The sequence below is a fragment of the Ensifer adhaerens genome (assembly GCF_000697965.2).
Lineage (GTDB): Bacteria > Pseudomonadota > Alphaproteobacteria > Rhizobiales > Rhizobiaceae > Ensifer > Ensifer adhaerens.
The window spans coordinates 1-57,671 of the sequence record NZ_CP015882.1 but is presented as its reverse complement, the minus strand read 5'-3'; the positions used below and the strand labels follow the sequence as shown (position 1 = coordinate 57,671).

The following is a 57,671-nucleotide window of genomic DNA, read 5'->3' as shown; positions in this document are numbered from 1 at the left end:
CAGCAGCAGGACATAGTATTCGCTGCCGCCGATCCCTTCGATATCGGCATAGTTTCGCGAGAGCAGGAACGTGAGCAGGATCGACAGGTAGAACAGCGATTTGAAGAAGATGGAGAAGGGGTCGGCGACGAACATGCCCGCATAAGCCGGCTCTGCCCCTCCTGACAGCGTGAATGTCGCCAGGGCGGCAAGCAGCACGACCGCGACCGACGCCCACACAAGAAGAGCGTCCTTTCCCTTCGGCAGGAGTTGTCCGCCAATCAACAGGATTGAGGACCCGACAATCACGATGATTTCGGGCAGGCTTACAAGGATCGACGCAAGGAGCGCTGCGGCGGTCATGGCCCGTTCCCCCTGTCGTGGACCTGCTGCAAAAGATGCGTGACCGAGCTGTCGATGATGGCGAGAAAGGGCTTGGGGTAGAAGCCGACCCAAAGCACGAAGACGGCGAGCGGCAGGATCGCCACCAGTTCGCGGCCGTTGACGTCACGAACCTTGAACCGCGCGCCGACGGTCGCCGGACCGAGCGCGACCTTCCGGTACATGCCAAGCAGATAGGCCGCGCTCAGCAATGCGCCCAATACGGCGACTGCGCCAAGCGTGAGGTTGGCCGCAAACCCGCCCGACAGAACCAGCAACTCGCCCACGAACGCGTTCGTTCCCGGCAACGCCATCGACGACAGCACGAACAGCGCCAGGAATCCGGTGTAAACGGGAGCCACCTTCATCAAGCCGCCATAGTCGGCGATGCTGCGGGAATGGGTGCGCTCGTAGATCAGGCCGACGAACAGAAAGAGCGCGCCGGTCGTCACGCCGTGATTGAACATCTGCAGGATGCTGCCTTGAAGGCCGAGCGGGTTGAGGGCAAAAATCCCAAGCGTCACGAAGCCCATATGGCTGATGCTGGAATACGCCACCAGCTTCTTCAAATCGTCCTGCGCCAGGGCAAGCAGCCCGCCATAAACGATCGCGAGTGCCGAGAGTGCCATCATCAAAGTCGAATAATAGACTGAAGCCTCTGGCAGCATCGGCAGCGAGAACCTCAGGAACCCATAGGCCCCCATCTTCAGGAGTACACCGGCAAGGATGATGCTGCCAGCCGTCGGAGCCTGCACATGGGCGTCCGGCAGCCAGGTATGGAGCGGGACCATCGGCACCTTGACCGCGAATGCGACGAGGAAGGCAAAAAACAGCCAGGATTGAATGTCGAACGGCAGATCGAGTGCCATCAAGGCGAGGATGTCGAACGTCCTGCCCCCCTCGAAGTAAAGAACGATGACGCCGATCAGGAACAGGAGGCTGCCCGCCAGGGTGTAGAGGAAGAACTTGAACGCCGCATAGACCCGGCCATCGCCGCCCCAGACCCCGATGATCAGGTACATCGGGATCAGCATCGCCTCCCAGCAGACATAGAACAGAAAAAGGTCGAGCGCCGTGAATACACCCAACATCAGGGTCTGCATGGCGAGCAGGCAGACCATGAACTGCTTAACTTTGCGGTCGATGGCGATCCATGAGGCGAGCACCGAGACAGAGCCCAAAAGCGCGGTCAGGAACACGAAGAGCGCGCTGATCCCGTCGACGCCGAGCGCAAAGGTTATGCTAAGCGCCGGCACCCACGGGTGCTTCTCGACAAACTGCATCTCTGAGCTCCCGGTATTAAAACCGGACAGCATCGCAATGGCGAGCGCCACGTCGAGCAAGGTGAAGCCGAGTGCTGCCCACCGCACCGCCTCGTCGCTGCGCAGAAGCATCACGACCGCCGCCCCGGCGGCCGGTACGAAGACGATCAGGCTGAGCAGCGGGAACGCCATCACACCCCCTACTGCCACACGACGGCAAAAACAGTGATCGCCGCGATCACGCCGGCGATCATCGCCAGCGCGTAGTGGGTGACCATGCCGGTCTGCAACCGCCGCAACGCGCCGCCGCCAGCAAGGATGGCGCGGGCAAGCCCGTTCACCGCCGCATCGACGCCGTTAAGATCCACCCGCAGTCCGGCGCGCGCCGTCCCGTGCAGGAGCGGCAGGACCACAGAGTCTGACACATTGCTCACTGCCTTTTCGTATCGCGCCAGCGGTTTCTCGGCGAGCCACAGGAAGGCTCGTGCCCCCTTGCGGTAGAACCAGTCCGTATCGATGCTGATGGTATTTTCCGGATCGAGCGCTTTCAGGAAGAGCACGAAGCCCAGTGCGGTAAACATCAGCAGACCGAGGCTCTCGGTGACATGCGCGCCCGTATAGGGCTCGAAGGCGACCGGATAGGGAAGGAGCGCATAGAGCGGTCCCGGGAACACGCCAATCGCGATGCAAAGCAGTGCCGCCATGCCCATCGCAACCAGCATGTTGCTGGGCGGCTCGCGCGCCTCCAGCTTTCGATCAGGCCCGAAAAACATGTAGTAGGGCAGCTTGAGGCCCGTGTGCAGGAACGTGCCCGCCGATGCCATCGTGAGTACCAGAACCACCAGTGCCCTGTGATCCTGATCGGCGGCGGCGATCACCATCGACTTGGTGACGAAACCCGAGAAGAACGGAAAGGCTGAGATCGCGAAGGCGCCAACCATATAGAGCGCGACCGTCAGCGGCATGGCTTTGTAGAGCCCGCCGAGCTCGGTCAGTTTCCGCCGTCCGGTGACCTCAACCACCGCCCCTGCCCCCATGAAGAGAAGCGCCTTGTAAAGGATGTGTGCGAAGGCGTGGCTGGTGGCTCCGTTTAAAGCCATTTCAGTGCCGATCCCGATGCCCGCCACCATGTAACCCACCTGGCTGACGATGTGATAGGCAAGCAGCCGCCGACAGTCGTTTTCCAACACCGCATAGATGACGCCATAGAGTGCCATCACAGCACCGAGCCAGACGAGAAGCTCGGTCCCCGGGAATGCGCGCGCCAGCACGTAGACGGCCGTCTTGGTGGTGAAGGCGCTCATGAACACCGCCCCTGTGACGGTCGCTTCGGGATAGGCGTCCGTTAGCCAGGCGTTTAGCGGCGGCACCGCAGCATTCAGCAAAAAGCCGGCGAGGATCAGATAGCCGCCAATATCCGTTGCTCCCGCGGCACCGCCTCCGGCGATCGGACCGAAGAGCAACGAACCGGCGGCGAAACCGTGGAGCACGATGCCACCAAGCAGAGCGACGCCGCCCGTGACGTGCACCATCAGATAGCGGAAGGCCGCACGGATCGCGCGTTCGCCCCCTTGCGCAAAGACCAGATAGGCCGAGGCAAACGCCATGCCCTCCCAGAAGAGGTAGAGCGTCAGATAGTCACCGGCAAACACCACGCCCAGCGCGCTGCCGACATAGACGAAGGCCGCCACATGCTGACCTGCACGCGGCAGATGCAGCGCGTAAACCATGCCGATCAGCGCCATGATGGTGAAGACGGTGGCAAAGACGATGCTGAGCTTGTCGACCTTTGCAAACAGGATTTCCTGCCCGAAGACGCGCGCCGCGCCATAACTGCCTGGCTCCATCGTCAACACCGCGACGATGGCAAGAGCAGGAACGAGCACCAGAAAGACCTTGCGGACCGATCCCTTCAGGAACGGGATCGGCACGGCGCCGAGAATGAGCAGGATGCCGGGATGGACGAAGTCAATCATAGTAGTCCTCGCGCCGCATGAGGCCGACTTGGTGGCCGAGGAACTTGGAAACGAAAATGATGAGCACGCAGGACCCGAAACCATAAGCCGTCGACCAGCCGGGCAAGCGGTCCCACAGATATTCGGCGTGTTCGCGCGGAACCAGGAAATCGGCGACGACGATCAGAACGAGCACGAGATAAAACAACCGGCGGCGAGGCCGCGCATAGCGCTCGTCGCCAAAGAAATCGACGATGTGCCTGATCATCTGACCACTCCTTCCGCCAAGGCGATGAAATAGCCGGGGAAGATGCCCATCAGCACCGACAGGGCAGCGGTCGCCACGAGCGGGATCGTTACCAGCGGAATTTCACGGACAGGCTCTGCTCCTCCCGGAGCCTCTGTTCCGAAAAAGGCGATATAGCTCACCGGCAGGAAGTAGGCGGCGTTGAGGACCGAGCTTGCCAAGAGGACGACGAGGAAAGCCATCTCGCCTGCTTCGACCGAACCGAGCGCAAGATACCACTTGCTGACGAAGCCCGCAGTTGGCGGCACGCCGATCATGCTCAGCGAAGCGACGAAGAAGGCTCCCATCGTCCAGGGCAGCCGGCGGCCGATGCCGGCCATGTCGCTGATGTTGCGTTTTCCCGAGGCGCAGTAGATCGATCCGGCGCAGAAGAAGAGCGTGATCTTGGAGAAGGCGTGCACGGCGATATGAATGATGCCGCCGATCATCGCGACCGGAGACAAAAGCACAGCACCCAGCACCACGTAAGAGAGCTGGCTCACCGTCGAATAGGCAAGCCGCGCCTTCAGGTCGTCGCGGGTCAGAGCATAGATCGACGCCATAAGGATGGTGAAGGAGACGAGATAGGCCGTTGCGATGCCGAGCCCCAGCCTTGCGACCAGATCCACGCCGAAGACATCGAACACCAACCGCAACACGCAAAACACGCCCATCTTAACCACGGCCACTGCATGCAAGAGCGCGCTCACCGGCGTCGGTGCAACCATTGCGGCGGGCAGCCAGGCGTGCATCGGCATCACGGCGGCCTTGGCGAAGCCGAAAAGGTAGCAGAAATAGACAACCGTCAGCAGCGGCGCCGAAGCGTCCACTTTCGCCAGCAGGCCCACCGGGACAAAGTCGAGCGATCCGGCAATCTGGTAGGTCAGCGCCAGCGCGGCAAGAAGCACGCTTTTCGATGCGCCCATCAGGTAGACGAGATACTTTCGGCTGCCTGCCCAGGCCTCTTCGTCCTCGTGGTGGTAGACGAGCGGATAGGTCACGAGGCTCAAAACCTCGTAGAAGATCACCAGAGTGAACAGATTGGCCGCAAACGCCCCCCCGACGGCGGCGGCGAGACTGGTGGCAAAGCAGGCGAAGAAGCGGGTCTGCGCGTGCTCGTTCAGGTGCCGCATGTAGCCGATGGAATAGACCGCTGCGACGATCCACAGGAGCGACGACACGGTGGCAAACACCATGCCGAGCGCATCGACCCGGAAGGCGAAGGCGATGCCCGGCAGGATCTCGAACAGGCGGAGGTTAAGAGTACCACCCGAAAGCACCGTGGGTGCCATCGAGATGACGATCGCGAACATGACGACCGCGGCAAGCGGCGAGACGGCGTCCCGGATTTTGTCGTGCTTGTTCAATAGCAGAACTGCAAGTGCCGCCAGTCCTGCGACGGCGACGGCAAGTAGCGGCCGGATTGAAAGCACCGGTTCCAAGCCGCTATCCTTTCATCGTCGTCATGTCGTCGATCTTGAGGGTGGGCTTGTTCCTCACGAGGGCGACCAGAATGCCGAGGGCGACGGCAACTTCCGCCGCGGTGATGGCGATGACGAAGATCGCGAAGATCTGCCCGCGAAAGTCACCGTAGTACCGTCCAAAGGCGATGAAATTGATGTTGACCGAGTTGAGCATAAGCTCCAGCGACATCAACACGACCAGGATATTGCGCCTCAGCAGCACACCCGCGGCTCCGATCACGAAGAGGATCACGGCGAGCGAAATGTACCACCAGAGCGGAACCATCACCCGGTCTCCTTCCGGGCGAGCACGATGGCACCAACGAGTGCCGCCAGAAGGATGATCGAAGCGACTTCGAACGGCAGGAGATAATCGGCGAAAAGCACCGTGCTCAGCTGCCTCACCTGGTCACCGCCGCGCGACGCGACGGGCTCAACCGCCGAAAAGCGGCCACTCCAGAGCACAAGCGCAAGCATCTCGACCCCAAGCAGGACGAGGAGGGTCAGTGCGGGCAGATTTCGCCCGGGCACAAAACGCTGCAGTACCGCTTCGCGCACGTCGATCATCATGATCACGAACAGGAAGAGGACCATGATGGCGCCGACATAGACGAAGATCTGCACCACTGCCAGCAGTGGTGCTTCAAGCAGGACAAAGATTGCCGAGATTTGCAGGAAACATGCCATCAGCGCCAATGCGCTATGAACAGGGTTCCGTGCCAGGACGACTGTAAGGGCGGTAACGACGGCCCCCGCAGCAAACAGAAGGAAGAACCCCTGGCCCATGACGCAGCCTCTCCCGCGCGAACTATTCCGCGGCGCTTGATGGCCGGATTTCAGGGAGCGCCGCCGTTTCAGTTGCGTTTATAAATTGTGCCCCAAGGAACGGTTTTTCACAAGAATATTGTCTGCAACTTAGTTGAATGAGGCCTGATAGGTCGTCAATGCGATCCTCTTGGCGAGCGGCATGCGGGTGCTTGCCCAAACAACACCAATTGCTAATATGCAATATCGAGTAGCAGCCAATTGAAGCGAATACCCCAGTCCGCCGGTTGCGGGGAATATTCAAGCGATATCAAACGTTCGATTCTGTGACGGCCTTGGGGAGAGGCGAGCACGATGCGAATGTGGTTTTCATGGTTATCCCTGCTTGCACTCACTCTGATCGCGTCCACTGATGCGTTTGCAGCCGAAAGCGGTCGACGCCTGGCGCTCGTCATTGGAAACTCGACATACGAAGCCGCCGGTTCGCTTCCAAACGCCTCTCGCGACGCGCGCGCGTTCGGAGCGTTCCTCTCCGCCCAAGGATTTGATGCTGACATCGTTATCGACGTGAACCGCAGCCAGTTGGCCGAAGCGGTCTCGCGCTTTTCGCGCAGAATAGCGGCAAACGACGTAGCGCTTTTTTACTATGCCGGTCACGGCATGCAGCTTCGCGGCGAAAATTATCTCGTCGCCACCAACGCCAAGCTTGCGAACGAATTCGACGTTCATGCCGAGACCCTCGCACTTGCCGATGTGGTGCGTGCGATCGAGACGAAGGCAAAGATCGCGCTCGTCTTTCTGGACGCCTGCCGCAACAATCCGCTTGCCAACCGGCTCAACGAAGAAATCGAAGGTGCAACCCGAAGCCTTGCGACGCGGGGACTGGCCCCGATTGAGACGGAAAGTGCCGGCACCATGGTCGCCTTTGCAGCGGCACCCGGGCAAGTCGCATCTGACGGACGCGGCGAGAATTCGCCATTCACTCAGGCGCTCGTCAGCCACCTGGCGAGCCCAGGCCTTGAGATTGGGACAGCGTTCAAGCGGGTCATCCGCGACGTGAGAGAGGCAACTGCCGGCAAGCAATCGCCGCAGATCCTGTCTTCGCTCTCGCTCGAATTCTATTTCGGGCCTGCCTTGCAACAATCGGAGCAGGCACCAGTTGCCGCCCCGGTGACAGATCCGAAAACTGTGGCGGCCGAGGCAGATTTTCAGAAGGCGCTGCGGATCAACACTGCGCGTATATGGACGTTCTTTCTCGCAAAACATCGCGATGGCGAAAGCGCCGATGTCGCTCGGCAGATGCTGGCGGTGATGCAGCCTGAGGCGGCTTCTTCCCCGTCGTCGTCAACGCCGCAGGAACGCGAGAACGAACTTGTCCCTGACAAGGCCAAGCGAACCGAGATCCAGCTGGCCCTTGCCGCGAAGGGCTACGACACGGGAAGCGCCGACGGAGTGTTCGGTGCGCAGACCCGAAGGGCCATAACCGGCTACCAGAAATCCGCTGGACTTACGGAAACGGGCTATTTTGGTGAATCGACCGCCAAGGCGCTTGGCATCAATGTGGTCAGTGCTGCCGACGGTCTTTATTCTTCGCCCAAAGCGCGGCGGTATCTACCGAAGGATTTTGTCGGCCTCGAAACCGATCAGCGCGTCTGGAAGGCCATTGACTGCGACCCATGGCAGGAGAAGGTCTACGGCTCGTTCAGGGGCCACATATACCTGGTGATACAGGCGCAATGGGAAACGTGGAACTCGGCGAATATGGCTGCCAAGCGCTGTGGTGGTCACCTCGCCACAATCGGCTCGAAGGAGGAGAACGATTTTGTGACTTCGCTCATCAGCAAGGAAGATCGCTTTTTCTTCACCAACTTTAACGACGGATATTCTCACAAGTTTGGTCCCTGGATCGGTTTGATCCAAGATGAAGGCGGTCGCGAACCCAGGGGCGGCTGGCGTTGGGTCACCGGTGAGGCACTGACATTCACAAAGTGGCTGGAAGGTTCACCGAACGAAGACAATCCAGGCGATGACGTCGGCATGTACTTCGTGGGTATTGAAGGAAAGCACGACATGAAGTCGGTTCGGCTGGAGACGTGGGCGGATATGCCGGCGACGGATTCCACCCACAGTTTCGTCATCGAATTCGATTGATTGCAACGCCTCGCATCGTCGCTCTGTGCGCTACGGCGCCGCGTGTCGCTTCAAGAGAGCGTTCACCTGTTTGGGCAACAGAGAAATTCCTTGGAAAAACGATATGTAGCCTCTTGGCCGCACTTGCTCTTAGCCGGGGCGCTCCAGACGATACATCATGCGATTTTACACGCCTGCGATCTCCGTCAAGCGGTCGCATCCTCCTTCACCTGCAAAGAGGCGGCTTGCGGTCAGACCATGGTCGCGCCCGTTCAAGTTGGCTAGCGAGTTGGAACAATGTTGCCTCATCGCCGAAGCGGCCGACGAAATGCGTGCCGATCGGCAAACCGCCGTCCGTCCAGAAAAGCGGGACCGACATTGCAGGCTGTCCGGTCACGTTGAACACCGGCGTCCAAGGCATGAAGGCGAACGTGTCTGCGGCAAGTCGTTCGGCAATCCCAAGCTTTCGAAGCAACCAACCGGCCTTGGCGCGGCCGATCGCACGGATGATCGTCTTCTCATGACGGGAAGGCTGGAGCGCCCCGATCGGCGGGGGCAAGCGTGAAAGCACTGGCGTCATGAGTGCGTCATGGGTCTCGAAGAAGGAACTGACGCCGCGCGCTGCCAGCTTGAGGTAGCGCAGGGCCTTTGCAAGATCGCTTGCGGAGAAAGCCTGTCCAAGCAGGCCCATGCCAATCGTGGAAGCGTCGAAGTCCTCGACCCTGATCGGGACACCGGCCGCTTTGGCCGCGTCCTCCATCTCCACGCGCAGTTCCGCGGCAAGCACGGTGAGAAATGATAGTGAGAATGCCTCCGCATCGACTTGGGGTGCTACCTCGACGATCTCGTGACCAAGTTCGGAGAGCAGCTTCGTCGCGTCAGCAAATGCGGCAAGGACCTCCGGTTCGACTTTACCACCGAGCATCGGCGCTGAGGAAACCGCGATACGTAGTTTTCGGGGCGGCCCTCTGACGGCATCGAGGAATGAGCCCGAGGAGGGCGACAGATAGTGCGGCGCACCCACGTCGGGTCCCTGCACATAGTCGAGCAAAGCGGCCGAGTCGCGCACCGACCGGGTCAGTACATGCTCGACGGCAAAACCCGCCCAAGGCTCTCCGATATAGGGGCCAGACGGGGTGCGGCCGCGCGTTGGTTTCATCCCAAACACCCCACAGGCCGATGCCGGGATCCGGATCGAGCCGCCACCGTCACCCCCAGAGGCGAGCGGCACGATGCGAGCTGCGACTGCCGCTCCTGAACCGCCGCTGGAGCCGCCCGGCGTGCGCTCGAGGTCCCATGGGTTCCGAGCCGGGCCGAAGGTTTCGGATTCTGTATAAGGCGTCAGCCCGAACTCAGGGGTGTTGGTCTTGCCGAGGATGATCAACCCTGCCTTCTTCCAGCGCTTCACGATTTCGGAATCGCCGCCGGCGGCAAGCTTCGCCCAATGGCGGTTGCCATGAGATGTGGGCACACCCTCTACCGCGGACAGAAGGTCTTTCATCAGAAATGGAACGCCTGCGAAAGGCGCACTGACATCCACAGTGGATGCTGCGCTCCGGGCCTGTTCGAGCAAGGTGAGAACAACGGCGTTGAGAGCCGGATTTCGAGTTTCGATCCTTGCGATTGCTGTCTCTACCAGCTCAAGAGCTGACACGCCCCCGGCCTTCACCAGTTCCGCCAATCCGAAACCATCCAGATCGTCGTACTCAACCAGCATGGACTTCCCCTCGAGTTCCGCTTGAGATTCTATTCTGAAAAGCCCGGTTCGAGAAAGCCCGGGTTTCTCTCGCCAACCAAGCAGTCTATCGAGCATGCCGAAGCGCCTGGCCGGAGGAAAGATCGGAACCGTCTATCCAGCGACAATAGGGGTGTTGCCAGCGTTTCTATCGCGTATCGGCCGTAAGTTTCCCGATGTGGTGCTTCATGTGACGCGCGGCTCGACCAGCGACATCATTCGCGGACTGGAGAACGGCCAGATAAATCTCGGCTTCATCCGTCCGGTCGAAAACATCGGGTCCTTGCGCTTCTTTTCGATCGCGCACGAGCGCTATCTGCTGGCGGTCGAAAAGACGAGCGCACTTGCGGTTCGAAGCGAGATCGACATCGAGGACCTTCGCTCCGAGAAGATCATCGCCTTTTCCCGTCAGAACCTCTCCTATTCGGAGCGCTATTTCTCCCAGATGTTCGAGACCCATGGCCTTCCTCAGTGCGGAGCAGCACAAAATGTAGTTGCATGCGGGGAATTCCCGCCTCGACAAGTTGCGTGTTTTAACGCATGCTCATGGAAAATTTCAACTGGCATTGGGGACACAGATGCGGTTGATTGTTTTATCAGCGTTATTCGGAGCCACGTTTTCGGTTTCATACGCAACCGATTTTTCGGAAGACTTTGCCGCTGGCAGTCTCGGTAAGAGTTGGTGTGGTTGCCAGATTGACCAAAACCGGCCGGTGACCTTCGGTTCTGACCCCCAAGAGGTTGGCGACAAGCACGCACAGATTACGGTTGATCCGTCGATAGCGGACAATGAATGCGAAAAAAGCGAGCAAATTAAGTGTAATGCTGCAACCAGTGGCGCCAAGACCGCAATAAGCGGGTCAACCTTTCAACACGACGAAGATTTCCCGGATGACCTCGGGCCGTCCTTCATCCAGGGGTTATCGGATTACACCATCCTCAAATCCGGCACCCCGGCCATTCAACGCCAGGAATTGCGTCTCGTAAAAAATCTGGAACATGACAGTGCTGACGCACATGAGTATGTGATTACTTTCCGCATTTCGAAGCCCGATACCACCATCAGGACGCGCTGGATTACGGCTCAGTGGAAACAGGAGCCGCTCCCATCATATGGAGTCGGCTGGAGCCCCAGTCCGTTTCTCGCCCAGCGTTATGACGGCGGCGTGCTCTATGTCACTGTTCAGGATGAAAACTGCAGGTGTCTGATCGCATCCGCCAAGGCTCCCAATCAAACTTTCAAATGGGAGAAAGGAGCACTGTCCAAATGCAAGGTGACCTACCCTAAGAAGAATGAGGGTCATGCGTGTACCAGTGCGCTCGTCGCCCGTTATGGAAAGAACCCGTGGCTGGACGCGCCTTCATCCGGGTGGACGGAGATGCGCTATCTCATCAAAGCAGGAAGAGAGAAGCGCGACTTCATTGAAGTCTATCAGGACGGTCGGTTCATCGTGCGGGTATCCGGGAAGATTGGCTACGTGCCGAAGCCGGGCACGAAGATCAAGACGAAATTCAAGATCGGACACTACCGGGACTACATGCCCAGCACGGACGTACTTGAGGTCGATTCGGTGAGGGTGTCGCCCAGATGAGAGGACTTACTTCGCGCCGCGCATGTTCGCTTGCGCTGTCAGCAGCCTTACTCCTATGCGCTATCCTTGTAAGCGGCACTCGATCTGCAGCAGCCACTGAGAACGACAAAATACATCGTCCAATGTCAGCTTCCTCCTTTGCGCGCGGAGCGGAAATCAAACAGGTCTCATTCGAGTGCGACGTCACGCCATCTAAACGATGTGATCTAAACACGTTTGTGCAGTACGCACGCGTGTGCGCTTTGCTAGTGGTGCAGAAAGGCAGCCTCCTCCTGGAATACTTCAATCGCGACGATGGCTTCTGCCCCGAAAGGGGGGCGATCAATGAGCCGACCCGACGCTACGGCATCGCTTCGGTAACAAAGGCGATTACCTCAACCTTGATCGGACATGCGATCGCCACTCGCTACGGGGCAAGAACGCGCGACGATTTCAGGCGGATCTTGAAGATGCCTGTAGGTAGGTTTGTGGAGCGAATGCACGTTCCTCCCCCAAGCGCGTACGCAAACGTGCCATTGCAAGACGTTTTACGCATGCGCTCCGGAGTCCGTTGGAATGAGTTGGGCTGGCACGGGCTGTTCTCCGATGCGAACCAGTTCAGTCTAGATGTGCGAAACCTCAAGATGAACGTTCGGGACTTCGCGAGGCGCTATCGAGCGCGAAATGAGGACGGCGACGAGAGCTTCAACTACTCGGCTCTGGATGCGGCGGTCGTCGCCCTCGTTGCGGAGCGCATGGTGGCCCCATCCTCCCTCACTGATTTCCTCGCGAAAGGCATCTGGTCCGCCATAGGCGCACAAGGCGACGCGTCGTGGGGCGTTGACGGGGACGGAACTGCGATCGGACCATGCTGCTTCAAAGCCGAAGCCGGCGATCTCGCACGATTTGGCGTGTTCGTTCTGAACAAAGGAAGAGTGGGCCGTAGTCAAATTGTTCCGGAGGCATGGTTCGATATAGCAACCAGAACAAACACAGTCGACGACGACGCGATCGACCTCGAGAACCGCTATCAGAACATCGGGTGCCCTTTGGAGTACCGATACTTCTGGTGGCGACGACGCGGACACTCGGACTTCACTGCGATCGGTCGGGACGGCCAGTTCGTCCACGTCTACCCGGACAGCGGGACCGTTGTCGTCCAAATTAGCGATTGGAGGGCTTGGAGCAATGGATCAGCAAGAGAGTGCCTGACCTTCAGGGCACACGACGCTTTGGTGCGCGCTGCTGTGAAGGCGCAAGAAGTGCCTCACACCGCTTCTACTTCGCCGAACTAGTTATCGTTCAATCACGTGCAACGTTTGGGAAAGGGCATCCGCATGTCTCAAGCGCTCAGGAAATCCAAAAGAGCTCCGACGACGCCGGCAACCGCCACCGCGAAAACCAAGGCCACAAACACGAATGTATCTTCCCCCGCGCCCACCGGAACGGTGGGCTCGTGGGAGGACGATCCTGAAACGGCTGTAGGTCTGACGGTACCAACACCGGATCTTTCCAAGCTTCCCCTTGCGTTCTCGTTCCCAACGGGGGGGCCGCCGCCTGCCGTATACGCACACGGAACGTACGAGTTCCGTTACTGGGCGACCGCGGCCGCGTTGAGGCGAGGCGCCGATTATTGGGCGCAACGGGTACCGCTGACGCAATGGCAAGGGGGACCGAGCCTCAACGTCGTGCTCGACAATGGATTCGAGCTAGACGCCAACTACAATCGTACTGGGTTGAACTTCTTCCACGGTCCGGGTGTGACTGGAACGGTCTTCACCTGCGAAAGCCCCGACGTAAGCTGTCACGAGGTAGGCCACGCTGTGCTTGACGCTTTCATGCCCGAGCTATGGGGCGTCGCCAGCACGGAGATCGCGGCCTTTCATGAGTCCTTCGGCGACATCAGCGCCTTGATGTCGGCCATCCAGATTCCATCGCTGCGGACCGCTGTCCTCGCCGTCAGTGACGGAAACCTGTACACGACGTCGCGTCTCTCAAGGCTCGCGGAGCAGCTCGGAAGCGCTCTCCGCGCGCAGGATCCAGGCCTGGCTGAGGCGGACTGCCTGCGCAGTGCGGTCAACTCGTTCAATTATCAGGACCCTATGACGCTCCCGAGTGCAGCGCCCCTGTCGCAGCTTTCGTCGAAGCCGCACTCCTTCTCGCGTATATTCACGGGCGCCTTCTTCGAGATTCTCGGGGTTTCGCTCGCTGCGAAGGCGGCCAATCCGGGGGCACCAACCGAGACAGAGTTTCTTGCCGTTGCCGACGACCTCGCCGGATTTCTCGTTCAAGGTTTGAAGTGGTCGTCACCAGTTGTCACCAACTGCTACGCCCAAGTCGCTGCAAATATGGTGATCGCGGCTCAGGCAGACCCGACCTATTCGTCGATCGCCAGGGGCGTGTTCGTGGGAAGAAGCATCCTTTCCCTGCAATCCGCGTCCTCGCTGCCAATGATGGCTAAGGTCAAATCGCTCACCGCCCCTGCGAAATCGGCTATGGCCGAGCGAGTGCCCCTACCGATGGTCGGGCTACCGGCATCCCAGTATGGCATCGACGGCGTGCTCTTCGTGGAGGCCGCGGCCGAGCCGCGCGAATTTGACGTGACGTCCGCCGGCTTCAATGCCGAGCCAATCGCACCCCAGAGCGGAACTGCGGCGGCGAAGGCCTTCGTCGACGACCTCTTCATGAGTGGCCAGATCGACTACGGCACGGTCGTCGACCCGGAGCGCCGTCTGGTGCGCAACCACAAGACAAAAACCCACGCACTCGTCAAGATCGACGGGGGCGCGCGCCTTGAGCGCCGACTTTTCAACTGCGGCCTCTGCGCGCGCGGCACCTGCCACTAGAAAGAAACAATCGGGTGGTGCAGTAGGAAACCCGCGAGACCAAACGGTCGTCGTGCCCATGACGAGCCATCCAACGCATTCGCCCAAGGGCGCGTCGATTGGGGAAATGGCACCGCTCACACCCGACGGAAAGATTGCGCAGCGCGCCGCCACATCATCGTCGCCAGGACCCACGAGGCGCTGCCAATTGGCAAGTGGTCAGTCAGCGGCGGTACGGGCACACCGTACCCCAATTCTGCGTCTTCTATCTTGGCGGGTCAGACGAAAGCAAATCAAGTGACTGCTTGGCTCTCGCCTCCCATGCCTTGGCCCCCTGATCGCTTGCGAAAGAAATCGCCTCCTCAAACAATCTCTTGGCGTCCGCGGTCCGACCCGTTTGCCTCAGCAATTCTCCTCTTAAACGAAGCAGCTCAGGCATGTAGTAGTGCTCGCCGGTACGTCCTGCGAGATCCAATCCCTGGTCAAGCGCAGCCGCTGCCTCGCCAATCCGTCCCATTCGAAGATAGCTATCTGTAAGTACGCCCAGATAGCATGTCTTATCGACCTCCTGATCACCCATGTTGTCGCAAATGTGCTTCATCTGTGCGAGGCCGGAAGCGTCCTGGCTGCTTGCGGCCTTGACCCACCCGGAAAAAAACGAAGCGAAGTTGAGCCAAAGCTGGAACCCGTTGCGTGTCGCGAGTGGCACGAGTTCGTCCACCAGCCGCGCGAGCGTCGCAACGTCCTGGCGAAGAGACATCAGTATGCAACCGTTTCCCAGATACGCAGCGAGCCGGTAGTCAGCTTGTCCGCGGGTCTCCATTTCAGCCGCTTGGAACAATTCCATGGCCGCGTCGGCCTCCCCAAGTATTTGCAGCGTCCACGAGAGATAGAGCATCGACATGCTTGGAAAGTCACTTCCGACCTCATGGGCATGTTCGCGGTACTCGAGAGCCTCCAGCAACACCTCTCGCGCCTGTGGAAACCTGCCGCGTGCGAAAGCGCACATTCCCCCGAACTGCAGCCCGAGTACAAGGGCCTTGATATTGGTATCCCTACGGCCAATCTCCTTGAGCTGGTTGCTCGCCCATTCCGCGTCAGAGAACCGGGCGGAGTTGAACGAAGTTCCAAACAGGCCATCCAGTGCCCGGATAGCCGCCTCCGAATCCCCTGTAGCCTCGCTCAGTCGCATAACGTTCCGGTACGCGTCGCTGCCGTCCCCGGTCATGTATCCGTATGCAGCGTAAAGGACGTCGCCCCTTTCGAGTTCGAGGGTCAGTTCCTTGCAGTCGCGTACCCTCGACGGCGGCATTTTTCCGACACATTCGATCCCCTTCGAGAACATGTTCGCAGCCTCGACCTTCGCCCACGTCGCCCCAAGCTTCCTACCCGCCCTAAGCCAGTATTCGGCAGCGCGCTCAAACTGCGTTGCCGCATGGTAATGCTGGGCGAGGATCTCGGGATGTTCCACGACCGTCCTCGGTTGGACTACCTCGATCGCCTCGGCGACAAGGGCATGAAGCTCCCGCCGCCGATCCCGGAGCAAGGCCCCCTGGGCGGCCTCCTGTAACAAGCTGTGAGAGAAGGAGTAACGGGGCCAGTTGCCGAAGGGCTGCGGTGCGACGAGCCCTACCGCGACAAGGCGTTCAATCTGCGGCCGCAACACCTCGCTCGAGAGACCGACAACATGAGCGAGCGTCTTCAGGTCGAATTCCCGGCCGATCACAGCCGCAGTCTGCGCGACTGCCTTGACCGCGCCGAGCTTATCCAGACGAGACATGAGCGCGGACTGGAGCGAGATGGGGACGGCTACGTCGCTCTCCGACTTCGTCTCGGACGGTTCGGACGAATGGGCAGCAAGCATAAGGGCCGACCGGGCGAGTTCCTCCAGATAGAGGGGAACCCCTTCGGCTTTGCTGAGAAGCGTCGAGATGACGCCGGAAGACAGATGGTCCCCTTCCACGACATGCTGGACGAACTCGCCAGCCTCCTCCCGGGAGAACCGCTCTAGAGCAAGGTGCACAGTGACTACTTTGTCGAACTCGGCCCTCGTCCGGCTTTCTCGCGAGGTCACCAGCAGGAACACCGGAAACTGCTCAACGCCGTAGGCGAGCGTCTGGAGGAACTTGCCGGAGGAAGGATCGATCCATTGTTCATCTTCCACAAAGAGCATCAAGGGCCCGGCGCTCGCCAATTGCCGAAGCCAGTCCAAAAACACTTGGCTGATCGCGGTCTCCTGTTCGGACGCGGCAAGCCTAGACGGCTCGTAATCCGGTTCAACCGCCAGAAGCCGTGTGAAGATCGGGTACGAGATCGACAAGGGGACGGTACTAGCCGACAGAGCGGACCGCAGCCTCTCAGATGGCATCGGCGTGTCCTCTGTAATGCCAACCTCCTGCTTCAGCAGTCTCAAGAACGGAAAAAGCGCGCTGTTGGTGAAGGCAGGGCCGCACTGCGCAACGAGCGCCTTCGATCCGGGAAAGCTTCTGCCAACCTCATAGAGCAGGCGCGATTTACCGATCCCCGGCTCTCCGCTTATAAATGCGATCCGCCCGTTGCCGTCAGCTCGCACGGCGTCCCAAAGGGTCCCGACTGCCTGCAACTCACTCTTTCTCCCCACCAGCGGCGTCGCTCGGAGTCCCCCCGCAAAGCGGTATTGCCTCGCAATCGGCTTGAGGGCGCGCCGGATGTGAATGGGACCACTAAAGCCCTTCAGGGTTTTCCCGCCGACATCGGCGTACTCCACGGCGCCAGCCGTTGTTTGGTAGGTGTTCTCATCGACATAGATGCCGTTCGGTTCGGCAATCGCCTGAAGGCGGTGCGCGAGATTCGGGACATGCCCGAACGCCACCGTTGAAATCCCGGCAGGCGCACCCTCAATATCGCCGACGACGACCAGACCGCTTGCAACCCCTATCCTCACGCTCAGTCGCGAACCGTCCGGCGTCTCCATCTGTGGCACGGTTGTCACGATGTCGAGCGCCAACTGTATCGCGCGCTCGGCATCGTTCTCCTCCGCCGCAGGGAAGCCGAACAGGACCTGCAGCGCGTCACCGACATAGTTGGCAACGAACCCCCCGTGCGACCTTGCAAGCCCGCTGCAACGCGAAAGGAATGTCTGTGTGAGCTGGCTGAAGTCCTCAGGGTCGAGCCTGGAGGCATACTCGGTCGAGCCGACCATATCGCCCACCAGGATCGTCAGCTGCCGCCGTTCGACTGGAGTCCGATACCCCCCGGACTGCCGCGCAGAATTGCCGAGCGCAGCGATCGCTGCAAGCAGCTTGCGGCGGGGCCCCAAGGGGACGCCGAGTTCGCGCAAATCCTGATCAGAAAGCAGCGCAAGCGTGTCAAAGTCGATTTGTGCGTCGACGAATTTGTCCGCCAAATGCGGCAACCCGATCTCGGCCAGCCATGTGGTGACGTCGTTCATCGCGGGCCCACCCAGTTGAAATAGAGGAGTAACTCAACTTGCGCATTTCTTAAGTTCAAGCTACTCTCCTAACCAATGCCATTCAACAATTTGAGTTTATTCTAGGCGCGTCCACATGGTGTGGCCGCGTATACTTGCAGTGCTGCGAGAGCGATTGGTGCGGTCCGTTCGTAGTGCATGGTATGGAATGGCGTAGTGAACGGCCCGGACCCCTCGACGGCAGCACAGGAGGGGTCAACGTGAAAGAATGTAAGTTTTACGGGGCTGTAGCCCTTCTCTCGTTACTTGCGGCCTCGCCTGCATTCGCGGCCAACGAATGCCCCGGGGCAAGTCAGATGCCTTGGAGGGATTACCGCGGCGGGTCATTGGTCGCGCCCACGCCGGAGGAGCGGCGCGACGTGATAGACCTGCTCTCCCAGTATGCGTGGACGATGGACAACCGCGATTTCAACGGGCTGGCCGCTTTGTTTGTCGACACGGGACAGTACTTCCACTGCGACCCGGGCAATGTGAATGCCGTGCTTGCCGTTTCGGCAGGGTCGCTGGCCAAGCAATTCCAAACAATGTTCGCGAACCTTGCCGCCACGAACTCCAGCGCCACCCGAGTGCTTAGCAGCATCCTGATTGGGAAGAGAGACGACGGTACCTTCGAGGTTGCCTTGACGATCCAGGTGACCATTGAGACGATCGGGGTCAGCGCGGCGCAACTTGACTACACGGCCAGGCTATACGCGACGATCAAGAAGGACGGCGATTTGATGAAGTTCGTTATCCTCAAGGTCGCCCCCTCCCAGTCCGGGATTCAGGCCAGCGCACGTTGATCATCTGTGAAGGCCGCAAATGAGGGAAGGAAACGTGAGGCGCCTCGTCCATCTTGCCGCGGCGATTGCGGTGGCTGTCTTTCTGCTGGTTGCCTGGGAGATCGACGCTCTTCGAGAACTGCGCGCTAGGCCGATCCAGGAAGCAGGCCCCTTCTCAGCTCCTGACGCAAAAGCCGCAACAGTCGTTGCGCAGACCGTGTCGTCGTACGACCTTCTTCTTCGGTGGAACGGCGACGTGTTGTGGGCCCCGGCGACGGCGAGCACCGATCCGGTGACCAAATTCGGCGACGAGGCCAGATCGGTGTTCGGCCCCATACCGGACGGCGTCTGCACGGGGCCGAACTCCAGATCGGTCGGTGTCGAGGTTGACGGAAACGCTGTAAGGCTGGAACCGAACCTCTCCAAGGCAGGCGCTCCGCTCGAATTTGTGCACCGTGACGTCGAAGGACGACTAGTGAAGTGGACGACTGTCGTCGACCGCTGTGACAAGCCTTCGCTCGCCGGGGACGTGACTTTCTGTGCAATGAACTCGCGGGTCGGGCGGATCACGCGCAACCATGTGCAGTGGCTGTTCCTCTGCCGGAAATCGTCCGAGAGCCTGGAAATCGAGGCGGATTCCTACTGGACGGAGACGGATCCACGGTTCTCCCGCTACAGCGCGATCGGGTTCAACGATGTCACGGGTGAAATCGCATTCCTCGACGGCCGGAAGGACCGCTCCGTGTTCAACTGGAGGGACCGCTTCCCCCCACCCGGAGGGACGTCGTACGGCGACGTTGGCGGGCGGCGAGCTGCTGAAGAACTATACGACGGCAGTGCGAAGGTCGATTGCGTAGTCTGTCATGACAACAAGAAACCCACCGTCATCGATCCGCACATGCAACAGGCGAGGGTCGGCTATTTCGAGAGCAGGCACGATCGGCGGGCCGTGTTCGGCATGGGTAACTTCCTTCCTGGCCGCGTTTCGAGGCAGGAGCTGCCGTTTCGCGTGATTGGTTCAGGATACGCGGCCGCCCATGCCGGCACGCTGCTTGGCGCCAAGTCCTTCTTGATAGACGGCCATCCGTGCTCGGACTGCCACAGCCTTACGACGCTGGAGTCGGGGCGCCGCTTTGCCGCCGACGCCACTGGGAAGACGCCTGTCATCACGAGCGCGACGGTGATGCAGAACGCGGCCCTCTTCGCGCAGAAGATAGCTCTCGGGCTCGTGCAGAACCACAGGACCGAATGGGCCTCCGCCTCTGGAGCGGGCCGGATCAGCCCCTGGATGGTACCCGAACATGGTGGCAATCTGTGGAGAGGCGTCCGCACACTCAATGAAGAAGACTGGTTGCGCCTTAGCCAATGCGCATGGGGCCTCGGAGAAGCAGAATGTGGATACAAGCCGCTGTTCACGCAGTGCCCGCCCCCCGGCGGCGGCGGGGATACCTTCGTGCCGGTGGACTTTTCGGCCGATGTCCACTCCCAACCCGCCGCTGCGAGTGGTGCGCGAATGATCTTGCGCCTTTCATGGAAGTACCTGAACGGCTACGGCTACGTACCGGCCCGCGACGACGTACGTTTCAACGTGGCATTCGAGACGACCGACGTGCCTTTGGTCCGCGGACCACCGACTCAGCACGAATACCCAACGATCGACGAGGGGAAAGGAAAGGACTTTGTCGCAGAAGCAGGAGGCGTCGGCCGCTCTGGATCTGCGACGCTCCTCAAAGACGTTTCCTTCGTCGGGCATAAAAAATGGACAGATCCCCTGCCCTCCAACGTCGCTCGATTGTATTCGGTGGATATCCCGGCGGCATGCGGGAGGCGGTATCTGTTCAGGATCCTGCCCAAGCGTTTCTGCTTCGACAATTCGGGTGAACGGTTCAGTGAAACTGAACACCTTTTCTATAAGGATATGTATTGCGGAAAATAGACCAGAAAAGGAGATAGCCGCGTTGTTTCCTCCGCCCTGGAAATCACACGAAGGATCGTTCTCTCCGTTTGGCAGCGACGGCTTACAGTTATATTCTACGATACACTCTCAATCATAGCCGGCCATTATATAGCATCGATATCGTTGGCGTACGACAATATGGGTCTGACCAAAATAACCCTTGCTGAATACTTATATGAACCTCCATTATAGAAAGAGAAATTATCAGGCGGACGGTTCGAAAGATCGCTTATTGCGTCAACAGAAAACGTGACTTGGGTCCTGACGATATGGTCAAGTATTTCATTCTTTCGCTCTCAATGCTCGGCATTTCATCTGTTTGTTCGTCATGCATCAAAACACTCTCGGACGACTTTTCCCAACTGGAACCGTCATCAATCTGGTTTGTCTGCCATCGGGACGAAAATAGTTTCTCTTTCGGGAAAGTCCCTGGTGAGGCAAGAACAGCTATGACTGCGACGGTGAGGCCGAGACTCGGCATTCAAGCCTTTGCTCCGGCAGCAACCCATTCCGGTTGCCGTGATGCCGACGGCAATTACGAGCCTGACGGCCGGAACGAGCGGGCTGAACTCTGGGAAGAGGACAGCGTTTGGCTGCCGTTGGGAACAGATATTTGGTACCGCTTCGACATGTATGTGGATGACAGTGTCGTCCCGGGAGCGGACCGAACGGTGATTGGTCAGTGGAAACAAACAAGCGGTCCACTGGATGCCAGTCCTGTGCTGGCTCAGCGTTTTACCAATCGCACGTTTACGATCACCATTGAGCAGGACAATGATCGACCTGGCCGAAATCCAGCTGATGCTCAATGCCGTATTCTCGTAGCGACCGAAGCATCGTCATCAGATGAGATTGGACATGGCGGTGAACACGACGTGCTTGCACCACCGTCGTCCGTCCCGGAAAAATCGACCGTCTTATCGATAGGACACGCTTCAGACTCGATACGCTACGACCCGATCAGAGGATTCAGCAAGGCAGTGGATTGCACGATCGACGATATATCCATTACGACCTTTCATCCTCTCCCCGAGGTTTTCGGAACATGGACCACGATGGTGTATCACGTGCGCTTTCTTCCTGACCACAACGGGCTCGTGGAAGTGTGGGCAAATGGAAAAGCGATTGCGCGCGCGGCTGGCAGAATCGGTTTCCGTCCAACCACTCCGCGCAGCAGACAATACTTCAAATTTGCCCTTACCGAAATCATGCCTCCTATGAGACCACCTCCCGTTTAGCACACTACATCAGGAGCACGCGCCGGGAAGACGTCGACCCGCAAGGTCTGTTGACCCCCACTATGGCCGCCAAGGATGCCAGAAGAGATCGCGGCGTCGAACGATTACCCAAACCGTTGCGACGGCGCGAAATGCAAGATGCGATCCGATAGCTGCCGGTATCATCGGCCAGGCTGCGAACATCCGACCTAGGTTGAGCTGATCAACGCTTACGCTTGCCAGTTCGCGACCTATCAGAGCCCTAGGGACACCTTGCCGCACGCGAATTTGGAGATAGCCGTCCTGCAGGCCGTAGAGTTCAAGAAGGAGATAAACACGGTCTGGATCTACCCACCCGCCGCCGATCGCGTGGCTGCCTATAAGAATATCCTCGTCGCGCGCACCGTCGATTTCTAGCGCGATCGACCGCGACGGGTGATCCCTCGCCTTGAACGGAATCGAACCGCACATTCCGCTGTCTATTTGAATAAGCCAATTTCATTTGATCGAGAAGGGACACGTTCCAAAGCCATGAATTCTCGAGATTCCGTCCAGTTTAGCCACATCCCTCGACCACCTTGACTCGCGCAACCCACGATATAAACTTATTTAAGTAAATAGTAACATGATTGAGTGGACGCATGTCGCCATCGGTCACACTATTCACGATCCACGGTATCAATGCGGGGCCTTGGCAGGATAAGCTAGCCTCCGTGTTCGAACCGCATGTTTCAAGCTATGTGGCTTTGAAATACGATGGATATAACGGCTACCTGCAAATGCAGGGCCCCATACGCTTGGCTCTCGGAAGAGGTCTGCGGCAGACTGTCGAACGCGTGAATGCTACGATTGTCGAGGAGGGGCGAAAGTCGATCAGCTCATACATTATTGCGCACAGCTTTGGCACCGTACTTGTGACGTCGCTTCTCCAGCGTTTCCCTGCGAAGAAGTTCGATCGGATGATGTTTCTTGGAAGCGCTGTGCGGCGCGACTTCGATTGGGGAGCGCCAGGCTTTCGTGGGCATCATCTTCATCTCACGAACATGCACGGCGGGAAGGACGAAGCAGTCCCTTGGGCTAGGGCCGCGAACCGAGCCAGAAAAATGCCGGTTGTCGGCCGGGTCTTCTGCGATCTGGTCGGCGATGCAGGGCGTGTCGGTTTTGACGGCCCTGCCGACGTCGTTCACAATGTTGTCGTCCCGCTTTCGGACTGTCCCATATGCGAGATAAGAAACCAACAGGACAGGGTGAGCGTTCACAACATCGCTTTCGCTGGCGGGTTGCATTCTGACTACTTTGTTGATCCTGAGAATGTTCATGCGCTGATCATTCCCTATCTTTTTGGCATCAGCCCCGAACGTTACGTTGCATTTACAACAGCCTGTCGAGCGGCTCGCGAACATGAGCGGACGTATGGGATCAATGCCAAAAATGACCACGATGCCGCGATCTTGCACCTCCCGATAGAATACCAACACGGGAAACTGATGACGGCCGGAATGCAGCTGAAGGAAATGCTGGAGGTTCATCTCGACCAATACAGGATCTCAACGCGCGCACGCCAACGGGAGATCTCTATGCCATTCTTTACGCGAATGATGCGCGAGCTCGTTTGCGAAGCCTACGACCATCCCGAAGACCGGCGCAAAGCCGGAGCCTTGCTTCCCCGCATCGCAATGCAGCGCGCGATCATGAGAATGATGAAAAAGGAAGCGTGGCGAGATGGCGGCCAATTCAAATGATGATCCGCAATCCGAGTTTTTTCTAGCGGCGCAGGAATTTGCTCGGGCGCTCGGTGTCGATGTCGAGGTGCTTCTCGCGCAGTATCTGCAGGAAGCGACCGACACGGCGGCCGCTGACCCGGACTGTCTGAAATCTACCGAGATCCAGCTGTTTCTTCAGGACGGTGTTTTGGCGGCCGACAGGATCGCGCACATTGAAAACTGCATGGCCTGCACTGCCATGGCCGAGACGATCGTTCCGGAAGGCTCCAATCTTGCGGACTACCTTTCCAGCGCCAAGCTTCAGGCCGAAGAGAGGCTGCAGCGGAACAAGAGCACCTGGCTGCAGTCCCGCTTGTCGATCGACGGGCGCATTGTTCTTCAGGGCGTCACGAGACGGGTTTCGAATGTCGCTGTCGTCGACGACCTCAACCTGTCGGTCGAAAGCGGTGAAATTTGCGCATTGCTCGGGCCAAAAGGTTCGGGCACGTCGATCGTCTTGCGCATGATAGCCGGACTTGAGCCCGTCGATGCCGGCTCGGTCATACTGGACGGCACAGATGTCACACACATCCCAGCGGGCAGGCGTCGCGTGGCTTCTGTTCTCGACAGCGCGTCGCTTCAATCTCACCTGAGCGTTGGTGAGAACATTGCGTCGGCATTCGAATTCAAACGGACGTACGGCGCACGGGCACTTGCCGACGAGATCGTAGTATTGCTCGACCTGGAAGGCGTCATGGGACAGACGCCAGCGAGCTTGTCGGACGCGCAGCGCGCGCGTGTCGTTCTTGCCCGCGCACTCGTCAGTGACCCAAGGCTTCTTCTGTTCGACAGCATGCCTCTCAAGGGTGATATTTCGTCGTTGTGGTTGGAAATAGCCGAACTCCATCGCGAACTTGGTCCGACGATGGTGATCAGCACCCACGACCAGGCGGAAGCCATGCGCCTGGCGGATCGGATCTGTGTGCTGCTGAATGGGCGTGTCCTGCAAACGGGAAGGCCGGAGGACCTGTATAAACGTCCCGACAATCGCGCGGTTGCCGGCCTGATCGGCTACCCGCAAATGAACTTTCTGCCAGTAACGACGCTTGGCAATACGGGCAACACATTTTCTTTATCGATCGCCGGAGTGGAAGACATAACGGTATCTTCCCGATTTCCGATCGACGCCGCCACCCCGGCGCCCCATGCCGTCGGCATTCGGCCAGAGCATGTTCTGCTAACCGACCTAAATAGTTCGGGCGTCGAACTGGCCGGTACAGTTGTTGCGATTGCTCGAGCCGGAGACACCGCAACGGTGACAGTTGCCACCGACGCCGGCCAGGTCATTGCGGGAGGAACTGCAGCAGAGATGGGCAAGATTGGAGAGCGAATTGGGCTTATTCTCCTCCGCGAACAGTTGCATGTCTTCGCAGAAGACGGCCGGGCTATTTAGCAACACCATACCTGATCCGAACGGTCTAGTCGTATCCCGAGCTTCGATGTCAAAGATGGCGGCCCGTGAAGCCCACCAGACTAGCCAACGATCCAATTGATACATTATGCGATGTTTTTGGCCTAGAACGTGAACATCTTAGCAACAAGCCTCAAGCCGTGTACGGAGGCTCGCTTGTTGACTTCCTGACCTCCTTCAGCGCCAGCCAAAAAAAGAATTTTTGCTGAAGGCCTTTATAGGGGAGCCACCGCGAGGACGTTTTAATTCGAGTAACCATTTGTTCGAATTGTTCGGAAGCGCGTCCTCGTGAGGCGGATTTCACGACGTCTTTCCCCGAAATATTTACAAGTCAAAGCTACAACCTAGGAATGAACACTAGGGAGTTGACCATGCTCATCGCTATTTTGCTCGGTTGGCAGGACCTTCGCAACGTACAAAGCCTTGAGGGCAGATGTGACAACGCCTACCGATGACTTGGCCTTCCTCGTCCCCGGCATTCCTCTTGAGACCGACCGGGTACTCCATCCGTGCAATTGTGAGTTTTAAAGATGTCTAGTGCCGCCATTATGCAGCCCGTCGAAGATCGCGCGGCTATCATGTCCGCAATGACCGCCTGGCGGAACGCCTTTTTTGCCGAGGGCCGTGTGACCCCTGTCGGCCATAACGAACTGTGCCAATTGTCTAGCGTGGGCATCTGGCTGGAGGTAGGCCAATGGCACCGGACGAACATGCCGTTCTATTCAGTTCTCGGCTTGATTGATGAACAAGGCCGCAGCGGCGACAGGATCGTGGAAATCAATCCAGCGCAACACGGACAGCCCGGTAACAACCGGGGCCTAGTTGGGCGGGACGCCGAGGGGAAACTGTGGCTCCTTCGCTCCGGCGCTGTTCAGGTCGCCGGAGGCGTACGACACCTCGAATCGCTGGAGCCACTTCCCGAAACCTTAGTCAACGTTCAGCTGTCGAGCGGCGCCAAGCTCTACTACAAGGTAGCCTGCCTTGATGGAGCACCTCAAGAGATCATCAGTCAGACGAAACGTTTCGTCGAGTGGGCCTCACAGTTAAGGGAAGGGCACTCACCCGACGCCTCGACATTTGTCGGCCGCATACCGGAAACGGCATTCTATCGGCTGCATATCAGACCGCAGGGGATCGACAAGGTTTTGGAGGTGATCGAAGACGACCAGATCGCGATCGGGTGGAGTGAAGCGTCGACGCTCATCTCCCCCGAAGTGGAAGAAGGCGAGTTTCGAGAGCTCATCGAAGCTGCCTATGGCGATCGAGTTCACCCCGGCAAAAGCGCCGGAGAAATGCAGCGCTTCTTGCGGCGGATGAAGATAGGAGACGCGGTCCTCGTCCCCCACAGTACCGATGTGTACGTGGGTCGCGTACTTAGTGCTCCTGAGTACTATCCTGATCTCGTGGAGCATGACACGGCGTTCCGCCGGAACGTCGCCTGGCTCAACGATGGCAAACCTTATGCCAAATCGGCGTTCGGCGAAGATGCGGTTGCTTCCCTCAATGCACGGACCACCTGTATCAGCCTCGAAAAGCACCGCGATGCGATCTTGGACGTGATCTACTCCGACTGGCAGGCCCTTTCAGCCATTTTAGATGCGGAAGGAGCTGACAATGGAGTGGACGGTCTGTCATACGCGCTCGCGCAGGCTCGCCCCGAACAGATCAACTTTCGACGGCGTCTAGTGGAGATGTATGGCGCAAGATGTTGCCTGACGGGAACCTCTATCGCCGAAATCCTCCAGGCGGCGCACATCTCTCCGCATCATAAGGGAGGGCCGCAGGTCAACAGCCCAAAAAACGGGTTGCTTCTACGTTCAGACATACACGGTCTGTTCGATCGCAAACTATTGTCTATTGATCCGGAGACGATGACCATCCGGCTAGCGCCGTCGATCGCAACGTACCCCGAATACGCCGACCTTCACAACAAGAAGGTCCATCTGCATGCGTGCGGAAAACGTTTGGCCGCGCATCATGATGAGGCGCGGCTCTCTTGGGGATCGTCACTGGCTGAGTGAATCGACTGTGTGGCCTGTAGGATCGACGAGGGGCAAAGCTGCCGTTGAATGATTAATCGCGAACGTTCGCGAAAGGTCTTGATAGGTATCACAGGTGAAGCCGCGATAATAAGCGAGGGGCGATGACAGACTTTTCCAACAAGACGGATGTCGAAATCGATCAATGGATCGTGAACTTTGAGAAACGCGGCCTGACCGAGGCCACTCTTTATCTTGAGCTGCTTGAAGAAAGAGGCCGTCGTGCTGGAAGGCGACCAGGACTTGACCTTGAAAAATCACTTGCAGCTCTCAAGCAGGCGGCCATCGCCAGTACCTGCATCACATATGGAGATCTGGCAAAAGCAAGCGGAATCGAGTGGAGCAAGGCACGACATCAGATGAACGGAAAGCATGGGCACCTCGACCGGCTTCTGGAAATCTGCCACGCACGCAAACTTCCATTGCTGACCGCGATCTGTGTCAATCAGAGTGGTTTGCAGAACGGGGAACTGGAGGAGAATGCCTTGACAGGTTTTGCCGAAGGTGCTCGGCGGATCGGTAGGTCCTTTAACGACGATCTACAGTTCCATCACGTCTGCCGACAGGAGTGCTGGAGCTGGGGTCGACTGCAATCAACGTCGTCTCCTGTTACGAAACCTACAAGGGCCGAAACAAAGTGACGCGGGCGTCTGCTGAACGCCGGATCCGACGCAAAGAGCGCCGTCCTGCCACTCCAGAAGAATTGCTGGCGGCTCGACTTGAGAAGATACGAAACAGGCCTAAGCCTCCGGATCCTCGAAAGCTTGCGCGTCAGATGGTCAAGAACGCCTGGAAGGAAGCTCTGCGTCGCGCCAGGGAATGCCTGGGGTTTCCGATTGAAAAGCGGTATAAACTCGACATTACTGCCGACGGTACGCGGTTCGCGGAAGTAAGCTGCACCGAACGACCCTTCACCATCCGCATCAGTTCCGGCCTGCCTCCCTTCATCTATAGAGTTTCGCGGATTCTCGCAGCGCGAAGCTACGCTTTCTCAAGCGGTGGGAAATTGCCGACAAACGTCGGCACGGAACGACCGTTCGTAGAGACGGTCGAGCAGCTGCACCGGGCCTTCTTCTGGTACTCTGTAATTGGCAACTCCACCATACACCAGGATTTCGATATCAACGGCGACCAAGCGCTTTTCGGCGGTTGGATTGCGTTTGAGGCAGAGGTGTTTGTGATCTGCCACGAGCTAGCCCATGGACTGATCACCCGCCTCTCCACAGAGGCTCCCGAAGTCATGGCCCAGCTTGAGCAGGGGCTGGAAAATCAGTCTGCCCCCTGGCGTGAGGAGTTCATTGCGGACCGGCTTGCACTGGTCCTCGCGTTTGGCAAGTTCGACAAGCCGCATGATGGGGACCGTCTATCCGTGGCGTACGCCGGCTGGGAATTCGCACTCCTGCTCCATCGCGAATGGGAACGCTACGAAGAATTTGAAAACTCCGAACCGTTCTCGTCAAGAACGCACCCACCGGCGGGCGAACGACTCGATAATCTCAGGGCAACCTTCCGGCGTTGCGTCGGCGAAGAAAATGCCGAACGTCTTCTTTCAACGGCAGTGTCTCTTACGATGGTGTTTCGCAATCTGGTTGATGCGATGTTTACGCCCGAATTTCAGGCGTCAGCGATTGCACGGGACGAGGTTCGCGCCCGAAAGCTTCGAGAACTGGCGATGGATTGCGACAGAGGTGACTACCCCGACTATCATCGCTTCATCCCTGCGGCACTTGAGATTCTTCAACAAGGCGAAAGCTGGACACTCCTTGACCTAGTTACCGAGATGACCGCGCCCTTGCGACGTGAAGTGCAGTTCACTGCAACGAACTTCGGTATCACGAAACTGGTATGGCGGGCGAGTGACGATCTGCCCGATCCACTCTATTTCGCCTTCAAGAAGCAGACACGAACACCCAATCTTAGCGATCGTATCAAACGTTAATCTAGATAAACCGACGACGCCAACACCGACTGCAATTCCGCGCAGCCACTTTTCTGTCCTACAATTTTATGTAGAGTCGAAGGAAGGGAGCGAAGGCTAGTCGCACTGCGCTCTCTTGGTCGAGGGGGACATCTTGAGCAAAAGAGCGGCCGTTATCATCGGCGTGGATCGCACGGGTGAGCTTGCGGTACTGGAGGGTTGTGCAACCGGAGCGGAAGCCGTTGCCAAGTGGCTTCGCGATGAAGGGTTTGATACGATCGTACTCACGGACGCCAACGACAAGGTAGTTACAGCTGCCATGGTCATGGAAGCGGTCTCCACCTTCGTATCTGCGCAGACCTATCATCAGCTGGTTCTATTCTTCTCAGGCCACGGCTATTGGAAGAATGAAACAGAACTCTGGCTGCTCTCCAACGCGCCGAAGGATGCAAACGAAGCGATCAGCTGGATGGAAACCGCTGAATTCGCCAAAGACTGTGGAATTCCGAACGTTGTCCTGATTTCGGACGCATGCCGGACGATACCACAGACGAAAAGCGCGACGCGGGTGCGCGGCAGCGTAGTCTTTCCAAACGAGAACTTGTCTACCTTGCGTAGCAAGGTAGACAAGTTCATGGCAGCGGCGATCGGGCAGCCGGCGTATGAGACGAAGCTGGCCCCTGAAGGCACACGTACGAGCGTGTTTACCCACTGCCTTCTGCAGGCGTTCCGTGAGCCTGACCCAGATTTCGTTGACGAGGTTATAGATAATGGCGCGCCCGCCTTCGTTGTGACCAATCGTAAGCTTGGCGTGATGCTCCAGCGTCGGGTGCCCGAAGTCCTGGCTGCGATCAACCCGACCTACGCCCAGGATGTTGATGCGGAGGTCCTGTCGGACAACGACGCGTATATTGCCAGAGCAAAACGTCCGCCTGCCGGCGCGTTCCCTGAGCTTGGTCCGGCTCGACAGCCGTCAGCGACATTGCAGGAGGTAGCCGCCGTTGCGGTTTCGAAGGAACTCGGTAGTGAGATTAACATCTCCAAACGGCGCCTGAGCCGGGTCCAGCAATTTGCCAAACAGTCTGGATTTGACCGGAAGGTAGATGACGCTGCCGTGATCACGGATGTGCGGCATTTCGAAACGCAAACCGGGTTTACGGTGCTAGGCGATACTGTGGTCGATGTCGCTGCAACCTCAGGCGCGACCGTCGAGATACTGACACACGGTAACGCAGACGAAGCTGCCGTAATCCGCGTCGACTTGAGGGGACGCGCGAGCAGCGTCTGCATACGCTTCGGGAACGGGCGGGCAACCGTTCTTGCCGCTTTGTTCGGCTACATTGCTCACGTGACGGTTAAGGACAACGCAGTGGTCAGTGTGAGCTACGTTCCTTCGGAGAACAGTTTTCGTTGGGATTCGTATGCGCATCGCAGGGTGGAGATCGAGAAACTGCGCGCAGTCAGTACGGCCGCCGCGAGGAGCGGCGTGTTTCGGCTTTCGGACAGGGAGGAAGCGGTCGCCTTCGCCGAAAAGGCGCGCGTCGAAAAAGGAATTGACCCATCGTTGGGTCTTTACGCCTCCTATGCCTACCTGCAGGCAGACCTTCGAGACTCAATTGCGTCCGTGCTTGACTACATGGAGTCCGACCTCGAGGTGCTCATCTACGACGTCGCCCTTCTGTCGAAGCACCCAAGGCTCGCTGGCGAGCCCGGTCAAGCGATTGTTCCCTTCTGCCCCATGCTCACGCAGGGGTGGAACCTGCTTAGATCCAGGGGAGTGGCGCTTCCAGGCATTCTCGATCGCGCACAGGACGATCTCGAGCCGTCCTTGTGGACGACATTCAAGGAAGTATCTGCAGCTGAGATCATCGAAGCAATCAGAAAAGGGGAACTGCAGTGAGACTCTTGTTCGTGCATGGTCGCAGTCAGGGTGGAAAGAACCCCGAAGCATTGAGAGGGGCCTGGCTCGAAGCGCTCGGAAAAGGCCTTCATCGTGCGGGTCTGAAACTCCCGTCAGAAATCGAAGTGGCATTTCCATTCTATGGCGATCGGCTTGACAAGCTCGTAGCAGACTTCGAGCTACCCGCGGACCCCGCCATCGTGCCAAAGGGGAGCCCCGTCTTCGATGACTACGCAGCCTTCCGCGCCGAGGTCGCCGAGGAGATGCGCAAGCGCGCCAACATATCGGACGCAGAGGTCAGAGCAGAAGCTGGAGATGAACTCCCTACTGAGAAGGGTTTGCAGAACTGGGCGTGGGTCCAGGCGATCATTCGGCTTCTCGACCGCAATCTGGTCGCTGTATCTGAGGGCACGATCGAGGTGTTCCTTCGCGACGTCTTTCTCTATTCGCGACGAAAGACCGTCCGGACGCAGATCGATGCAATTGTTGCAAAGGAAATGACCGACGATACAACGGTGGTCGTCGGACACTCGCTCGGAAGCGTCGTGGCCTACAACATATTGCGGACACGAGCGGCGAAGATTCCCCTGTTCGTTACCGTCGGATCGCCTTTGGGAATCCGCGCGATCCGGTCGTCTCTGGCCCCGCTCGTCAATGCGGCTGGCAAGAGGGGTTGGTACAACGCCTACGACCCGCGTGACGTGGTGTCGCTGTATCCACTCGACGCAGGAAACTTCAATGTTGATCCCGCAATTGAGAACAACGGCAATGTGGACAACTGGACGGAAAACCGGCACGGGATCATAGGATATCTTGACGATCCCCATGTCGCGAAGGCGATCTTCGACGGTCTCGATCAGTAGTCACATCGGCGATAAGCGTTGGCGGACACGAGATGGTAAGCTACGTCGATCCGATCACGAATACAGCCGTGTTCTCGCAGGTAGACCTGCGACAACATCTGGTCGACTTCATCAAACTTGATTTCCCGGAGCGGCTGCTGCCAACGTTCCTGCACGAGAGCACTCATCATGCATGCTTCCTTTCGCCGGTCGGCGCGACATTGGCGCTCCTGCGGATGCGCGCATATCGTCGTTCAGAGCAGCTGACGACAAACCCAGACGCGGATGAATGGGAGCTTCTCGAGGACGTGCTGCGGCAGGAGGGGACGATGGAGGTACTGCGTCCGCTGTCCGAGGGTCTGGCGTGCTTTGCTGAGCTTGACAGCATCCCGGGTGAGTCGAACGTGCTCACTACCCCGATGGCATCGACCTTCTTCCTGTTCGGAGGTCGCGATCACGCGCTGAAATCGGCCGAGATCATCGAGAAGTATGGCCCTGGCTTCTTTCTTTACTCGCTGCTCTACCGGGCACGCACCGACGAAGAGGTTTTCAGGCGGCGAGAGGCCGTCCTGAACGCAAGTTTCCGATCATCTTCCGGGGGGCACCTTGCTGGCTACATGACTCTCAAAGCCCTTTGGGCAAGGGCCAAGCGGACCTCTGACCTAGCGTGGGATTCGGAACTTTTCAGCAAGTTCGTCAGGTCGTACTTTTATGACGATTTTGGAATGGTTGCCAAGATTCTCGACCCGACAAAGAAAGAACATAACGCGGTCAACGCGATTGCACAGTACATCCTCGAGAGGATGAGTCAGCTCTTCGGCCTGGACTGGGACGCTACCCTTCGGAAGTATCTGGAGGATGACGACGACGCGGGATACCGAACTCATGACTTCGGGAGCGTGGCATATCCCTCACCTGCTGGGATTAATGTCGATGATGATCGCCGATCTTTAGGTATGGGGCGTCTGGACGGACTGCTTGCAGAACTGGGCGATCCAAAATGCCCTAGTGAACGTGAAAGTTTGATGCGTCGCCGCGATCTCTTGCGAATGCAGAAGCGGGAACTGCTCTGCCTCGGCTCTCTTGATCTCCACGTAGTGACAAACGCTCACGACCGTGTCCTGATCTATCCGCTGGAAGGACCCCGACCACAGGAGTATCCAATCTATGCTGTGCAGGCCCTGGACGGCATCGATGTCGGTGATGGGCCCGGGTCCATGGAAATATACCTGATACCTACCGAAAACTCGCGGGCCAGTGCCATCGTCCGAGGCGGTCAGGTCGTGCATGTCCATTTCGAAGGTCCGATCAACGAAGCGCGGCAGAATCACTTTACAGAACTGTTCGGGAGCAGATCTGAAGAGCTACGAATTCTCGACGAACAAGAGAAAACGCTCAACTCGGCCATAGGTGAGAGCGTCATCAATTTCGTCCGGGCGCAAGCTCTCACAACCATTCCAGCGGGTGTCGATCAGTTGTACTCGGTCACCTCGACGTTTAACTTCCCTGCTGAAAAGCGCGAGTTTGCAGTAAGTAGGTTGATGGAAGGAGGACTGCGGTCGCTTTGTGACAGGGACGAAGATTTCATTCACGCGCTCGCCATGGCCGGCTCTGCCGGTTCTGTCACTACGCAGAAATCCGAACTCGAGGAGATTGCGTCCGAAAACGGTATCGACCTCATGGCAATGCTTGAAAAGGCCAACTTCCTGGAACAGCGCACGGGTCTCAGCACCCTGAAGGCGTTTGATGATCTTTTTGTCACCGAACTCTAAATGCTAGAAGTGCGCCTTGACGATGCGCGTGTAGAAATTGACTAGCATGTGTCGGCCTACCGGAACAGGACTAACGCACTGTGGACATCGTCTCACCAGCTCGTCGATCACAGATCATGGCCCGGATTACCGGGAAAGGAACGAAGCCAGAAGTAGCGGTCAGACGGGTAGCACATGGGCTTGGCTACAGATTTCGACTGCATCGGCGTGACCTTCCCGGCAGCCCGGATCTCGTCTTTCCGTCGCGCAGGCTCGCGCTCTTCGTCCACGGATGCTTCTGGCACCGGCACGCTGGATGCAGGCTTGCCTACAACCCGAAATCAAATGTTGAATTCTGGCAGGCAAAATTTAAAGGTAATGTTGCACGCGATGCGCGTGTTCTCGAGGAACTGGAAGGGATGGGCTGGCGCGTCGCAATGATATGGGAATGTGAAACCAGAGATTTCGATAGTCTTTGCGTCAAACTCAAGGAAATACTTGAGCAAGATGACAAGTGATTCGAAAACGATCAGACATGAAAAGCTTTCCCGTCTCCAGATGGGTGGCAAGGCTCGGACGCTTGAAATCTGTTCTGGAGCCGGTGGGCTTTCATTGGGAATGCTCAAGGCGGGGTTCGACCTTTCCGCGCACATCGAGTTCGACCCGGAAGCCGCGAAGAGCTACGCGCTCAATTTCGGTGGAGCGGACGCTCGTAGCAGCGCCTGGGCGCGGCCTCGAGACATGGTTGAAACGACTGCCGCCCAGCTTGTTGCCGAGCTGGGGTTCAAAACCAAAGCAGCCGAATCGTTCGATGTTCTGGCTGCGGGCCTGCCGTGTCAGGCATTCGCCCGGATAGGAAGATCCAAGCTTCGGTCCGTTGCTGGAGAGGAGGACGCGTTTCAGAAGGATCCCCGGGCGTCGCTCTATCGCCACTTCCTCCAGTTCGTTGAAGACACCCAACCCCTGGCGATCATCATCGAAAACGTCCCAGATATTCTGAACTTCGGTGGCCACAACGTTCCCGAAGAGATCTGTGAGACACTGGAGCAATCTGGGTACCGGGCGCGTTACACGATCCTCAATGCTGCCTATTTCGGCGTTCCTCAGGTGCGCGAGAGGCTTTTCATTGTCGCCCTGGCTGATGCACTCGATCAGGTACCTGAGTTTCCTGACCCCACACATTTCCTCGATCTACCCAAAGGCTATGAGGGATCACGACGCGTCGCTCTGAAGCACGTTAGCGATTCCAGTCGATATTTTCATCCGATCCCAGTTCCTGACCCTAAGCTGCCACTGGCCGTTGGTACGCGGGAAGCAATCGGTGATCTGCCGGTCATCACGGAACACTTCAAGGATCCAGCCACAATCCGCCGGCGGAAGCTGTCCGCCGATCTGCCCTATCAGGCGAATATTGGGGCGCTCTCCGACTACGCGCATCTCATGCGCAGCTGGGGCGGATTCGCGACATCTGGTTCGTCGGATGGACATCTTGTGCGGGTCACACCCCGCGATTTTCCGATATTCAGCCGGATGGCGGTTGGAGACGACTACCCTATGGCTCGCCGGATCGCGGAAAAGCTCCTGGCCGAGACACTCGCGCAAGCCGGGATTGCCGACATTGGCCAGGACTCGCAAACGTATCTCGATATCCGGGCAAAGATCGTTCCGCCCTATGATCCGGCCAAATTTCCAAACAAGTGGTGGAAGCTCGATCCCGACAAGCCCTCTCGCACGCTGACGGCGCATATGGGCAAGGATACCTATTCACACATCCATTACGACAGCAAACAGCGCCGGACGGTTTCCGTCCGTGAGGCCGCTCGGCTGCAGTCGTTCCCGGACGGCTTCCAGTTTGCCGGCGCCATGAATGCCGCGTTCCGGCAGATTGGCAACGCGGTGCCCCCCTTGCTTGGATACGCGGTGGCCAGCTCGCTTCTCGCTCAGCTCGGATGTCACGTCAGCAGACCCGAGGTTGAGAAGAAGGTGGCCAGACGGCGGGCAGCCTGATGATGGCGGCCCGATCCGTTCCCATCCCGCCCAGACCCTCCGCGCTTATGTCCTCATTGCGTGGACTGGGATATTCGCCGGAGACGGCATTGGCAGACGTGATTGACAACTGCATCACGGCTGGTGCAGCCAGTGTCGAGATCGACCTGAAGTGGGACCACGACCTGCCGGTCGCAGCGATCCTCGATGATGGCAGAGGCATGGACGAGCAGACGCTCGTCGACGCGATGTGCCTCGGCGGCGACGGTCCGGATAGCGAACGGGCGCCAGAAGATCTTGGCCGATTTGGCATGGGGATGAAGACAGCCTCTCTTTCCCAGAGTCGACGGCTGACCGTTCTGACCAGGCCAGCTGGCTGCGCCGTCCACGCACTTCGCCTGGATGTAGCCGTCATTGCAAGAGATGGGTGGATCGCCGAGATCCCGGACCCACTACCCGAGCACGTATTGGCCAGAAAGCTGGCCGGATCGCGAAGCGGCACTCTGATTCTATGGGATCAGCTCGACGAGCTTAGCGGCCTCAAGGGCCTGGGCAAGGAAGCCTTCTATCTTCGCCTCGAAGAGATACGCGCGCACCTCGGGATGATCTTTCACAGATATATCGATGGGGACGCGTCGCGGACATCAATCGTGCTCAATGGACGAGCCATCAAGGCATGGGATCCGTTTCAGGCGAGCCATCCCGCTACTCAGGCCATGCCATCGCAGCGAATCCGTCACGCAGGCACCTCCTTTACCATCCAGCCATTCGTGTTGCCCCATCGGGACAGGTTTGAAAACGAAACCGCATATGATGCTGCCGGCGGGCCTGGAGGCTGGGGCGCCCGCCAGGGGTTCTACGTCTACCGCGGGAAGAGACTTCTCGTCGCAGGCAGCTGGCTTGGGCTGGGTGGCTCCAGGACCTGGACGCGAGATGAATCGAGCCGTCTGGCGCGTATTCAGGTCGATCTACCAACAGACATGGATCGCGAATGGCGCATCGACGTCCGCAAGTCACAGGCTCGTCCACCCGGCGCTCTTCGAAGCCGGCTCACCGACATTGCAGCTCGATCCCGTGAAGCTGCCAGAGAAGTCTTTGCCTTTCGAGGACAGGGGCCTCGTGTTCGCGGCTCGGGGAGCGAAGCCCATGCCGTGTGGCTGGCTTCAGCAAGCCGGAGCGGCATCCTGTACCGGATCAACCGCGACCACCCGCTCATCCTGGCTTGCCGCGCTGCTTCAGAAAATCTTCGGTCACTCGATGCGACGCTGTCGATAATAGAACGGACTGTGCCCGTCGAGCGCATCTGGCTGAATGTCTCTGAATCGGAAGGCGCTGCGGTTCCCATACTCGATACAGAAGAAGTCTCTGAACTCAGTGACAAACTTGTCGAACTGGGTCGACTGCTGCCACCTGGCATGTCTACCGATCAGCGGGTCGAAACGCTGCTCCGCAGTCTTCCAGGAGATCTGGCGGCGCTGAGAGCGTCATTGAAGCATAAACTTGAGGAAACCTATGGCTGATTCGATCGACGCTCTTGTATTGCGAGCCCGGAAGATCCTGCAGGTCCGCAAGGAAGCAGGCGCGGCGATCGACCGGGAAACAATTCTCCAGCTTCTCAAGCTGGATGCACCCATCTTCGGTCTCATGACCGAAAAGGAGATCAGTGAGGAGGAGATCGAAGCAGCTGCTCGCCAGCTTCTGACCATCTTCATTACGGAACAGGGCCCTGCCCTCATGCTGACCAACCGGGAGGGCGGGCGACCCGCTCCGTGGTATACCGGAAGCCGACGCCAGCCAGGCAGCTTCATGAAGCGATACCTCGAAAAGCTCGAGGAAGACGGTTGGGTGGAAGATTCGGTGAAGGAGCTGGAGCTCAGTACGGCCAGAATCGTCGAATTGATGGAAGATCCACAGAGGCCCGGTCCGTGGGACTGGCGTGGTCTCGTAGTCGGTGATGTTCAGTCCGGCAAGACGGCAAGCTATGCAGGTGTCGTCAACCGGGCCGCGGACGCGGGATATCGGCTCATCATCATTCTGACCGGCATGCACAGCATTCTTCGACTGCAGACACAGAAGAGGTTCGACCTCGATTTTCTCGGGTATGACACGAATCCCAAGAAGCAGAAGCCCAATCAGCCCATGCCGGTCATTGGCGTGGGTGAATTCAATCCCAACCTTCCCGTGGACAGCCTGACCAACGCCTCGCTCAAGGGCGACTTCAACCAGACGGTCGCTGATCAGGCGAATATTTCTCCTGTCAGCCAGCCGTGTGTCCTCGTCGTGAAGAAGAATGCTAAGCTGCTCGCCAATCTCAATGGCTGGATTGCACGGCGCTCCGCGCTTTCACGCGCGGCCCCCGCCCTTATCATCGACGACGAGGCAGACCAGGCCTCCGTCGACACAGGGGATCAGCCGCTGCTGGAGGATGGCACCTTCGCCGAGGATTATGAGCCGAAGCGGGTCAATGGGGAAATCCGCAAGCTTCTCATGCAGTTCGACCGTCGGATGTATGTAGGTTACACGGCAACCCCCTTCGCCAACATCTTCATCCACGATGAAAGACGGGCTGCCGAATTCGGGGATGACCTGTTTCCGTCCGCCTTCATAATGTCCTTGACGCCTCCCGATGACTATTTCGGCCCTGCGGCGGTGTTCGGGACTGGAGAGGACGGCCAGAATCCTGGACTACCGCTTGTTCGCACCTTCGGCCAACAGTCGGAAGGATGGATGGAGGAGAAGCACGACAAGTCGTACAAGCCGAGATATCGCGGCAGCGACAGCATCCCGCCTAGCCTGGAGAAGGCGGTAGATGCTTTTATGCTGACATGTGCCGCACGCGCGGCCCGTGGCCAGGACCGCAAGCATAACTCGATGCTTGTGCATGTGTCCCGGTTCGTTGACGTCCATATCGAGGTTCACCGCCAGGTTACGAGATATCTTGATGCGACACGATCCATGATCTCGAATGGCGACAGGGATACCCTGACACGTCTGGAAGCGATGTGGGAGCAGGATTTCATTCCCACCACGGCGGCTGTCGAGGGCACGGTCTACGGCCGTAACACGGTCAGGGTGAGCTGGGGAGCGGTTCGGGCGAGACTTGCCGACTCCGCCGACAAGATCGAGGTGATCACTGCTAACGGCAAGAACAAGACCGATATCGACTATGACGCTTTCCAGGCGTACGGTCGGTCCTTAATCGCTGTCGGCGGTGACAAGCTTTCGCGGGGACTTACGCTTGAAGGTCTGTCGGTCAGCTATTTCCTGCGCACATCGCGCCAATATGACAGTCTTCTTCAGATGGGCCGCTGGTTTGGATATCGCCGCGGTTTTGCCGACCTCTGCCGTCTCTATACGACGCCGGACATGCGAGACTGGTTCCGGTATGTTGCCACTGCCCAGGAAGAGCTGCGACAGCAGTTCTTTGACATGTCGCTTCAGAAGAAGACCCCGACCGAATTCGGTCTGAAGGTGTCCGTCCATGACATTCTGGAGATCACAGCGAAGAACAAGCAGCGACATACACAGCTCAGGCAGAGCAGCTATGCGGGCGAAGGCAAGATTCAGACTGTGATGTTCCGGGATGCAATTACGATTGGCGAAAACGCCGATACGACTGACCGCTTTCTCGGCAAGCTGGGCGCTGGCCAGCCAGATCCACTACGCCCCGGTATGCCTCGGAATGAAGCCTCCACCGCATCCGGCATTCTCTGGAGCGGAGTGCCGGGGCAGGACGTCGCCGAATATCTGAGAAGTCTGCGCTTTCCGCCGGAAAGCATCCAGGTCAATGGCGACAAGCTCGCCGACTACATCAGAGATCAGCTCTCGATGAACGAACTCACAGAGTGGGCAGTCTATCTTGCGACAGGCCGCAGGAAAGAAGTTGATCTCGCTGGCCGGAAGCTGCGATGCGTGATGCGGCAGCCGAGGGAAGGTGATGAGGTAGGCTTGGGTGCGGACAACCGTTTCATCATCGGAACGGCCCTCAGCCCGTTGGACCAGGCCATCGACCTAAGGGACCAGGAGTTCACGGCTGCTCTGGACAGCACCAACGCCGAGAGACGATCGAAATCGAAGCCTGAAACGGATGTACCGTCGGGAAAGTCCATCCGCAAGGTCCGCGGGTGGCGACCGCAGAACGGCCTCCTCATCATCTATCCGATCGATCCCGATCTCGCTAAGGTCGAAGAGACTGAGCGCCCTGTAATCAGCGTGGTTGTGAGTTTTCCGGACAGCGAAGAAGCGGATGAACGCGTCTATCGCATCAATAGTGTCCTGCAGCGAGAGGACGCATGACGGACTGGGCAACCAATCTCACCGACGCCTGGAACGAGCTGGGTCAGATACGGCCGCTTTCCCGACAGTATCGAAGCAGACTCATCTCAACCGACCTTCCTCTCGAAATTCATGCCGGAAGGCGGGCGGATGACGATGCGCCATGTCTGATGCTTCGGGCAACGGCACCTCAAGGAGCCCATTTTGAACTGGGTGGGATGCGACTGGTCTTGATTCTGCATGATGGAAGCCCGGTGCTAGTCCTTTCTCTTGAAGACGACGCGCGGCGGGACCTCTTTTCGACCATCTGTGCCGACCTCGTCGCTTCGGTCACAAACTCCGAGGTAGACAGGGCGCTCAATCATTTCCTGTCACGCCTTGATGCCTGGCGGCGATTTCTTCGCGAGCGGAATGCCGGCCTCTCGCGCTCGGAGACGATCGGTCTCATCGGTGAGCTTCTGCTTCTGGAGAGGCTGCTGGAGCTTGACAGCAGCCACCTGACATCCTGGAGCGCGCCGACTGACGGCCTTCATGATTTTCAGAACGGCGGCCATGCTCTGGAAGTCAAGACCGGTCTTGGACCGTCTGCGCAGATCACGATCTCGAGGCTTGATCAGCTGGATACCGCCGGTCTGAGGCTTCTTGATCTGGTACACGTGAGGCTCATCGAGAGCCCTTCGGGTAGAAGCCTTCAGGACGTGCTGACAGCGCTGAAGGGTCACTTGGCGGACGGCGCTTCCTGCCACGCTCTTGATAATTTCGTCATCCGTCGCGGCCTCCTGCCCGACGATGAGAGCGCACGCAGCACGCCTCGTGTTCAGCTCCGCAGCATGGACTGCTACGCAGTCTCCGAAGAGTTTCCACGATTGGTTCGGGCGGACCTGCCCGCAGCAATCACGGAGGCTTCCTACACGCTCGAGGTAAGGTCCATCGGTCCCTACGCGCGCGATATCCAGGAAGTCCTCAACGCATTCAATCTGGGGGAACAGAATGGCTGACGACGCGGCAATGGATTTTCTTCAAGATCTCGTCAGCGAGGTCGAAGAGAGTGTTTCAGCTGTAGAACCGTTCACAGTGAACATCTTCACTGCAATGATCCTTGAGCGTTTAGAGGAGGCAGGCCACTTCGACGAGACCTTTCCGGTCTATCAGACGGGGCACTACAAGGACAGACGTGGCCGCAATGTTGCCTACCGCATAGATGGCTATGCCTATGACGAGGAGCGCGGGAGGCTTGATCTCTTCACGACGCTCTATTCGGGTGATCGGGATGCTGCGCGGATACCCGCGGCGGAGGTTACCAAGGCTCTGGAGCGGGCGCTCCGGTTTGCGAGCGCCTGTGTGGATGGTCTGGCCGCCAGCCTCGAGCCTGCGAATACTGACGCCAGCGATCTCGCCAGGCTGATAGAAGCGGAGGCCGAAAGGCTGACTGCCGTCCGCGTCGTTCTTCTGAGCGACGGAACCATGGGCAACATCACGCCGCCTGTCGAATGGAAGGGGAAGCCGCTCAAGTTCGAGGCCTACGATATCACCAGGCTCTTCAGGGTGCTTGGAAAGGGTGAGACCCGCGAAGACATTGCCGTGGATCTCGTGGCGCTCGCTGGGCGGGGCCTGCAGTGTCTGCATGTTCCGGCACAGAACGACGACTACGATGCGTATCTGTCAGTCCTGCCGGGCAAGGTCCTATCTCAGGTCTATGAGCGCTATGGCGTGCGCCTTCTGGAGCTAAATGTTCGAGCCTTTCTCGGGCTCCAGGGCCGCAAGAGTGTCAATGCCGAGCTGCGCGAGACAATCGTCAAGAAGCCGACGATGTTCCTCGCCTATAACAACGGCATCGTTGCGACGGTTGATGATCTGGAAGTCGGCCAGGGCGCGTACGGGCTCGAGATCAGATCGCTGAGAGGCCTCCAGATCGTCAATGGTGGACAGACCACCGCGTCCCTGCACCGTGCAGGACGAAAGGACTCGGACCTTGAACATGTCTCTGTCCCCGTGAAGATCATAAAGGTGGGCGGTGCAGATCTGAGTGAAATGGTATCGGCCATCTCACGTGCTGCCAACCGGCAGAACACTGTCCAGCTTGCGGATTTCTCCGCGAATGATCCATTTCACCAGCAGGTTGAAGTACTTGCTAACACGACATGGCTCAGCGACGGTAAGGGCAGGTGGTTCTATGAGCGGGCCCGAGGCGCGTATCTGGCAGCCGAACACAAGGCGGCATATCGAAAGTCCGACGAAACGACGTTCCGGCAGCAGACGCCCAAGCACCGGCGCCTCAGCAAGCTGGATGTAGCGCGGTATCTCAGTGCCTGGTCGGGACTGCCTGACAAGGTCTGTCTTGGAGGGCAGAAGAACTTTCAGTATTTCATGCAGAGGCTCAAGGATGAGCCCCTTCCACCGCCCGACCAGCCCTGGTTCAGGCGGCTCATCGCTATTGCGGTACTCTATCGAGCCGCCGAAAAGAAGATCAGAAGCATGAAGTTTCCGGCGTATGGTGCGCAAATAGCCGCGTATCTCGTAGCTGGTCTCTCCCACAGATCGGGCGGCAGGATCGATTTTGAAGGAATATGGTCAAGACAGACGATTACTACCGAAATGGAGCAGCTGATTGCCGACTGGGCGCCACAGATCGACACCATACTTCGCGAATCGGCTGGTCAGAAGAACCCCAGCGAATGGTTCAAGAAACCAGATTGCTGGAAGACAGTGAGGGACCGCCTGCCGTCGTTCGTTGATCCTTTGCCACAGGAGTTTTCCTATGCGGAGAACGGGACAGCCGGCGAGATGATGGGTTCGGGAGAGGCCCGCTCCGTGGTCGACTATGAGCGGATCGCGCGTTGCATGGAGGTTACAGGCGCTACCTGGCTGGAGGTTGCCGAACGTGGACAGAAAGCGGGCATCATCCACTACCGGGTGGCAAGCATATGCAGGACGCTGGCAGGCTACGCCGTAGGTGGCTGGGAGAAGAAGCCGACGGTCAAACAGGCTAAGCCTGCTCTGGAGGCGCTTTCGGCGGTAGACAGGGCCGGCCTTGTCAACCTGGGTTCGCAGCTTGCCAGGGTCGGTGAAGAAGCTGAGGCTTAAACGTCGAGCGGAAATTCCTCAACCAGCCACCGCGAGACGGCTTGAGCACTGCCATGCCCATTCCGTCGCAACAGCTCCACGATATCTGCTGCCGCGATAACAAGTATCGGATGCAGGTCCTCCTTGATCTCCTTGTAGGCCTGGAGGTCGACACAGGACGTCGTGACCAGAACCCCGAACTGCCGGTGGCGAAGCCTGGAGATCAGTCGGGACATGTCCTTTACTCCGACAGCAGTTGGAGGGGTGTAGCATTTTGCTTCAAGCGCGAAATCGACAAGGATCCCGCTTGGACCGGACCCCACCCTGAGCTGGCCGACCGCGTCACGCCCTCCATCGCGAGACGGCCGGGTGACGTCCAGCGCAGCTATGTCGGGGACCATGAGACGTGCGAGCGCAGCGGCACAATGCTCGAATGCGTGTGGCCGACCCTTGAAGTGAACACGGATGGCTTCCATCATGGCCTGCCCCTCCTTGTCGGAGGGTAGCTGTTCACTGCGGTTCCTGTACTCGAGAGTCCGGGCCGCTATCAAAGGGGTTCGTTTTCCCGTCTTGCGCCAGCGTAACCAAGCTGGAGGAGCATGCGAGTGATCCGGCTGGCCGGCGATGATACTGTCAATCCATTTTCGCGATATGACCGCGGCGTCGAGAACGGTGAAGCGGGAGCGGTAGTTCTGAAACCTCTCGTTCTTGACGTTGCGCCAGATCGCCACGAGCTCCTCGGAAGCATCAAGATCGCTTGCCCCAGGAACCGCGAGCCCGAGGAATCTCACGTCGCGATAGGTGCCGGTCTTTGCGAAAAGAAACACCGGCGGTACCGCCTCCCTTCCAGCCTGCCCTGACCGGCTGTCTTCAAATATCGTCTTGAGTATGAGATTGCCATCACGGCCCGTGTCATGCAGGTCGCGCCCTGGCTCCTTGTTGTCGCCGTAGTATGTGAAGATGCCAGTATCCGCATCGAGCGCATCGGGCCAGTCGGGATCGTCCATGCTTGTTCTGAGCACCAGCATCTCGAGCTTGGCCTTGACTTTGCCGCGGTAGCGGAACCCTCCCTGACTGTCGACCCGCATCAGGCGAGGGAGCGGATCGTCTCCGGCATTTCCTTTCCGCCCGCCCTGATAGATCGCGTCGACGATCAGGTCGACCTGAGCAAGGTTATCGGCGGCGATTTCTTTCATTGATATCCTCGCATCACACGCATCTGCCCCGGCGCGAGGATTCTCGTTCGCGGCGATTTGGCAGCGTGCAGAAGTTCAGGGAACCTTTCGCTGGGTTCCTTGGAGACGATGAGGTCTCCCAGGAATCTGCCACCCGCTGTACGATCACTGGACGGCTTCGTCTAGGCTCTCATCAAGAACATTCTTCAGCTTTCCTGGTATCGCAGCTATCAGTTCCAAAGCGACCTGATCAAATCCCGACTGCTTGCCGCTATCGAAGAGAGGCCGTTTTGTGAGATAGCGGTTTACTGCCCAGGCCATCGTATCCGCAACCTGTAGGCCAGGAACAAGATGAGACGGCGCCGTGACCGGGCCGCCCCCAACGAGGAATGCACCCTCGGGCCAACTATTGTCGACGACCGCGTCGGTCTGCGCCTTCTCCTGGTCGAGAACAAGCACCGCCGGCAACACCTCTGTTGATAGCCGCTCCATCAGGCATCGAAGGAAGACTCGTCGAAGGCCGCCTTTGAAGCCGACACTGACCTTTCCAAGTTTCTCTGCCTCTTCTTTATGAGCAGCGTAAGAACCCTTTGCCAGCCAAAGTGCATCGACCCGCACCAAACTTCCTGCGAAAGCGCTCGCGACAAATTCCAAAGCGGCCTGACGCTCTCCGATCGATTTTGTCTTCCACGCACCCTTGCCACTGACAATGTCGGTCGCGTGAAACTCTGTCGCACCGTTCGCTTCCAGCCATGACTGGATTTTTTCGGAAAGCGTTCCGTAATCACTCGACATCAACTGGACGCCAATGAGAATCCGCAAGTCAGGCTGAAGCGACGCCACTGGCTGCTGGGCAATATCGGTGTCGTCGCAAAACACAAGAACGCGATCCGGCTTCAGCAGTATTTCGGGGAGATCGATTGTCATCCTTGGCCTATTCTCCGGTCTCGCATTACACTTCGCCACATCGATTGGCATGCTGCGACCCTGAAAGCAGCAGCGGCGCAAACAACTGCAGTAAAACCAATAATTTATCTTGTAGTCAGCTGACTACAAGACGAGACAACGTTCAAGTCAAATGCTGGACGGCGAAACGAAAAGCCTAGCTACGGAAAGCTATGTCTTCCATATTAATTTCTTTATTTTCGCCGATCGAGCTGATCAGAATGGGAGTTGCCGTCCGGTAACTCCAATTTATGTCTTATTTTTCAATGGCTTGAAACACACAAAAGAATGCTTTGAAGTCTGGGCAATGATGCCATTGTCCAGCCTTCCTCAACAAAGCCATCAACATTGGTCCAACTGAAAACTCACCATTCTTGGCCCGAGTTGTCAGACCCCGTGGGTACAGGCGCCGCCACAACCGCTGTCAGCAGTCCGATGAGGGGCTGAGTCGCTTCAAGCCGAGCGACACGGTTATTGGTTATCGGACCGGTCAAAGTTCGGATAGTCGGCCTTCAAATTTCTGCACGATCTCCAGGAGATCCTTATAAGCTTCCTCAAGCATCCGCCTAGTATCGCGGGCTTTTTTCGGTGAGTGATAGGGCCCTGGAGGGGGAAGGCCGTGGAAGACGGGCAACACGGATCCAAAAGTCTTTCCGGTATGTATATCAGCGATCCGACCGCCATTAACCCCAAACCATGCCGCGACATCGTGCTGCCGATCACCGCGGGAGAGCATACCCTTTGCAATCGCGGCATCCTCTATCGTCAATGATACCCCACTCGATTTTGCTTTCGACATTTCCATCCCCCTGATCGTTTCGAAGCTATCGCCGCTGCAATAGGCGGCGCGTTTTTCCAGGCTTCGCATGGTAAGCGGTGATAAGGCTGCCCTCATCCGCAACGACGCGCTTTCCAACAAGATGGCGAAGCCGATTGAGGTGGGCCTTAATCTCGCGCTCGACCGCGAGATAGTCTCGTTTTCTGACCAGAAACCCACCTTCGACTTCCGTACCGATAGCCATAATCAATTGCAGATCGGTCTCGATAAGTCCCCGTTGCGAGGCACGTTGAGTCGCATGTTGCGTCCAATTAAAGTCCATGGTCGTCGCCCCCCGTCTCCACCAGATTGAGCGTGAAGCTCTGGAGGTCCAGCGTTTCCAAAAACTCTTTCAACTCACGATCCTCAATGCCGGCCTGGTCGTTCACCCATTGTGCTCTTACGGCCGACGATCCACGGCGAACGTCCGTTGGCATGTCCGTAAGAGCTACCTTTCCACTCAAGACCGAAGCGCACGCGCTACTGTCCCCGCCGACGAGTTTACTGACCTCTTCGAATCCGATTCTGTATGTCGGCCCCTCCCCGACTTCCCAGCTGATGGGCACCAAAGGATTGAGCCCCGTTTCTGCCAACAGGTTGGTTAAGAACCGCGCGAAGGGGTTGCTTCTGGCCCGGTCATCAGTCCAGGGGCCCACTTGATTGGCGAAGAGATCTCTTGCAGCAAAGGACGCATCCTCTTGCTCCAACAGCTCTTCGTCGTGCCAGTTTTGCGTCCCGCGCAGGTGGTTCTGAAGATGATCGGCGGCCTCTCCAATCGCCCTGTCAACACTTTCCCTCAACCGATCCAGCTTTTCACGCCTGTCAATCAGGGACCGTTCGGCTGCAATAAAGAAGAGCAGTGGGGCAATCTCTACGATCTGCTGTCTTGTGACACCATATCTCATCGCGACAAGTCCCAAAGCGTTCCGACAGGCGATATCCATCATAAGATTGACCTGCTCTCTCGAGCCGGTTTCGCGGTCGGGCGACCTTTCGGATAACGGACTATCAGAACTCAGTTCGGCCGTGGTCGTGTGAAGTACCTTGCACAGCAGGCCGAGCTTTTCGTCTCGGACCCGGGTGGTCTCACCGCGCTCCCACCGCGAGACGGTGCCTTTGTCCACTCCAACTTTGCTCGCGAGCTGCTTTTGACTGAGGCCTTTCCGGGCTCGTAGTGCAGCAAGTCTTTTCGGGTTGATCTTCACGGTAGTCATTTGCCTCTCCAGCAGTTTCTAGGAGAATATTTGCATACTGCGCCCTAGGTGAAAAGTGAGCATATTTGCGCAAACAACGCCAAAATGTCTCTCGTTCTAAGCTATTTACGCCTTTAAATGCCTACTGAGCTAGGTAAAGGAAGGTGGCGATGTACTCGGCGCCTGTTGAGTCTATAGGATGCCCCACGCCCGAAACCTCCCCCTCCCTGTCATCTCGCGAAGACCGAGCTCGCCAACAATCCGTCGCGCCGCCTGCCGCCTAACCTCGTCTTGGTGACCATGCCGGCCGAGACCAACGGCCGGGCCATGTGTCAAGCGAAGTGAAGATTTGACCCCTCTTGGTCGAAACGGAGATTTGCCCCCCTTCATTGATTGGTCGTTTCGTTTGTTTCAAGCGCCGATCCAGCTTTCTGTATAAGGCCGGAGCGACGCTTTTCGCGAAGACGGTAGCTGTCGCCGCGGATGGTGATCACTGTTGAATGGTGAAGAAGGCGGTCCAATATCGCCGTGGCGACTACGGGGTCGCCGAAGACGCTTCCCCATTCTCCGACCGAACGGTTGGATGTGATCAGGATTGATCCCTTCTCGTAGCGCCGGGAGACCAATTGGAAGAACAGGTGGGCGGCGTTAGCTACGAAAGGCAGATATCCTAACTCATCGATAATCAGCAATTTCGGTCGCGACAGGATCGTCAGTTGCTTGTCCAACGAGCCGTCGTTGTGGGCCTTGGCCAGCATCGCCACCAGAGTGGCCGCCGTGACAAATTGGACGTTATAGTTCTGACGGATCGCTTCGCGGCCAAGGCTGACGGCGAGATGGGTTTTCCCTGTTCCGGGCGGCCCCAGGAATAGCACCGTGTCCCCCGTGAGCGATCCAGCGGCAGGTTGCCAATTCCCTGATCTGTCCCTGATCCAACGATGGCTGTGCCTCGAAGTCAAAGCCATCGAGTTCGCGTACGAAGGGGAATTGGGCCAGCTTGCTCGACATGGAGATGCGCCGTTCATCACGCCGGGAGATCTCCCGCGATACCAGGAAAGCCAGGGCTTCGCGCAAGGTCATCTTCGAGCGAGCGGCCTCGTCCAGCAGCGTGTCGAGCTGGGCGGCTGCGCGCGATCCGCCGGCGGGTGCGCAGCACGTCGCGAGCTATGGTCAGTTCGTGCGTCGGGGTGCCGATGTCGTGCAAGACGAGGTCCCCCAGGTGGACGAGTTCGCCGTCGATCCACAGCGAGGGCCCAGGCTTAGGGAAAATCTGAGCGGTTCGCCCCACCCTTCTCCGAACGTCGAGCGGGCGATATGCCCGTCGGGGGCCGCCAAAGCTGTGCAAGCGTCCAAGATCGGTCGCGGCGGTAACCGGGGCAGATTTGGTGGCAGACTTTTTGGCGTCCCACTGAGGGAAGTGTGCATAAATGAGGTCGAGCCGTATTTCGTGGCGCCCGGGGGATTCCGTGCCGGGGGCAAATCATGATTCCCTTCGGCCATGGCCAAGAAGCGACTTGCCTCGCCCGAACATGCCGACACGCTTTCGCTGAAGGCGTTGCGCGAGCTTGTGACGGGTCTGGTCGATGAGGTCAGGCAGCTGTCAGCGGAGGTCACGACCCTTCGCGCCGAGAACGCCGCCCTTCGGGAAGACAATGCGGCGCTGCGGCTGGAAAACACCCGGCTCAAGGTCGACAACCAGCTTTTGCGCGACGAGATCGCGCGGCTGAAGAACCTGCCGCCCCGACCGCCGTTTCGACCGTCGGGCATGGAGAAGGCGACGGATGACAAACACGACGCGCCGCAGGCAGCCGGCAAGAAACCGCGCGGCCCGAAGCTCGATCTCAAGCGGGTGAGCCGCGAGCAAATCCTGCACGTCGATGTTCCGCCCGGCTCGCGCTTCAAGGGCTACAAAAGTTGCCATGTGCGAGAGCTGATTGTCACGGCTGAGCTCGTTCATTATCGGCGCGAATGTTGGATCACGCCGGACGGCAAGACAGTGCTCGCGCCGTTGCCGCCAGGGGTCGTCGGCGGCTACGGCCCAGGCCTCAGGCGGTTTTGCCTGATGCTGCACGCGCAGGGGCAGGTGACGATGGAGCGGCTGACCACATTGCTGAACGATGTCGGCGTCAGCGTCTCCAAGCTCCGATTGGTCATCTTAGGCGATCATTAACCATGTGAATTAACGTCTGAAATTGTCATAACGGAAGCGAGTAGCACTTATATTTCCGTCATCCGGACGCCGCTTTCCTTACCGTCTCACTACCGATACGTATCAGGTATGGATAGTGATAGCTCCGAAAACGCAAAGCCTCGGTCCCCGGATCAGCACGGGGAGAATCACCTGCAAGGTAGAATGGACTGACCGAAGGGGCTGGTCCAGAGTGAGCGCTATCCGTCTCCCTTTAATATCCAGATTTTCCTTCCAATGAGTTACGACGCCTTGCGACTTCGTTTGGAGCTTCCAGTCAGCGCGATTTCGCCCACAGAAACCCGCGGGAGCGTTTTCTCCTTCATCTATGATCTACCGACCATATTCCCTTCCAGTTTGCGTCTGATGGCCTCCCATTTTCGCTATAAAACACGCTTGCAACTCACCTGTTTCTCACGCACTTTCTTTCCTCAATCAAGCGGTGGGTCGAAAGCGCGATGGCGAAGCAACAAACAGCTGATGTCGAACCTCTGCAGCGGCTAGTCGGTTACGCCCGCGTGTCGGCGGATGACCAGGCCAACGATACCCAACTGGACGAGCTGCGGCGGGCCGGCTGCGATCGGATCTATCAGGAGCATGGCACCGGCGTTTCGCGCGCTCGGCCTGTCTTGACCAAATTGCTGGGCGAGCTCACATCGGGAGACGTCCTCGTCGTCTTGCGTCTCGATCGGCTGGCCAGCTCCGTGAGCCATTTGCTGCAAGTAATCCGGGATCTTGAACATCGTGGGGTGCATTTTCGGTCAATCCACGATCCGATCGATACCTCAACTCCGCAAGGCATGTTTTCCGTTGCGGTCCTCGATGCCGTCGAAAGGCTCGAGCGTTCGCTGAACGCCGAGCGAACCAAAGCGGGCATCAAGGCCGCGAAGGCTCGGGGCAGGCTGCCTGGAAACCCGGGTCTTCGAGAACGGCGGCCGGAGGCGATTGCAGCAGTTTCAAAGGCGCGCGAGAAGCTCTATCTCGATGAACTGATCGCGTCTTCACAGGCGTGGCTTCCGATGGTGCGGCAACTCCGGCCTCAGCATAGTTGGGAAAATGTCGTTCGAGTTCTCAACCGACGTGGCCAGGACTGGACCGTCGAACGCCTTCGTCGAGCCGTGCATCGCATGGTCCGCGCAAAGCTCGCGGAAAATGATCTCCTCGCCCGATCCCCGCGTCGCGCCCCCGAAGACCATTTAATGCAATTGGTGGCGGCGATCGCGATCGCCGATCCTAATCTGTCGCTTCGCGAGATTGCCGCCGAACTGGACAAACTGGGAGAACGGCCGAAGGGAAGCGCAATAAAATGGATCACCTCTTCCGTCCGAGACTTGCTGGACGAGGCGCATCGGTTCGGCCTCATCCGCCGCTGAGGCGCATTCTATCAGGCGCCATGGCCGACATTCTGCCGAAGGAATGTCAGCAACGCCGAGCTCCTTGGCTGACGTGACACACACCCTGCGCCGAACTCACCTTGCCTCCGTGGCCGCCAGTGATCGAGGTGACGGCCTGCGCGATGCCGAACTCGCCGACAAACCCGAGCCCCTTTCAAGGGTCCGTGCCGCGGCAGTTCCCTCCCCTCCGTTGCTCTCTCGATCCGCTCCGCCACACAAGGACAACATCAGGTTTGCCCAGGGCGGCGGCCGCCAGGCAGGGCGCCGCCACGACAATGCATCAGAGCGCCGACAGCCACGGCAGCGCAGGTGCTCGTTCGTTATCTGGGTACACGAGCATTCACGAACAGGCCCCCTTTCCAGCACGCAAGCACGGGCTACGCACCATGCCGTTCCAAGCGCGAATCTGATCCGACACGTATTCATGGGCCAGCAGGTTCCCTCGCTTTGTTTGTTGACCCCAGCGGTTGAAGCGCACGCACATATCGGTGAGCAGTTTGGCCCTGAAGAGCAGCAACGATTTTTACAGCAGTTGGGGCGATTGAGCGCCTAATCGAAACCACTGGCAGGCCAGACCTCTCGGCCCCAGCGAGCGTTGCCAAACTGTCTAAGCGCTGCAATGGATATTCTGCTGCCGGCGCAGGCCCAGATCGTGCTGTTTGGGGCGAAGAATTCGTCGCCTTTACAACGAAGCCTATGCACCTACCATCAGTGATAAGCACCCTCACGCATTTGGACGTCCTGCCCGAGAAAAACTGGGGCGAACTCTGGAACGATCGGGAGACCCTGGTTCGAAGGGTCCTCAACGGCGGATCGACGGTCTTGGCGAAGGACCGCCCCGTCTACATCGAAGGCCACGGCTACCCGGAAACAGTCCAGTTCGACATCTCCTATTCGCCCGTCCGCGACGCGGGTTCTTTGCATCGTCAACGACACAACGGACCGGGTGAAATTCGAGAGTGCATTGCAGGCGAGCGAAGAGCGACTGAGGGCGATTTTTTCGCAGTCCGCCGCGGGGGATCGTCCAGACAGACCTCACGGGCTGCTTTCTCCCGGTCAACAACCGCTTCTGCGAGATCCTCGGCTATAGGGAAAGCGAGCTGTTATCGATGGGAATGCTGGATATCTGTGTTGCCTGAGACATCGCCGAGGCGGACCGGCTCTTTAAAAAACGATGGCTGAACGCGGCCAGAGTTTTGAGATGGGAGCCGCCTTCTGCGAAAAGATCTAACGTTGCTCTGGGTGGCGAGCTCGGTTTCGAGCGCGTCGCGACAACGATGGCGGTTTCCAGTCAGCGACCGCCATCATCTTCGACATTACCGAACGCAAGCGCGCGCAGGACGTCGAGCGTCACCTGGCCGCGATCATCGCTTCGTCCAACGATGCCATCCTTGGGATCGACCTTGGCATGAAAATCACGCGTTGAAACACTGCGCTGAACGGCTCTACGGATATACGGGTGACGAGGTCATAGGCCGATCGCTCCTGGTATTGGTTCCGGAAGACCGCCAGGGCGAGAGCTTGCATTCTTGCGCCAACTCAGCGCCGGCGTGAATGTCGAGCTCTACGAAACGGCAAGGCTCCACAGGCACGGTCGAAGCGTCGATGTCCTCCTCAGCGCCTCACTTATCTATGACCCCTATGGCGTGATCGTCGGAGCCCCCCGGTGCCCCCACCGACCCGCAGAGGTTTTGGATCCCGGCTCATTGAGAGCCTGTTGGCGGCCGAGCTCAATGGCACGGTCAAAATCACCTATGACCCAAAGGGCGTCGCATGCGAGGTCGATGCCAATCTTCTTAGCGAGTGGGGTCAGCAGTCAAAAGCTCATTGAGCTGGAAGCGTGGGGTGCACTTCCTGCCATGAGCGTTGATTGGGTGCGCGATCACATAATGCCTGAGCGGACCTTTTCGTTTTCCGGTGTCATCACCACGATGCAAGTAGGCAGCGATAGTTGCAGGTAGCCTTTCGAGAAGCTGCGCGGCGCCATGATACGCGTCCTCATCACCTGCGTGTTCCAATGCCTTGGAATCTGTGCACTCACGCAGCTGTTTCCCGGTCCTCATCCCGAAAGAAATCCAATAAGCGGTCACGATCTCAGCGGTGGGCTGCTGTTCGGACTAAGGGGGGCCGACTACCGTTCGCATTTCCGCCGACGCTCAATGTTTTTCGGCAAGAGGCTGCACATCGCGCAGGGACTTTCACTAGTGACGGCGTCACAACTAGGCTCTAGCGACCAGTTCAAACCATGGAACCGTGAAACCCAAAACCCTGACAGCTGTCAGGGTTTGATGGAAATCTCGCGGCAAACCGGGCAGGGAAGCGCATTAAGTTGGTCGACCCCGTGCTTGCTATCTGAGTCACGAGGTCCGCGGCTCCTTCGTTATGGTTGGTGAGGCTCGCCATTCAAAAACCCTGACAGCTGTCAGGGTTTCTCGTCGGGCAGTTTGATCAACCCGCTCAACCGGAGCCCGCTTCATTCACAACATCAATCACAGACGGCACCGTCATGGAGTGCTTCACGTCGGCCAAAGAACGATCTGCGAGGAGAACAGGCCCAGAAAACCCCGTCACGGTTGCCCGTATCTAAGCCGGCTCACGCCTCCACCCATCTCTCAACGTGGCGACACCTCATTGTCCCGGTCGCTGGCCACAGGAGCACCGTCAATTGAAGAAGCGAGACCGGGTTTCAGTTCAGCGGATACTTTCGGTCTGGGAACCAGATTTTCTAGACGCATGAGATCGAGAGCCAGCTCAGTGAACGAGAAGGCGGGGCGAATGACCAATGAAGCCAAGCTTTCCACCTTAGGCCGAACAGCCGTCCATTGAGCGTGAACCTCACCATCTCCAATGGCCGAACGAGCTATCTAAGTCACAGACACTGATCTCACCAGATTGGAATTGCCACAGTTTTTGAGATCGGCCCACCAACCGAGGGAGAAGCCGTTTCTCGTCATCAGGTGCGTTTCCATTTCGGGAGAGATCAGCCTCGTTTCGCGGACCGGTTTCGATCTACAGCGAGACAGATGGTAGCCTGGGGTTTATCCTACGCGCCGCTCCGAGCTTCCATTTGCTCTCAACAAAGCCATCAGCATCGGTCCGAGAGAGAATGCGCCGCGCCGTGCCTTTGTCGTCAGGTCGCGCAGGTAACCTCCCGCCGAATTGATGTGTCCTGCCCGCTCAAGGATGCAAGCGACCGCAACCGCAGCATTTTCAGGCCCCATCACCTCGCAAGCGTCCTGGTAGGCATTCGGGCTTACCCCCAACATTGAACGCACCACAACGGCAGCGGACATCAGGTCACGCCAGTTCGATACGGCACCATCCTGGCCGTACAGTGCGATCTCGGGGCAGGCCCGCATCACCATGCTGAGCGGAAAGGCCTTGATTGGCTCTTTCTCACCCCGCTTTGCTGTTTCGGATTTTGTCACCAGCTGCTGTCCAGAGCCAGGTTCAAGTTCATATAAGGATTCGGTATGTGAATTCTGTATGTGGCGCTCATTTTGGGCATCATTGCTGCTCAAACTTTCCGAATTATCCAAAATATCCAACTGATTGACGATCTCCGAGCAAAGCAGTTCCATCTCGTCGAGGATCGGTGTCAGGTCGTGGATGGTTGGGGATCGCGGTATCCGGGCAACGAGAGCCTGATAAATACCTTCGATCTTTCTCCAATCGCCGCTCGCACCTTCTTCAATTGCTGCAGAGATGAGCTTGCGGGCGTCGCGTCTACGGATCGTGAGCGCTTCTTTGGTTCTCCGAAGCAAGGCGTGCTCGGCAGCCACCTGCTGCGCCAGCTGCGCAAGTTCCTCCGACCGGACGAGAAGTGGGGAAAGATCGAAACCGAAAGCATCCTGAACGTCGCCAGCCCTGTCCTTGCGGGCGTAGCGCTTCCCGTTCGCACTGTCTTTGCGATTGATCAGTCCGGCTTCAACAAGCGCTGCCAGGTGCCGCCGCAGCGTCGCGCCGGCAATACCGTGCGCACGCACCGACAGTTGGGCGTTCGATGGAAAAACGATGAGAGAATCTCCCTGTCGGAGATAAGTCTCAGGATAGAAGCTCAAAAGCGCGTCAAGGACGGCAAGAGCACGATCCTGTAGTCCAAGATGCGCCCTGGCTTCACAGGCATCCCGGAACACTTTCCATTTGTCGGCCGATTTGTTCGGCCGGATCTCGATCGACGCTTTTTGTCGCTTTAACAGCGCAAGCGTCATCGGCCGCCGCCCAAAAGGCGTCGTCACACTTCCACTTTGCATCTTCCTTCACCCTTCAGAAGGCAAAAGATGTCCGCTCACCCAATTCGGTGCCAAAAACTCTTGACTGGGATTCGTGGAAATGCGATTCTCAGATTGTCCAGATATGAGAGAGGCTTCCACGACGGCAACGTTAAGGGGGCCTTTTTCTTTTGCGGTATTCCTTTCCGTATTTTCCTTGTCGAATAGACCAGCTGACAGCTTGTCTATAACGTCTAGCTTTGACGCTCACGCGAGAAGCGTTCGATGAGAGCCGGCAATTCGTCGCCGACGAACTTCACGAAGTCCTGACCGAGCGGGCCATCTGCAGAAATCCGAAGCTCCTTGGTCGAAATCTTCCAAGAGCCGAGCTTCGATCCTGCATGGTCCAAAAGTTCACGGCTGTCCTCCCGCGCAGGGCTCGAGGGCTTTATTGCCTCGAAAGCACGCTGGAAGCGTTGATCCGATAGGGAGCCGCCTTCACGTGCATGCGAGAGCACCTTCCGCACCACCTCAAGCGATCCAGGATCGCTTGCTATCGTTCTTGCAAACTCTATCCAGCGCGGCCGACCCACTTTGGGGGCACGTCCAATCGCTTCGATCACGTCTGCCGGGATCGTTCGATAAACGCCGCGCATTCGAGCAAGTTCTGCATCCGCAATCGACAGTGCCGCATAGATGTTGCGGGCTTTGATGCCGGCGTCATCCATCCGCGATGCAAACAATGTGCGCTCAATCCAGGTCAGATCTTGCCGGCTCGCGTTCTCGATGCCTTGTGCGACGACGAGATCGAGATCGGAGATGTCGACCTCAAGCGCGCGAACGTTCCGAAGAAGTTCCTTGGCAGCACGCCAACGCCGGTGACCGTAGACAATCTGGTAGCGCCCTGCAGACGAGGGATGCTGCCGAACCTGGATGGGGACCTTTTGGCCCTCGGCCTCGATCGAGCGTTTGAACGTCTCGAAATCGCTGCCGTCATCATCCGACAATCGGTCCGGGTAGGGGGAAGGATCGATCAGCGCGGGATCGAGCTCAAGGACCGTTCCGCCGCCGGCCTCGACGATTGCCTTCAAGCGGTCCCGCTCAGCCCTGATGTCATCGATCGCGCGGTGCGCCGCGCCGACAACGCCAGCCCCGACGCGCGGCGACGGGGCTGGTGGCGCAGGTTGCGGATCGTCCGCGAGCTTGTTCTCCAGTTCTTGCGACAGCAGACCGAAGCTCGCGACAATTGATTTGCGAGATGACTTGCTCATGTCCGCCCCCAGCTATCGTTGATAAGGCGGATAATGGCCTCGTTGACCGAATCGACGGCTTCACGGGCGCGCTTATGGGTGTCACGACCAATCTGGCCCATTTCGAGCTCGTAAATCGAGCGCTTGGCGAGGCCCGCGGCTTCGACGGCCGTGCTTTCGATGGCGGTCGGCAAGAGGACGTCTGTCCCGAACATATGTCGCAACATCGCAACGACCTGCGATTGCGGCGCATCGTTCGGGTCATGCCGTGTCACGAGATATCGGATGAAATCCTGGTCGAGCTGGGCACCGCTTTCGTTCAAGACGCTGATCAGATCGCCCATCATCAGCAAGAACTGGCTCATGGAGGCCACGTCCAGCATCGCAGGATGGACCGTGATGACCATACTGGTTGCCGCATAGATCGCGCTTAAGGTCAGGAAGCCAAGGGAGGGCGGGGTGTCCAGGATGACGACGTCGTAGTCCTGCTCAACGTCTGCCAAGGCAAGCTTCAGGCGCTCGAAAAAGATCGCGCCAGAGCTCGACTTGTTTGCCAGAACACGAGGCGTTTCGTGCTCGTATTCCATGACTTCAAGATTGCCCGGAACGAGATCGACGCCATCGAAATAGGTTTTGCGAATGATGTCCTTGATCGGTCGCCGCTCGGCGTCATCGTAGCGAAGCGCTGCGTAGATCGTTTCGTTCGCACCGACATCGATTTCCGGCTGCGCACCGAACATTGCAGACAGCGATGCCTGGGGGTCAAGATCGAGTGTGAGGACGCGATAGCCATGGAGGGCAAGGTAATGCGCCAGATGAACACATGTCGTGGTCTTGGCACTACCGCCCTTGAAGTTCGCGATCGCCAGCACCTGGAGGTGCTCACCCGGTCGGCGGCGAGGCAGGAAGCGGAGTGCTTCCGCAGGCTTCTGCTTGGCAAACAGCTCTCGCAGTTCGTTGATCTGTGCGAGCGTGTAGACGCGATGGTTGTTCTCAAGGCGGCCCGGCGTCGGCCCGCGCCCTTCCGATGACATCAGCTTCAGGGTCGAATCCGGTATGGACGTCAGCTTCGAGACTTCGTTCGTCAGAAACGACCTCAAGGCCTTTTCCGACCTCGGCGGGTACATCCGTGTCCGCAGTTGCTGCAGCTGGTTCGACAAAAGACCGGCGTGCCGCAAGATCTTTGCGGCTGCGTCTTCCTTGAGTTGAACGTCATTTTCTGCGCGTTGAGCTATCGCCATTTTTCCCTCTTGGCGGTCAAAGACCGGTTTGACGGCCATTATCCGCCAAGAGATAGAACATGATTCTCCTGAACCGTCCAGAATTATAGGGTTAACAAAGCTTTAACGTCGATTGTGACGACTCGGTGACCAAACCCGCGCTACTCGTTGGAATCGTGGGTGTTTTTGGCAAACGCAACGCGTCCAGCGGCTGAAATTGCGCACACATTTGTTAAGCCCGACGCCGTCAGTTGCAGGACAATCACCGTTGCGTTGTCCCCCTGTCACCCGAATCAGTGTCGGCAATGCGACAAGAATTATCAACGCCCGCTGCCTACAGCCTGTGCCTGTGCCTGTGCATGTGATTGCCGGATCGGGAGAGACGATCTTCCCCGCCGAGCCTCACCCCCTGGACTAAATGCAACGAAATCTCGGGGGCGTTTTTCACCCTCGAACGGTTTCCAGTCCTAGCCTTCTCCGACGTTCGTCGGTGCTTGGTCGGACGCAGCTATTGTCCCCGAGTTTCAGCAACGCGCGTCAAAGGAAGCATTTTGCCCGCACGCGTGAATGCTCG

Annotated in this window: 40 protein-coding genes and 6 pseudogenes (1 of these 46 running past the window's edge); 26 read left to right on the top strand and 20 right to left on the bottom strand. The window is 58.2% G+C overall.

Features of this window, described 5'->3' with window-relative positions; all coding sequences use genetic code 11:
- The 7 genes in view from FA04_RS27750 to FA04_RS27720 are tightly spaced (at most 8 nt apart) and all read right to left on the bottom strand, a layout consistent with a single transcriptional unit that may run on beyond the window.
- A protein-coding gene (locus tag FA04_RS27750; RefSeq protein ID WP_034796778.1) for an NADH-quinone oxidoreductase subunit N crosses the window boundary here: on the bottom strand, nucleotides 1–342 show its 5' end (the start). 1,098 nt of this gene lie to the left of the window's left edge; only the first 342 of its 1,440 coding nucleotides appear in the window; its start codon is at nucleotides 340–342; its stop codon lies beyond the left edge, outside the window.
- On the bottom strand, nucleotides 339–1,814 hold the full coding sequence (locus FA04_RS27745) for a complex I subunit 4 family protein (protein WP_034796780.1): 1,476 nt from the start codon (nucleotides 1,812–1,814) through the stop codon (nucleotides 339–341). Before FA04_RS27745 ends, FA04_RS27750 begins: the two co-directional genes overlap by 4 nt.
- An 8-nt stretch (nucleotides 1,815–1,822) precedes the next feature.
- On the bottom strand, nucleotides 1,823–3,598 hold the full coding sequence (locus tag FA04_RS27740; protein ID WP_034796782.1) for a Na(+)/H(+) antiporter subunit D: 1,776 nt from the start codon (nucleotides 3,596–3,598) through the stop codon (nucleotides 1,823–1,825).
- Nucleotides 3,591–3,845, bottom strand: coding sequence for a hypothetical protein (locus FA04_RS27735; RefSeq protein ID WP_034796785.1), 255 nt, complete (start codon nucleotides 3,843–3,845; stop codon nucleotides 3,591–3,593). The genes FA04_RS27740 and FA04_RS27735 overlap by 8 nt, the downstream gene beginning before the upstream one ends.
- Nucleotides 3,842–5,305, bottom strand: a complete 1,464-nt coding sequence (locus tag FA04_RS27730; RefSeq protein WP_034796787.1) for a monovalent cation/H+ antiporter subunit D family protein — start codon at nucleotides 5,303–5,305, stop codon at nucleotides 3,842–3,844. The genes FA04_RS27735 and FA04_RS27730 overlap by 4 nt, the downstream gene beginning before the upstream one ends.
- Before the next feature lie 4 nt (nucleotides 5,306–5,309).
- On the bottom strand, nucleotides 5,310–5,612 hold the full coding sequence (nuoK, locus tag FA04_RS27725) for an NADH-quinone oxidoreductase subunit NuoK (protein WP_034796789.1): 303 nt from the start codon (nucleotides 5,610–5,612) through the stop codon (nucleotides 5,310–5,312).
- Nucleotides 5,612–6,112, bottom strand: coding sequence for an NADH-quinone oxidoreductase subunit J family protein (locus tag FA04_RS27720; protein WP_034796791.1), 501 nt, complete (start codon nucleotides 6,110–6,112; stop codon nucleotides 5,612–5,614). Before FA04_RS27720 ends, nuoK begins: the two co-directional genes overlap by 1 nt.
- Before the next feature lie 333 nt (nucleotides 6,113–6,445).
- Here FA04_RS27720 and FA04_RS27715 point away from each other — a divergent pair, with 333 nt between their 5' ends.
- On the top strand, nucleotides 6,446–8,242 hold the full coding sequence (locus FA04_RS27715; RefSeq protein ID WP_082936592.1) for a caspase family protein: 1,797 nt from the start codon (nucleotides 6,446–6,448) through the stop codon (nucleotides 8,240–8,242).
- A 205-nt stretch (nucleotides 8,243–8,447) separates the two neighbouring features.
- On the opposite strand, the gene FA04_RS27710 is transcribed toward FA04_RS27715, so the two are convergent.
- Nucleotides 8,448–9,938, bottom strand: coding sequence for an amidase (locus tag FA04_RS27710; RefSeq protein ID WP_034796793.1), 1,491 nt, complete (start codon nucleotides 9,936–9,938; stop codon nucleotides 8,448–8,450).
- 118 nt (nucleotides 9,939–10,056) lie between these two features.
- Between FA04_RS27710 and FA04_RS36000 the strand changes: the two are divergent.
- The 4 genes and pseudogenes from FA04_RS36000 to FA04_RS27690 all read left to right on the top strand — a co-directional run.
- Nucleotides 10,057–10,422 (top strand): annotated as a pseudogene (locus FA04_RS36000) (LysR family substrate-binding domain-containing protein); the annotation flags it as partial.
- A gap of 112 nt (nucleotides 10,423–10,534) precedes the next feature.
- Nucleotides 10,535–11,548 (top strand): polysaccharide lyase family protein, encoded by a 1,014-nt coding sequence (locus tag FA04_RS27700; RefSeq protein ID WP_034796795.1) that lies wholly within the window; start codon nucleotides 10,535–10,537, stop codon nucleotides 11,546–11,548.
- 122 nt (nucleotides 11,549–11,670) lie between these two features.
- Entirely contained in the window at nucleotides 11,671–12,822 is a 1,152-nt protein-coding gene (locus FA04_RS27695) for a serine hydrolase domain-containing protein (RefSeq protein ID WP_029742531.1), read from the top strand.
- Nucleotides 12,823–12,864: 42 nt separating this feature from the next.
- Nucleotides 12,865–14,373 (top strand): gluzincin family metallopeptidase, encoded by a 1,509-nt coding sequence (locus tag FA04_RS27690; RefSeq protein ID WP_034796797.1) that lies wholly within the window; start codon nucleotides 12,865–12,867, stop codon nucleotides 14,371–14,373.
- A 244-nt stretch (nucleotides 14,374–14,617) separates the two neighbouring features.
- On the opposite strand, the gene FA04_RS27685 is transcribed toward FA04_RS27690, so the two are convergent.
- Entirely contained in the window at nucleotides 14,618–17,782 is a 3,165-nt protein-coding gene (locus FA04_RS27685) for an AAA family ATPase (protein WP_034796799.1), read from the bottom strand.
- A 398-nt stretch (nucleotides 17,783–18,180) separates the two neighbouring features.
- Between FA04_RS27685 and FA04_RS27680 the strand changes: the two genes are divergently transcribed.
- From FA04_RS27680 to FA04_RS27610, 18 genes are all read left to right on the top strand, one after another.
- The gene (locus FA04_RS27680; RefSeq protein ID WP_234798847.1) at nucleotides 18,181–18,603 is read left to right on the top strand and encodes a hypothetical protein; all 423 of its coding nucleotides are present in this window, start codon (nucleotides 18,181–18,183) and stop codon (nucleotides 18,601–18,603) included.
- A 34-nt stretch (nucleotides 18,604–18,637) separates the two neighbouring features.
- Nucleotides 18,638–20,518, top strand: coding sequence for a hypothetical protein (locus tag FA04_RS27675; protein ID WP_034796852.1), 1,881 nt, complete (start codon nucleotides 18,638–18,640; stop codon nucleotides 20,516–20,518).
- A 275-nt stretch (nucleotides 20,519–20,793) separates the two neighbouring features.
- A complete protein-coding gene (locus FA04_RS34520; protein ID WP_156553100.1) occupies nucleotides 20,794–21,777 on the top strand; it encodes a heparin lyase I family protein in 984 nt (327 codons plus the stop codon).
- A 267-nt stretch (nucleotides 21,778–22,044) separates the two neighbouring features.
- A complete protein-coding gene (locus tag FA04_RS36435) occupies nucleotides 22,045–22,173 on the top strand; it encodes a hypothetical protein (RefSeq protein ID WP_257785213.1) in 129 nt (42 codons plus the stop codon).
- 224 nt (nucleotides 22,174–22,397) lie between these two features.
- Nucleotides 22,398–23,498: an alpha/beta fold hydrolase gene (locus FA04_RS27670; RefSeq protein ID WP_034796802.1), complete on the top strand. Its 1,101-nt coding sequence runs from the start codon at nucleotides 22,398–22,400 to the stop codon at nucleotides 23,496–23,498.
- Complete coding sequence (locus tag FA04_RS27665; RefSeq protein WP_051659354.1) at nucleotides 23,479–24,912, top strand: ABC transporter ATP-binding protein; 1,434 nt, start codon at nucleotides 23,479–23,481, stop codon at nucleotides 24,910–24,912. The genes FA04_RS27670 and FA04_RS27665 overlap by 20 nt, the downstream gene beginning before the upstream one ends.
- A 548-nt stretch (nucleotides 24,913–25,460) precedes the next feature.
- Nucleotides 25,461–26,951: an HNH endonuclease gene (locus FA04_RS27660; RefSeq protein ID WP_034796804.1), complete on the top strand. Its 1,491-nt coding sequence runs from the start codon at nucleotides 25,461–25,463 to the stop codon at nucleotides 26,949–26,951.
- A 122-nt stretch (nucleotides 26,952–27,073) separates the two neighbouring features.
- Entirely contained in the window at nucleotides 27,074–27,610 is a 537-nt protein-coding gene (locus tag FA04_RS27655; protein ID WP_051659355.1) for a hypothetical protein, read from the top strand.
- A 134-nt stretch (nucleotides 27,611–27,744) separates the two neighbouring features.
- Complete coding sequence (locus FA04_RS27650; protein ID WP_034796805.1) at nucleotides 27,745–28,908, top strand: M48 family metalloprotease; 1,164 nt, start codon at nucleotides 27,745–27,747, stop codon at nucleotides 28,906–28,908.
- A gap of 133 nt (nucleotides 28,909–29,041) precedes the next feature.
- Entirely contained in the window at nucleotides 29,042–30,787 is a 1,746-nt protein-coding gene (locus FA04_RS27645; RefSeq protein ID WP_167550725.1) for a caspase family protein, read from the top strand.
- Nucleotides 30,784–31,650, top strand: a complete 867-nt coding sequence (locus FA04_RS27640; RefSeq protein WP_034796808.1) for a hypothetical protein — start codon at nucleotides 30,784–30,786, stop codon at nucleotides 31,648–31,650. The genes FA04_RS27645 and FA04_RS27640 overlap by 4 nt, the downstream gene beginning before the upstream one ends.
- A gap of 32 nt (nucleotides 31,651–31,682) precedes the next feature.
- Nucleotides 31,683–33,401 (top strand): hypothetical protein, encoded by a 1,719-nt coding sequence (locus FA04_RS27635; RefSeq protein WP_034796809.1) that lies wholly within the window; start codon nucleotides 31,683–31,685, stop codon nucleotides 33,399–33,401.
- An 80-nt stretch (nucleotides 33,402–33,481) separates the two neighbouring features.
- A complete protein-coding gene (locus FA04_RS34515) occupies nucleotides 33,482–33,898 on the top strand; it encodes a very short patch repair endonuclease (RefSeq protein ID WP_082936588.1) in 417 nt (138 codons plus the stop codon).
- The gene (locus FA04_RS27630) at nucleotides 33,888–35,387 is read left to right on the top strand and encodes a DNA cytosine methyltransferase (protein WP_034796810.1); all 1,500 of its coding nucleotides are present in this window, start codon (nucleotides 33,888–33,890) and stop codon (nucleotides 35,385–35,387) included. The genes FA04_RS34515 and FA04_RS27630 overlap by 11 nt, the downstream gene beginning before the upstream one ends.
- The gene (locus tag FA04_RS27625; RefSeq protein WP_335669422.1) at nucleotides 35,387–36,886 is read left to right on the top strand and encodes an ATP-binding protein; all 1,500 of its coding nucleotides are present in this window, start codon (nucleotides 35,387–35,389) and stop codon (nucleotides 36,884–36,886) included. Before FA04_RS27630 ends, FA04_RS27625 begins: the two co-directional genes overlap by 1 nt.
- Nucleotides 36,879–39,662: a Z1 domain-containing protein gene (locus FA04_RS27620; RefSeq protein ID WP_034796812.1), complete on the top strand. Its 2,784-nt coding sequence runs from the start codon at nucleotides 36,879–36,881 to the stop codon at nucleotides 39,660–39,662. The genes FA04_RS27625 and FA04_RS27620 overlap by 8 nt, the downstream gene beginning before the upstream one ends.
- Nucleotides 39,659–40,639 carry a PD-(D/E)XK motif protein gene (locus FA04_RS27615; protein ID WP_034796813.1) on the top strand — a complete coding sequence of 327 codons (981 nt, stop codon included), beginning with the start codon at nucleotides 39,659–39,661 and terminating at the stop codon, nucleotides 40,637–40,639. The genes FA04_RS27620 and FA04_RS27615 overlap by 4 nt, the downstream gene beginning before the upstream one ends.
- Nucleotides 40,632–42,725, top strand: a complete 2,094-nt coding sequence (locus tag FA04_RS27610; protein ID WP_051659357.1) for an AIPR family protein — start codon at nucleotides 40,632–40,634, stop codon at nucleotides 42,723–42,725. The genes FA04_RS27615 and FA04_RS27610 overlap by 8 nt, the downstream gene beginning before the upstream one ends.
- On the opposite strand, the gene FA04_RS27605 is transcribed toward FA04_RS27610, so the two are convergent.
- The 7 genes and pseudogenes from FA04_RS27605 to FA04_RS35995 all read right to left on the bottom strand — a co-directional run.
- The gene (locus FA04_RS27605) at nucleotides 42,722–43,900 is read right to left on the bottom strand and encodes a restriction endonuclease (RefSeq protein WP_034796815.1); all 1,179 of its coding nucleotides are present in this window, start codon (nucleotides 43,898–43,900) and stop codon (nucleotides 42,722–42,724) included. The genes FA04_RS27610 and FA04_RS27605 overlap by 4 nt on opposite strands.
- 144 nt (nucleotides 43,901–44,044) lie before the next feature.
- The gene (locus tag FA04_RS27600; protein ID WP_034796816.1) at nucleotides 44,045–44,806 is read right to left on the bottom strand and encodes a DUF3800 domain-containing protein; all 762 of its coding nucleotides are present in this window, start codon (nucleotides 44,804–44,806) and stop codon (nucleotides 44,045–44,047) included.
- Nucleotides 44,807–45,314: 508 nt separating this feature from the next.
- Complete coding sequence (locus FA04_RS35350) at nucleotides 45,315–45,821, bottom strand: hypothetical protein (RefSeq protein ID WP_156553096.1); 507 nt, start codon at nucleotides 45,819–45,821, stop codon at nucleotides 45,315–45,317.
- A 92-nt stretch (nucleotides 45,822–45,913) separates the two neighbouring features.
- A complete protein-coding gene (locus FA04_RS27585; RefSeq protein ID WP_034796817.1) occupies nucleotides 45,914–46,855 on the bottom strand; it encodes a helix-turn-helix domain-containing protein in 942 nt (313 codons plus the stop codon).
- Between the two features lie 171 nt (nucleotides 46,856–47,026).
- Nucleotides 47,027–47,163 (bottom strand): annotated as a pseudogene (locus FA04_RS34510) (helix-turn-helix domain-containing protein); the annotation flags it as partial.
- Between the two features lie 57 nt (nucleotides 47,164–47,220).
- Nucleotides 47,221–47,953: pseudogene (gene istB, locus FA04_RS27580) on the bottom strand (IS21-like element ISSme2 family helper ATPase IstB); the annotation flags it as partial.
- A pseudogene (locus FA04_RS35995) lies at nucleotides 47,952–48,226 on the bottom strand (RHE_PE00001 family protein); the annotation flags it as partial. The pseudogenes FA04_RS35995 and istB, both read right to left, overlap by 2 nt.
- Before the next feature lie 106 nt (nucleotides 48,227–48,332).
- On the opposite strand from FA04_RS35995, the pseudogene FA04_RS27575 reads away from it, so the two are divergent.
- From FA04_RS27575 to FA04_RS35990, 3 genes and pseudogenes are all read left to right on the top strand, one after another.
- Nucleotides 48,333–48,992, top strand: a pseudogene (locus FA04_RS27575) (IS66 family transposase); the annotation flags it as partial.
- Between the two features lie 488 nt (nucleotides 48,993–49,480).
- Nucleotides 49,481–50,395, top strand: a complete 915-nt coding sequence (locus FA04_RS27570) for a recombinase family protein (RefSeq protein ID WP_034796819.1) — start codon at nucleotides 49,481–49,483, stop codon at nucleotides 50,393–50,395.
- Between the two features lie 1,040 nt (nucleotides 50,396–51,435).
- Nucleotides 51,436–51,555, top strand: coding sequence for a PAS domain S-box protein (locus FA04_RS35990; RefSeq protein WP_112975522.1), 120 nt, complete (start codon nucleotides 51,436–51,438; stop codon nucleotides 51,553–51,555).
- 758 nt (nucleotides 51,556–52,313) lie between these two features.
- Here FA04_RS35990 and FA04_RS35985 read toward each other — a convergent pair.
- The 4 genes and pseudogenes from FA04_RS35985 to repA form a co-directional block, all read right to left on the bottom strand.
- Nucleotides 52,314–52,403 (bottom strand): annotated as a pseudogene (locus tag FA04_RS35985) (non-homologous end joining protein Ku); the annotation flags it as partial.
- A gap of 1,051 nt (nucleotides 52,404–53,454) precedes the next feature.
- Nucleotides 53,455–54,669 (bottom strand): plasmid replication protein RepC, encoded by a 1,215-nt coding sequence (repC, locus tag FA04_RS27560; protein WP_034796821.1) that lies wholly within the window; start codon nucleotides 54,667–54,669, stop codon nucleotides 53,455–53,457.
- A gap of 212 nt (nucleotides 54,670–54,881) precedes the next feature.
- Nucleotides 54,882–55,898 carry a plasmid partitioning protein RepB gene (repB, locus tag FA04_RS27555; RefSeq protein WP_034796823.1) on the bottom strand — a complete coding sequence of 339 codons (1,017 nt, stop codon included), beginning with the start codon at nucleotides 55,896–55,898 and terminating at the stop codon, nucleotides 54,882–54,884.
- The gene (gene repA, locus FA04_RS27550) at nucleotides 55,895–57,157 is read right to left on the bottom strand and encodes a plasmid partitioning protein RepA (protein ID WP_089045425.1); all 1,263 of its coding nucleotides are present in this window, start codon (nucleotides 57,155–57,157) and stop codon (nucleotides 55,895–55,897) included. The genes repB and repA overlap by 4 nt, the downstream gene beginning before the upstream one ends.
- Nucleotides 57,158–57,671: the final 514 nt, after the last annotated feature.

Bases quoted from the DNA above. Each gene is read 5' to 3' on its own strand.
- FA04_RS27650 (WP_034796805.1), top strand. From the start codon at position 27,745: ATGGTCAAGAACGCCTGGAAGGAAGCTCTGCGTCGCGCCAGGGAATGC.
- FA04_RS27600 (WP_034796816.1), bottom strand. From the start codon at position 44,806: ATGACAATCGATCTCCCCGAAATACTGCTGAAGCCGGATCGCGTTCTT.
- repC (WP_034796821.1), bottom strand. From the start codon at position 54,669: ATGCAAAGTGGAAGTGTGACGACGCCTTTTGGGCGGCGGCCGATGACG.
- FA04_RS27720 (WP_034796791.1), bottom strand. From the start codon at position 6,112: ATGGGCCAGGGGTTCTTCCTTCTGTTTGCTGCGGGGGCCGTCGTTACC.
- FA04_RS27695 (WP_029742531.1), top strand. From the start codon at position 11,671: ATGTCAGCTTCCTCCTTTGCGCGCGGAGCGGAAATCAAACAGGTCTCA.
- FA04_RS27670 (WP_034796802.1), top strand. From the start codon at position 22,398: ATGTCGCCATCGGTCACACTATTCACGATCCACGGTATCAATGCGGGG.
- FA04_RS27630 (WP_034796810.1), top strand. From the start codon at position 33,888: ATGACAAGTGATTCGAAAACGATCAGACATGAAAAGCTTTCCCGTCTC.
- FA04_RS27585 (WP_034796817.1), bottom strand. From the start codon at position 46,855: ATGACTACCGTGAAGATCAACCCGAAAAGACTTGCTGCACTACGAGCC.
- FA04_RS27660 (WP_034796804.1), top strand. From the start codon at position 25,461: ATGTCTAGTGCCGCCATTATGCAGCCCGTCGAAGATCGCGCGGCTATC.
- repA (WP_089045425.1), bottom strand. From the start codon at position 57,157: ATGGCCGTCAAACCGGTCTTTGACCGCCAAGAGGGAAAAATGGCGATA.
- FA04_RS27710 (WP_034796793.1), bottom strand. From the start codon at position 9,938: ATGCTGGTTGAGTACGACGATCTGGATGGTTTCGGATTGGCGGAACTG.
- FA04_RS27715 (WP_082936592.1), top strand. From the start codon at position 6,446: ATGCGAATGTGGTTTTCATGGTTATCCCTGCTTGCACTCACTCTGATC.
- FA04_RS27740 (WP_034796782.1), bottom strand. From the start codon at position 3,598: ATGATTGACTTCGTCCATCCCGGCATCCTGCTCATTCTCGGCGCCGTG.
- FA04_RS27665 (WP_051659354.1), top strand. From the start codon at position 23,479: ATGGCGGCCAATTCAAATGATGATCCGCAATCCGAGTTTTTTCTAGCG.
- FA04_RS27700 (WP_034796795.1), top strand. From the start codon at position 10,535: ATGCGGTTGATTGTTTTATCAGCGTTATTCGGAGCCACGTTTTCGGTT.
- nuoK (WP_034796789.1), bottom strand. From the start codon at position 5,612: ATGGTTCCGCTCTGGTGGTACATTTCGCTCGCCGTGATCCTCTTCGTG.
- FA04_RS27615 (WP_034796813.1), top strand. From the start codon at position 39,659: ATGACGGACTGGGCAACCAATCTCACCGACGCCTGGAACGAGCTGGGT.
- FA04_RS27685 (WP_034796799.1), bottom strand. From the start codon at position 17,782: ATGAACGACGTCACCACATGGCTGGCCGAGATCGGGTTGCCGCATTTG.
- FA04_RS27610 (WP_051659357.1), top strand. From the start codon at position 40,632: ATGGCTGACGACGCGGCAATGGATTTTCTTCAAGATCTCGTCAGCGAG.
- FA04_RS27620 (WP_034796812.1), top strand. From the start codon at position 36,879: ATGGCTGATTCGATCGACGCTCTTGTATTGCGAGCCCGGAAGATCCTG.
- FA04_RS27690 (WP_034796797.1), top strand. From the start codon at position 12,865: ATGTCTCAAGCGCTCAGGAAATCCAAAAGAGCTCCGACGACGCCGGCA.
- FA04_RS27745 (WP_034796780.1), bottom strand. From the start codon at position 1,814: ATGGCGTTCCCGCTGCTCAGCCTGATCGTCTTCGTACCGGCCGCCGGG.
- FA04_RS27605 (WP_034796815.1), bottom strand. From the start codon at position 43,900: ATGAAAGAAATCGCCGCCGATAACCTTGCTCAGGTCGACCTGATCGTC.
- FA04_RS27735 (WP_034796785.1), bottom strand. From the start codon at position 3,845: ATGATCAGGCACATCGTCGATTTCTTTGGCGACGAGCGCTATGCGCGG.
- FA04_RS27570 (WP_034796819.1), top strand. From the start codon at position 49,481: ATGGCGAAGCAACAAACAGCTGATGTCGAACCTCTGCAGCGGCTAGTC.
- FA04_RS27625 (WP_335669422.1), top strand. From the start codon at position 35,387: ATGATGGCGGCCCGATCCGTTCCCATCCCGCCCAGACCCTCCGCGCTT.
- FA04_RS27655 (WP_051659355.1), top strand. From the start codon at position 27,074: ATGACAGACTTTTCCAACAAGACGGATGTCGAAATCGATCAATGGATC.
- FA04_RS27635 (WP_034796809.1), top strand. From the start codon at position 31,683: ATGGTAAGCTACGTCGATCCGATCACGAATACAGCCGTGTTCTCGCAG.
- repB (WP_034796823.1), bottom strand. From the start codon at position 55,898: ATGAGCAAGTCATCTCGCAAATCAATTGTCGCGAGCTTCGGTCTGCTG.